The 56,913-nt window shown below is 74.9% G+C and carries 49 protein-coding genes and 1 tRNA gene (1 of these 50 only partly in view); 19 read left to right on the forward strand and 31 right to left on the reverse strand.

Annotated elements, in window-relative coordinates:
* Positions 1-120: 120 nt before the first annotated feature.
* From G446_RS15790 to G446_RS0103950, 5 genes are all read left to right on the forward strand, one after another.
* Positions 121-423, forward strand: a complete 303-nt coding sequence (locus G446_RS15790; protein ID WP_034469026.1) for a hypothetical protein — start codon at positions 121-123, stop codon at positions 421-423.
* Positions 387-1,343, forward strand: a complete 957-nt coding sequence (locus G446_RS15795) for an AAA family ATPase (protein WP_034469028.1) — start codon at positions 387-389, stop codon at positions 1,341-1,343. Before G446_RS15790 ends, G446_RS15795 begins: the two co-directional genes overlap by 37 nt.
* A 6-nt stretch (positions 1,344-1,349) precedes the next feature.
* Entirely contained in the window at positions 1,350-1,742 is a 393-nt protein-coding gene (locus tag G446_RS18605) for a hypothetical protein (RefSeq protein ID WP_026409165.1), read from the forward strand.
* A gap of 605 nt (positions 1,743-2,347) precedes the next feature.
* A complete protein-coding gene (locus tag G446_RS19120; protein ID WP_026409166.1) occupies positions 2,348-3,982 on the forward strand; it encodes an aspartate kinase in 1,635 nt (544 codons plus the stop codon).
* A complete protein-coding gene (locus tag G446_RS0103950) occupies positions 3,979-5,076 on the forward strand; it encodes an aspartate-semialdehyde dehydrogenase (RefSeq protein ID WP_026409167.1) in 1,098 nt (365 codons plus the stop codon). Before G446_RS19120 ends, G446_RS0103950 begins: the two co-directional genes overlap by 4 nt.
* Positions 5,077-5,289: 213 nt before the next feature.
* Here G446_RS0103950 and G446_RS0103955 read toward each other — a convergent pair whose 3' ends face one another.
* Positions 5,290-6,003, reverse strand: coding sequence for a CPBP family intramembrane glutamic endopeptidase (locus tag G446_RS0103955; RefSeq protein WP_026409168.1), 714 nt, complete (start codon positions 6,001-6,003; stop codon positions 5,290-5,292).
* 250 nt (positions 6,004-6,253) lie between these two features.
* Here G446_RS0103955 and G446_RS0103960 point away from each other — a divergent pair, with 250 nt between their 5' ends.
* On the forward strand, positions 6,254-6,640 hold the full coding sequence (locus G446_RS0103960; protein ID WP_026409169.1) for a thioredoxin family protein: 387 nt from the start codon (positions 6,254-6,256) through the stop codon (positions 6,638-6,640).
* A gap of 97 nt (positions 6,641-6,737) precedes the next feature.
* On the opposite strand, the gene G446_RS0103965 is transcribed toward G446_RS0103960, so the two are convergent.
* From G446_RS0103965 to G446_RS15810, 5 genes are all read right to left on the reverse strand, one after another.
* A complete protein-coding gene (locus G446_RS0103965; RefSeq protein ID WP_026409170.1) occupies positions 6,738-7,427 on the reverse strand; it encodes a response regulator transcription factor in 690 nt (229 codons plus the stop codon).
* Entirely contained in the window at positions 7,424-8,785 is a 1,362-nt protein-coding gene (locus G446_RS15805; RefSeq protein ID WP_034469030.1) for a sensor histidine kinase, read from the reverse strand. Before G446_RS15805 ends, G446_RS0103965 begins: the two co-directional genes overlap by 4 nt.
* A gap of 113 nt (positions 8,786-8,898) precedes the next feature.
* On the reverse strand, positions 8,899-9,729 hold the full coding sequence (locus G446_RS0103975; protein ID WP_026409171.1) for an ABC-2 transporter permease family protein: 831 nt from the start codon (positions 9,727-9,729) through the stop codon (positions 8,899-8,901).
* Entirely contained in the window at positions 9,726-10,472 is a 747-nt protein-coding gene (locus tag G446_RS0103980) for an ABC transporter permease (protein WP_051285628.1), read from the reverse strand. Before G446_RS0103980 ends, G446_RS0103975 begins: the two co-directional genes overlap by 4 nt.
* 11 nt (positions 10,473-10,483) lie before the next feature.
* On the reverse strand, positions 10,484-11,608 hold the full coding sequence (locus tag G446_RS15810; RefSeq protein ID WP_084778966.1) for an ABC transporter ATP-binding protein: 1,125 nt from the start codon (positions 11,606-11,608) through the stop codon (positions 10,484-10,486).
* A gap of 161 nt (positions 11,609-11,769) precedes the next feature.
* Here G446_RS15810 and G446_RS0103990 point away from each other — a divergent pair, with 161 nt between their 5' ends.
* Positions 11,770-12,261, forward strand: coding sequence for a Dps family protein (locus G446_RS0103990; protein WP_026409173.1), 492 nt, complete (start codon positions 11,770-11,772; stop codon positions 12,259-12,261).
* A 242-nt stretch (positions 12,262-12,503) separates the two neighbouring features.
* Here the strand turns inward: G446_RS0103990 and G446_RS20550 are convergent, their stop codons facing one another.
* Positions 12,504-13,367, reverse strand: coding sequence for a type IV toxin-antitoxin system AbiEi family antitoxin (locus G446_RS20550; RefSeq protein WP_051285629.1), 864 nt, complete (start codon positions 13,365-13,367; stop codon positions 12,504-12,506).
* 606 nt (positions 13,368-13,973) lie between these two features.
* Here G446_RS20550 and G446_RS0104000 point away from each other — a divergent pair.
* Positions 13,974-14,864 carry a macro domain-containing protein gene (locus G446_RS0104000; RefSeq protein ID WP_026409174.1) on the forward strand — a complete coding sequence of 297 codons (891 nt, stop codon included), beginning with the start codon at positions 13,974-13,976 and terminating at the stop codon, positions 14,862-14,864.
* 117 nt (positions 14,865-14,981) lie between these two features.
* Here G446_RS0104000 and G446_RS0104005 read toward each other — a convergent pair whose 3' ends face one another.
* A complete protein-coding gene (locus G446_RS0104005; protein ID WP_051285630.1) occupies positions 14,982-15,782 on the reverse strand; it encodes an NUDIX hydrolase in 801 nt (266 codons plus the stop codon).
* 159 nt (positions 15,783-15,941) lie between these two features.
* On the opposite strand from G446_RS0104005, the gene G446_RS15820 reads away from it, so the two are divergent.
* Positions 15,942-17,153, forward strand: a complete 1,212-nt coding sequence (locus tag G446_RS15820) for an SPFH domain-containing protein (protein WP_156916510.1) — start codon at positions 15,942-15,944, stop codon at positions 17,151-17,153.
* Positions 17,150-18,175, forward strand: coding sequence for an NAD(+)/NADH kinase (locus G446_RS15825; protein ID WP_245574578.1), 1,026 nt, complete (start codon positions 17,150-17,152; stop codon positions 18,173-18,175). The genes G446_RS15820 and G446_RS15825 overlap by 4 nt, the downstream gene beginning before the upstream one ends.
* Here G446_RS15825 and G446_RS20860 read toward each other — a convergent pair.
* From G446_RS20860 to G446_RS15855, 11 genes are all read right to left on the reverse strand, one after another.
* Positions 18,156-18,581, reverse strand: coding sequence for a PspC domain-containing protein (locus G446_RS20860; protein ID WP_034469035.1), 426 nt, complete (start codon positions 18,579-18,581; stop codon positions 18,156-18,158). The genes G446_RS15825 and G446_RS20860 overlap by 20 nt on opposite strands.
* Positions 18,582-18,789: 208 nt before the next feature.
* The gene (locus G446_RS0104025; protein WP_026409176.1) at positions 18,790-20,244 is read right to left on the reverse strand and encodes a glycoside hydrolase family 1 protein; all 1,455 of its coding nucleotides are present in this window, start codon (positions 20,242-20,244) and stop codon (positions 18,790-18,792) included.
* Complete coding sequence (locus G446_RS19130) at positions 20,237-22,162, reverse strand: PTS lactose/cellobiose transporter subunit IIA (protein ID WP_084778967.1); 1,926 nt, start codon at positions 22,160-22,162, stop codon at positions 20,237-20,239. The genes G446_RS0104025 and G446_RS19130 overlap by 8 nt, the downstream gene beginning before the upstream one ends.
* Positions 22,162-22,485 carry a PTS sugar transporter subunit IIB gene (locus tag G446_RS0104035; protein WP_034469037.1) on the reverse strand — a complete coding sequence of 108 codons (324 nt, stop codon included), beginning with the start codon at positions 22,483-22,485 and terminating at the stop codon, positions 22,162-22,164. The genes G446_RS19130 and G446_RS0104035 overlap by 1 nt, the downstream gene beginning before the upstream one ends.
* A 137-nt stretch (positions 22,486-22,622) precedes the next feature.
* A complete protein-coding gene (locus G446_RS0104040; protein WP_026409178.1) occupies positions 22,623-24,509 on the reverse strand; it encodes a BglG family transcription antiterminator in 1,887 nt (628 codons plus the stop codon).
* A 55-nt stretch (positions 24,510-24,564) separates the two neighbouring features.
* Positions 24,565-26,082, reverse strand: a complete 1,518-nt coding sequence (gene hemL, locus G446_RS0104045) for a glutamate-1-semialdehyde 2,1-aminomutase (RefSeq protein ID WP_084778968.1) — start codon at positions 26,080-26,082, stop codon at positions 24,565-24,567.
* A 1,612-nt stretch (positions 26,083-27,694) separates the two neighbouring features.
* The gene (gene hemB, locus G446_RS0104050) at positions 27,695-28,846 is read right to left on the reverse strand and encodes a porphobilinogen synthase (RefSeq protein WP_084778969.1); all 1,152 of its coding nucleotides are present in this window, start codon (positions 28,844-28,846) and stop codon (positions 27,695-27,697) included.
* Positions 28,843-29,817, reverse strand: coding sequence for a uroporphyrinogen-III synthase (locus tag G446_RS20555; RefSeq protein ID WP_156916511.1), 975 nt, complete (start codon positions 29,815-29,817; stop codon positions 28,843-28,845). The genes hemB and G446_RS20555 overlap by 4 nt, the downstream gene beginning before the upstream one ends.
* Positions 29,814-31,274 (reverse strand): hydroxymethylbilane synthase, encoded by a 1,461-nt coding sequence (locus G446_RS15845; protein ID WP_245574579.1) that lies wholly within the window; start codon positions 31,272-31,274, stop codon positions 29,814-29,816. Before G446_RS15845 ends, G446_RS20555 begins: the two co-directional genes overlap by 4 nt.
* Positions 31,271-33,220 (reverse strand): protoporphyrinogen/coproporphyrinogen oxidase, encoded by a 1,950-nt coding sequence (locus G446_RS15850; protein ID WP_084778984.1) that lies wholly within the window; start codon positions 33,218-33,220, stop codon positions 31,271-31,273. Before G446_RS15850 ends, G446_RS15845 begins: the two co-directional genes overlap by 4 nt.
* Positions 33,217-34,584, reverse strand: a complete 1,368-nt coding sequence (locus G446_RS15855; protein WP_051285631.1) for a uroporphyrinogen decarboxylase — start codon at positions 34,582-34,584, stop codon at positions 33,217-33,219. Before G446_RS15855 ends, G446_RS15850 begins: the two co-directional genes overlap by 4 nt.
* A 251-nt stretch (positions 34,585-34,835) precedes the next feature.
* On the opposite strand from G446_RS15855, the gene G446_RS15860 reads away from it, so the two are divergent.
* From G446_RS15860 to hemQ, 3 genes are all read left to right on the forward strand, one after another.
* Positions 34,836-36,503: a glutamyl-tRNA reductase gene (locus tag G446_RS15860; RefSeq protein ID WP_483756930.1), complete on the forward strand. Its 1,668-nt coding sequence runs from the start codon at positions 34,836-34,838 to the stop codon at positions 36,501-36,503.
* Positions 36,496-38,016 carry a ferrochelatase gene (locus tag G446_RS15865; protein ID WP_084778971.1) on the forward strand — a complete coding sequence of 507 codons (1,521 nt, stop codon included), beginning with the start codon at positions 36,496-36,498 and terminating at the stop codon, positions 38,014-38,016. The genes G446_RS15860 and G446_RS15865 overlap by 8 nt, the downstream gene beginning before the upstream one ends.
* A 115-nt stretch (positions 38,017-38,131) precedes the next feature.
* On the forward strand, positions 38,132-38,953 hold the full coding sequence (hemQ, locus tag G446_RS0104085; RefSeq protein WP_026409181.1) for a hydrogen peroxide-dependent heme synthase: 822 nt from the start codon (positions 38,132-38,134) through the stop codon (positions 38,951-38,953).
* A 148-nt stretch (positions 38,954-39,101) separates the two neighbouring features.
* Here the strand turns inward: hemQ and G446_RS0104090 are convergent, their stop codons facing one another.
* From G446_RS0104090 to G446_RS0104100, 3 genes are all read right to left on the reverse strand, one after another.
* Entirely contained in the window at positions 39,102-39,599 is a 498-nt protein-coding gene (locus G446_RS0104090; protein WP_026409182.1) for an NUDIX domain-containing protein, read from the reverse strand.
* A gap of 211 nt (positions 39,600-39,810) precedes the next feature.
* On the reverse strand, positions 39,811-40,584 hold the full coding sequence (locus G446_RS0104095; RefSeq protein ID WP_281170206.1) for a type 1 glutamine amidotransferase: 774 nt from the start codon (positions 40,582-40,584) through the stop codon (positions 39,811-39,813).
* Positions 40,581-42,227: a MurT ligase domain-containing protein gene (locus tag G446_RS0104100; RefSeq protein ID WP_026409184.1), complete on the reverse strand. Its 1,647-nt coding sequence runs from the start codon at positions 42,225-42,227 to the stop codon at positions 40,581-40,583. Before G446_RS0104100 ends, G446_RS0104095 begins: the two co-directional genes overlap by 4 nt.
* Before the next feature lie 533 nt (positions 42,228-42,760).
* On the opposite strand from G446_RS0104100, the gene G446_RS15870 reads away from it, so the two are divergent.
* From G446_RS15870 to G446_RS0104115, 3 genes are read left to right on the forward strand one after another with little or no spacing between them, the layout of a single operon-like run.
* Complete coding sequence (locus G446_RS15870) at positions 42,761-43,198, forward strand: AbrB/MazE/SpoVT family DNA-binding domain-containing protein (protein ID WP_051285634.1); 438 nt, start codon at positions 42,761-42,763, stop codon at positions 43,196-43,198.
* Positions 43,195-44,115 (forward strand): ABC transporter ATP-binding protein, encoded by a 921-nt coding sequence (locus G446_RS0104110; protein WP_026409185.1) that lies wholly within the window; start codon positions 43,195-43,197, stop codon positions 44,113-44,115. Before G446_RS15870 ends, G446_RS0104110 begins: the two co-directional genes overlap by 4 nt.
* A gap of 5 nt (positions 44,116-44,120) precedes the next feature.
* On the forward strand, positions 44,121-44,885 hold the full coding sequence (locus G446_RS0104115; RefSeq protein WP_245574580.1) for an ABC transporter permease: 765 nt from the start codon (positions 44,121-44,123) through the stop codon (positions 44,883-44,885).
* A 388-nt stretch (positions 44,886-45,273) separates the two neighbouring features.
* Here the strand turns inward: G446_RS0104115 and G446_RS0104120 are convergent, their stop codons facing one another.
* From G446_RS0104120 to G446_RS0104135, 4 genes are all read right to left on the reverse strand, one after another.
* Entirely contained in the window at positions 45,274-45,498 is a 225-nt protein-coding gene (locus tag G446_RS0104120) for a type II toxin-antitoxin system Phd/YefM family antitoxin (RefSeq protein WP_026409187.1), read from the reverse strand.
* 155 nt (positions 45,499-45,653) lie between these two features.
* Positions 45,654-46,319 carry an MBL fold metallo-hydrolase gene (locus G446_RS0104125; protein ID WP_026409188.1) on the reverse strand — a complete coding sequence of 222 codons (666 nt, stop codon included), beginning with the start codon at positions 46,317-46,319 and terminating at the stop codon, positions 45,654-45,656.
* Positions 46,320-46,431: 112 nt separating this feature from the next.
* The gene (locus G446_RS0104130) at positions 46,432-47,736 is read right to left on the reverse strand and encodes an ATP-grasp domain-containing protein (RefSeq protein WP_026409189.1); all 1,305 of its coding nucleotides are present in this window, start codon (positions 47,734-47,736) and stop codon (positions 46,432-46,434) included.
* A gap of 53 nt (positions 47,737-47,789) precedes the next feature.
* Positions 47,790-48,869 (reverse strand): inositol-3-phosphate synthase, encoded by a 1,080-nt coding sequence (locus G446_RS0104135; RefSeq protein ID WP_026409190.1) that lies wholly within the window; start codon positions 48,867-48,869, stop codon positions 47,790-47,792.
* A 753-nt stretch (positions 48,870-49,622) separates the two neighbouring features.
* Between G446_RS0104135 and G446_RS19140 the strand changes: the two genes are divergently transcribed.
* On the forward strand, positions 49,623-49,907 hold the full coding sequence (locus G446_RS19140; RefSeq protein WP_084778986.1) for a type II toxin-antitoxin system Phd/YefM family antitoxin: 285 nt from the start codon (positions 49,623-49,625) through the stop codon (positions 49,905-49,907).
* 378 nt (positions 49,908-50,285) lie between these two features.
* Here G446_RS19140 and G446_RS15875 read toward each other — a convergent pair whose 3' ends face one another.
* The 3 genes from G446_RS15875 to G446_RS0104150 all read right to left on the reverse strand — a co-directional run bounded on the left by G446_RS15875 (position 50,286) and on the right by G446_RS0104150 (position 54,571).
* Complete coding sequence (locus G446_RS15875; RefSeq protein ID WP_084778973.1) at positions 50,286-51,611, reverse strand: MFS transporter; 1,326 nt, start codon at positions 51,609-51,611, stop codon at positions 50,286-50,288.
* A 289-nt stretch (positions 51,612-51,900) separates the two neighbouring features.
* Positions 51,901-52,719 (reverse strand): TetR/AcrR family transcriptional regulator, encoded by an 819-nt coding sequence (locus G446_RS15880; RefSeq protein ID WP_156916512.1) that lies wholly within the window; start codon positions 52,717-52,719, stop codon positions 51,901-51,903.
* Positions 52,720-52,999: 280 nt separating this feature from the next.
* Entirely contained in the window at positions 53,000-54,571 is a 1,572-nt protein-coding gene (locus G446_RS0104150) for a bifunctional phosphatase PAP2/diacylglycerol kinase family protein (RefSeq protein ID WP_026409191.1), read from the reverse strand.
* Positions 54,572-54,738: 167 nt separating this feature from the next.
* On the opposite strand from G446_RS0104150, the gene G446_RS0104155 reads away from it, so the two are divergent.
* Together G446_RS0104155 and G446_RS0104160 are read left to right on the forward strand one after the other, a co-directional pair.
* The gene (locus tag G446_RS0104155) at positions 54,739-55,260 is read left to right on the forward strand and encodes an EXLDI protein (protein WP_026409192.1); all 522 of its coding nucleotides are present in this window, start codon (positions 54,739-54,741) and stop codon (positions 55,258-55,260) included.
* A gap of 173 nt (positions 55,261-55,433) precedes the next feature.
* A complete protein-coding gene (locus tag G446_RS0104160) occupies positions 55,434-55,880 on the forward strand; it encodes a GNAT family N-acetyltransferase (protein ID WP_026409193.1) in 447 nt (148 codons plus the stop codon).
* A 256-nt stretch (positions 55,881-56,136) separates the two neighbouring features.
* On the opposite strand, the gene G446_RS0104165 is transcribed toward G446_RS0104160, so the two are convergent.
* Positions 56,137-56,213 (reverse strand) — tRNA-Pro (locus tag G446_RS0104165).
* A gap of 312 nt (positions 56,214-56,525) precedes the next feature.
* Positions 56,526-56,913, reverse strand: partial view of a metallophosphoesterase gene (locus G446_RS0104170; RefSeq protein ID WP_026409194.1) — the 3' portion only. 653 nt of this gene lie beyond the right edge of the window; only the last 388 of its 1,041 coding nucleotides appear in the window; its start codon lies beyond the right edge, outside the window — the gene reads right to left on this strand; the stop codon is at positions 56,526-56,528.

Genomic DNA, 56,913 nt, shown 5'->3' on the forward strand with positions numbered 1-56,913 from the left:
GGGTGCGTCTCTTAGTGTGGTGGCAATTCCCGCGGGGCTTCCGCCCGGGGTCGTCGGCACGGGCGGCGGGCATCGTGGGAGCCCTGTTCCTCAGCCAGATTCACAAGGAGTGCACCCACGATGCCCGCCACGAACCAGTCTGCCGTGTCCACGCTGATCCGGGAAGTCCTTGCCGACCCGGATCTGGCTCACGATGACGTCTTCCGCCGCCTGCTCCAGGCCGGGCTGCAGGATCTGGTCGACGCCGAGGCCGGCCACGACGTGCGCGGGGCCGACCCCGGCTGGGAGTGTAGACTCCCCGACATGGCGACTCATCCACTGAGAAGGCTCGAGGTGAGACGATTCGGTCCGCTGTCCGAGGCGGATCTAGCGGCATCAATGTGGTTGTGGGCGACAACGACGCGGGGAAATCGCAGTTGTTGAGACTCCTGTACGCCTGCACGGCGGTGGCCTCATCGAAGTCAGCGCGATCCCGGGACGTCTCCACCCGGGCCTCTCAGCGCACGGCCATTGCGAGCAAACTGGTGGGCGTTTTCAAGCCCGACTTCCTCGGGCGCCTGGTGACCCGGGCGCGGCGGCGATCCCGCGCGGAGGTCCTCCTCGCGTTCGAGGGCATCGACGAGCCGGTCGCATTCGATTTCGCCTCTAACGCCCGGTCCGAGGTCCAGGTGAAGGCGTTCCCGAGGGCCGGGATCGACGAGACCCCGGTCTTCCTGCCCTCGCACGAGCTGCTCGCCGTCGTCCCGGGACTTGCCGCCCTCTACGACGGCTACGACGTCTCCTTCGACGAGACCTGGAGGGATACGGCGGAGCTCCTCGCCCGACCGGCGATCAAAGGGGATCCGGGAGCCGGGACGGAGAATATCATGGCGCCCATTCGGAAGTTGCTCGGGGGATCCATCGAGGACAGTGGGGACGGCCGTTTCGTGCTCAAACGTGACGATGGCGTGAATTATGAGGGGCCGCTGGTCTCCGAGGGGCTGCGGAAGCTCGGGATGATCTCGGTGCTCGTCGCCAACGGGACGCTCCGCGGGCAGGGGTACCTGTTATGGGACGAACCGGAGGCCAATCTCAATCCGGCGTCCATCAGGGCGCTCGCGCTCGCGCTCGCGGGGCTCGCCTCCCGTGGCACGCAGGTCTTCCTGGCGACGCACAGCCTGTTCCTGCTGCGCGAACTGCAGATGCTCGATGAAGCCGGTGACGCGGATATCAGGTTCATCGGCATGGGCCGCAGTGATTCGGGCGAGGTCTCAGTGCAGGACGTGGATGACATCAACGACCTGGACGTGATCACGGCGCTCGAGGCCGAGATCGAGCAGAGCGCCCGCTATCTGCGCGGGTGACGGGATATGCCCGAGCTGGACGTGGATGGCGCCGTCTTCCGCTTCCCCGATGACTGGGAGGCGTCCAAGTTCGATGAATGGTCCTACTTCCGGTCCGTCATGAGCCGGATCGTCGATCCGCTGGGCCGGGCGTCTCACGGGTTCGACGTCGTCGCGCTGCACGACGGCGACCTGTGGCTCATCGAGGCGAAGGATTACTCCCATCCGGGAAGGTTATTCAGGGGCGGTTTTGAAGACGTGGAGCGTGAAGGTCGCGGTGGCGGTCCGGTCGTCGGGACGGCTCCCCGCCCTGCCCCGCTCCGCCCCTGCTGGTCGTCTTGCATGGTGGGACGGCGTCTCGCATGTCGTGACGCGGCCGGCTCGCGAGCACGTCACTCAACCCGCGAGCACGTCACTTGACCCGCGAGCACGTCTGCCAGAGTGACGTGCTCGCGGGTCAAGTGACGATCTCGCGGACCGCGGCGCCCGACGCCGCTGCGCCTCGGGCGTCGAGATGCGCGTTTCACCCTCGAGAACGACGGCTGGACCACCGTGGTCCAACCGCACATGAATGGTCCAAGGAGAACGCCGCCACGAACCCGCCGAATAACCTTCCGGATGCGGCGCCGCCGTCGTCCCCTGGACCGTGCGCCGGGCGGATGGGGCGCGGGGCGCGCACCGGCCCGTTCAATAGCGGCCCGCGGCGGAGCGCGCACCGGCACCGGCCTCGTCGTCTCGAAGCCGGGGGCTCGGCGCAGCCCCGCCTGCGACGTCGGCGGTGACGAAGGCCCGCCCCGACGCGTCCAGGTTGTCGGCGCGGCCCCGCCTGCGACGTCGGCGGTGAACGGGCGGGGCCTTCTCGGGCTGGGCTCGGACCGGGGCCCTTCGCGCGCCCGCCCGCCGGACATGTCCTATGCTGGCGAAGTAGCCACGCCGTCGTGGGCCGCTTCCCGCCCCGACGCGTCGGCGGCCCATGCCGGTCCACGGCCCGCGGTGACAGCGCGGAAGGACCCAAGAGGAGCACCATGGCACTGGTCGTGCAGAAGTACGGCGGTTCGTCCGTCGCCGACATCGAGGCGATGCGGCGCGTCGCCAGGCGCGTCGCCGCCACGCGCAGGGCGGGCAACACCGTCGTCGTCGTCGTCTCCGCCATGGGCGACACCACCGACGACCTGCTCGACATGGCCGACGCCCTGACCCACGACCCGCCCGCCCGCGAGATGGACATCCTCCTGTCCGCCGGCGAGCGCATCTCCATGGCCCTGCTGGCCATGGCCGTGGGCGAGCTGGGCGTGCCCGCCCGCGCCTACACCGGCGCCCAGGCCGGGGTCCTGACCGACTCCAGGTACGGGCGCGCCTCCATCGTCGGCGTCATCCCCGAGCGCATCGCCCGCACCATCCAGATGGGGGCCGTCGCCGTCGTCGCCGGCTTCCAGGGCATCAACGAGGTCGAGGACGTCACCACGCTGGGCCGCGGCGGCTCCGACACCACCGCCGTGGCGCTGGCCGCCGCCCTCAACGCCGACGTGTGCGAGATCTACACGGACGTCGACGGCCTGTTCACCGCCGACCCGCGCATCGTCCCCACCGCCCGGCGCATCGAGTCCCTCACCAGCGAGGAGACCCTGGAGATGGCCGCCAACGGCGCCAAGATCCTCCACCTGCGCGCGGTGGAGTACGCCCGCCGCTTCGGGGTGCCGCTGCACGTGCGCTCCTCCTTCTCCGACAAGACCGGCACCTGGATCTACGACGGCCGCCGCGCCGGCGCCTTCGTCCCGCCGGTCATCGTCGGGCCCGCCGCCTCCCCGGCCAGCGCCCCCTCCGCCGACGCCGTCGGGGGAGCCGACGCCGGGGGGGCCGACGCCGTCGATACCGCCGGTGCCGGCGTCGCCGGGAGCGCCCCGGCCCGGATCCCCGCCCCCGCCGTCGGGGGCGCCCCGGCCCGGATCCCCTCCGCCGACGACGCGCCCGCCCCGCCCGCCACCGCCCGGGAGCCCCGGCTCGACGGCGTCACCGGCCGCGTCGTCGTCCCCGACGGCGCGCCCGCCCCCGACGCCGCGCACGTCGGCGCCACCCACTCTCACGCCATCAGGGCCCGGGCCACCGCCCGCCGCCGCCCGTCCGCCAAGGAGGACCACGTGGAAGCCCCCGTCATCTCCGGCATCGCGCACGACCGCAGCCAGGACAAGATCACGCTCGTGGGCGTGCCCGACGTGCCCGGCGCGGCCGCCCGCATCTTCGCGATCGTCGCCGGCACCGACACCAATATCGACATGATCGTCCAGGACGTCTCCGCCGAGGGCACGGGACTGACGAACATCTCCTTCACCTGCCCCGACGGCTCCTCCTCCGCCGCGCTCAAGGCCCTGGAGGCCGCCCGGCAGGACCTGGGCTTCCGCTCCCTCCACTTCAACCCCGACATCGGCAAGCTCTCCCTGGTGGGCGCCGGCATGCGTTCCCACCCGGGGGTGTCCGCCAAGCTCTTCAACGCCCTGAGCCAGGCCGGGATCAATATCCACATGATCTCCACCTCCGAGATCCGCATCTCGGTGGTGGTCGACGACGCCGTGCTCGACGAGGCCGTGCGCGCCGTCCACTCCGCCTTCGGCCTCGACGCCCAGACCGCCGAGGCGGTCGTCTACGGAGGGACCGGACGATGAGCGACACCCGGACCAGCAGCAGGCCCGTCAACGAGTACGTCGGCCCCGCCGACGGCGTGAGCGTGGCCGTGGTGGGCGCCACCGGCCAGGTGGGCCGCGTCATGCGCGCCCTGCTCGAGGAGCGCGGCTTCCCCGCCCGCGCCGTGCGGTTCTTCTCCTCGGCCCGCTCCGCCGGGACGATGCTGGAGTTCCGCGGCGCCCGGGTCGAGGTCGAGGACCTCGCCGCCGCCGATCTGGACGGCATCGACATCGCCGTCTTCTCCGCCGGCGGGGCGACCTCGCGCCAGTACGCCCCCCGCTTCGCGGCCGCCGGCGCCGTCGTCGTCGACAACTCCTCGGCCTGGAGGCGGGATCCCGACGTTCCCCTCGTGGTCTCCGAGGTCAACGCCCACGCCCTGCGCGAGCGCCCCAAGGGCATCATCGCCAACCCGAACTGCACCACCATGGCGGTCATGCCGGCCCTCAAGGCGCTGCACGAGGAGGCCGGGCTCGTCCGGTTCATCGCCTCGACCTACCAGGCGGTCTCCGGCTCCGGCCGCGCCGGGGTGACCGAGCTCGCCGGGCAGGTGCGGGCCGCCGTCGCCCAGGAGCTGGAGGCCCTGGCCCTGGACGGGCGGGCCGTGGACTTCCCGGATCCTGGCGTGTACGTCGACACCATCGCCTTCAACGCCGTGGCCTGGGCCGGGAACGATGCCGGCGACGGCTCGGGGGAGACCGACGAGGAGCAGAAGCTGCGCAACGAGTCGCGCAAGATCCTTCAGATCCCGGACCTGCTCGTCTCGGGCACCTGCGTGCGCATCCCCGTCTTCTCCGGCCACGGCGTGAGCGTGTCGGCGGAGTTCGCCCGCCCGATCAGCCCCGAGCGCGCCCGCGAGCTGCTGCGGGTGGCCCCCGGCGTCACCTACGACGACGTGCCCAGCCCGCTCAAGGCCGCCGGGCGCGACGGCACCTTCGTGGGGCGCGTGCGCGCCGACCGGGCCTGGGCGCCCGGCCACGGCATCGCTTTCTTCGCCGTGGGCGACAACCTGCGCAAGGGCGCGGCCCTCAACGCCATCGAGCTCGCCGAGCTGCTGGCCGCCGAGATCGCCGGGTAACCGCCGAGATCGCCGCACGACCCGCGAGAACGTCCGCCAGGGGCGCGTTCTCGCGGGTTGCCCGGCGTGCTCGCGGGTCGTGCGACGATCTCGCGGGGCGGCGCCGGTCCCTGAGCCTCCCGCCGCCTCAGGAGAGCAGGACTTCCAGGACGTTCGATCCGGTGGGCGCTTCCCGAACATCGAGCGCAGGAGATGCTCGTGAACGAGTACATCTCAGGCGGCCGAGCCCGCCAGCACGATCGCCAGGCCCAGGCCGTTGACCAGGACGTGGACCAGGATCGGCCCGATGAGACTGCGCCCGCGGACGTAGAGCACGGACTGGATGAGGCCGAACGCCGCGTAGGGGACGATGTTCCACAGCTGGGCGGTGTCATGGTTCACCAGCACCGCCACCGCCACGTGCTGGAAGCCGAAGGCGAGCGCCGCGACCGCGTGCGCCAGAGGCGAATTGACCTTCAGCAGGGAGCGCAGCAGCACGAAGCGGTAGAGCACCTCCTCCGCCGCGGGACCGGCGACCACGACCATCAGACCCATGAGGACCGGCGCCCGGAGAACCAGGGCCCTGACCATCTCCTGGTTGGTGTTCGCGCTGGGCAGACCCAGGATCTGCACGATCGCCGGCCACACGAAGGCGTTGAGGGCGAAGGCCAGGACGAAGGCGAGCAGGACGTCGAGCGCGGCCCGCCACCCCCGCGCCCTAAACGACTTCCAGGAGGTCCGGATGATGGACACGAGGATGACCGCGGCGATCGCGTACAGGGCCCGCCCCGGCCACGGGGAGTCCACGAGCCCCAGTCCCGCCAGGGCGTTGCCGAGCATGTAGAGGGCCACGGCCGGCAGGCCGAGCAGCAGGTGCCACCAGCGCAGGGGCTCCAGGGCCTGGGGCGAGGAGGAGCGGGGCTTCTTCGTCGAACCGGCTGATCGCATCGGGCCACTGTAGCGTCCGACGGGCGCGAACCCGCGGCGCCGCGACTCGGCGGGCCGCCGGTGGGCGGCGCGCCCCGGAACGCCCCGGAGTGCACTGGACCCGGGCCGCCGCCGGGCTCCACCGGGCTCCACCGGGCCGCCGCCGGGCGCTCCCGGCGCAGGACGGGGCGGCGCCGTCGGAAGCCGTCGGAATACACCGGGCCCGGACCCCGTTGCGCCTGCCGGTACACGAGTCCCGGAAGGAACCCCCATGGCCACCATCAACATCACCGGCGAGCAGTTCAACTCCACCGTCCGCGGCGAGGGCATCACCCTCGTCGACTTCTGGGCCTCCTGGTGCGGCCCGTGCACGCGATTCGGGCCCGTCTACGAGAAGGCCTCCGAGGCCAACCCGGACATCACCTTCGCCAAGGTCGACACCGAGGCCGAGCAGGGCCTGGCCTCCGCGCTCGGCGTCACCTCCATCCCGACCCTCATGGTCTTCCGCGACAACGTCCTGGTCTACCGCGACGCCGGCGCCCTGCCCGCCAAGGCCCTCGACTCCCTCATCGCCCAGGTCCGCGAGCTCGACATGGACGAGGTCAAGGCCAAGGTCGCCGAGCAGCAGGCGCAGGCCGGCGGCGCGCAGGAGGCCTGAGCCGAGACGCGGGCGCGGGCCGCAGTCGCACGGCCGCGGCGGTCGGGCGCGGACCGGCGGCGGTGCGCGGGCCCTCCCGGCGCGGCGGCGCTCCGCCTCACACCAGGGCGTCGGGCGCGTCGCGCAGGATGATGACGAGCTGGACGCGGTCGCGCAGCCCCAGCTTGCCCAGGATCCGGGTGACCGACTTCTTGACCGAATCGGGCTGGATGAACAGGCGCCCGGCGATCTCCGCGTTCGTCAGCCCCTGCGCGACCAGTCCGGCCACCTCCCGCTCCCTGGGGCTGAGGGCCCCCAGGCGCTGCCGCGCATCGCGCTGCTCGGGCGTGACCGCCCGGCGGGTCATGTGCTGGTTGAGCATCTGCCGGGTGATGCGCGGGGTGAGAATGGCGTCGCCCGCCGCCACCGCCCGGATCGCCTGGTGCAGCTCGGCGCTGCGAGTGTCCTTGAGGAGGAACCCCGAGGCGCCGGCCCCCAGGGCGCCGAAGGCGTAGTCGTCCTGGTCGTAGGTGGTCAGCACGAGCGTCCTGATCGCCGGGTGGCGGCGGGTGAGGACGGCGGTGGCGTCGATGCCGTTGAGGACGGGCATGCGGATGTCCATGAGCACGACGTCGGGCAGGCGCTCGCCCCGCGCGGCCATGCCGGCGAGCTGGTCCAGGGCGTCGCGGCCGTGAGCCGCCTGGGCGATCACGCGCAGGTCCTCGGCCTTGTGGATCATGAGGGTCAGGCCCATGCGGGTCGGCCTCTGGTCGTCGACGACCATGACGGTGATGATCGGATCGGTCATGGCCGCCCCCCGCGGGCTATGGTCGCGTGCAGGCGCCAGCCGGCGTCCGTCGGACCGGCCACGAGCGCGCCGCCGCGGGCGGCCGCGAACGCGGCGAGCCCGGCCAGGCCGTGACCGCGGGCGTGAACGCGGGCCGGGGCGCTCGCGGGCACCCCCGCCCGGCCGGTTCTGCCCGGGCTATCGTCCGGGCCGGTTCCGTCCGAGCCGTCGTCCGGATCGGCCCGCGGGCGGGGCGCGCCGTCCCGCATCCCGCTCGCGACGGGCCGGGCGGCGCCGTCGTCGACGACGGTGACCGCGGTGCGGCCGGGGGAGTGATCGAGCGCCACCGTGACCCGGGTGGCGCCGTCGGCGTGGCGCATGACATTGGTCAGGGCCTCGCGCACGAGCGTGAAGACGGCGTCGGCGATGCCGGGGTCCTGCGGGCGCGGCCCGGTCTCGGTCAGGGCGACGGCGAGCCCGGTGCGCCGGGTGGTGTCCAGGACGGCGGTCAGGTCGTCCCAGCCGTGGGCGCGGCCGGGCTCCGCGGGCGGGTTCCCGTCGGCGGCGCCGACGGCGTTGACGGCGGCGGGGCCGGCGTCGTCGTCCGGATCGTCCGGCCCGGGGCAGGGCTGGAGGGCGTTGACGGCGCTGCGGGTGTCGGCCAGGCCGTCGCGGGCGAGGGCGTTGACGGTGGCGATGGCCTCGTCGAGTTCGGGGTCGTCGGCGGCGCCCGCCAGGCCCTCGGTCAGGGCGATGATGGCGGTCAGGGAGTGCCCCACGGAGTCGTGGAGCTCGCCGGCCACGCGCGCCTGGCGGCGGGCGGCGTCGCGCTGCGCCATGAGCCGGTGCTCGGCGGCCTGGGCGGCGAGCAGGGCGTCGCCGTGCTCCAGGGCCTCCCGGCGGGACCGGGAGATCGCCGCCGCGGTGACGACGACGGCGAGCAGGAGGATCTCCGGCGTGATCCAGCCGATGAGGGGCCGCACGGGGCCGATCACGACCAGGGGGAGGGTCCAGCAGCCGAAGACCGCGAGCAGGCCGATAATGCGCTGGGCCGTCCCCGCAACGGCGAACAGGGAGTAGAGGGCCACCAGCGGGGGGATCGAGAAGGTCGCGTCCTGCGGCCCCCACAGGCTCACGCCCGCGCAGATCAGGCCGGTGAGGATGACGACCGCGAGCGGCCGGCGGCGCCTGCCGAGCAGGGCCGCGGCGACGAGCAGGGCGAGCCCCAGCAGCGGTCGGATGTCGGCCCGGGGGTGGATGATCAGGACCCGGCCCGCGATGAGCAGCTCGAACAGGCCCATGACGGTCGCCACGGCCCACAGCGTCGCGGCGGACGCGCGCCACCGGGCGGCGAGCCGGTCCAGGGGGGTGCGCGGCACCCGCGGGGCCGCGGGCTGCGGGCCGCGCGGGGGCGGCGTCGGTGCGCTCGCGGATTCGCGCGGGGCCGCGGGCTGCGGCCCCGCGAGTCGCGGGCCGCGTGGGGGCGCCGCGCTCATGAGACCCGGCTGGCGGCGCGCCGCAGCGCTATCGTCCACGCCAGGGCCCAGGCGGCGGCGATGGCGGAGGTGAGCGCGATGGACCCCATGGAGTCGATGCTACCGGGGTCGCGGGGGGCGCAGGCCGCGGTCATGAGCGACAGCGGGTAGAGGACCGAGACCGCGGGGACGATCAGCGTCGCGGCGCAGCCGGCGACGGTTGCCACCAGCACGGTGGTCATGACCGAGGCGAACGAGGTCATGACGACGCCGAGCCAGGCGACGAACACCTCGATGGCCAGGACCGACAGGGCGATGGGGACGAGCCTGGCCGCGTAGGGGCCGAGCTCAGCCGGGTCGAAGCCGAGCAGCAGCCCGGTGGCGATGAACTCCCCCAGGAGCACCAGCGCGGTGAGCAGCGCGGTCTGCGCCATGTGGAGGAGCTTGCCCGCGACCATGGCGCCCTGCAGGCGGTTGGCGTTCATGCGCTGCCAGTTGCGCCCCTGGTGCTCGCCGGCGGCGGTCTGCGCGGTGAGCGCCCCCACGAGCATGGGTATGAACAGCATGGTCGGCAGGAGCGTCGCCTGACTCCACACGGCGAGCCACGTCGCCCCCTGGGCTTCGAATTCGGCGCGGAACGAGGTGTACTGGGACCAACCGCCCGCCATCCCGAGGGCGCACAGCGCCGCCAGCGCCGCCCAGTACCAGCGGTTGGAGGCCTTGCGGTTCTCCCACGCCCAGGCCGCTCGCACCGACGGCCCGGCGGGCCGGGGGCGCGGGGGCCGCTCAGTGCGCGCCGGCGGGCGCGCCGGGGCGGCGGGCAGGGAAAGGCGTGTCGAGGTGCTCATCGGTGGTTCTCCTTGTGGACGACGGCGAGTCTGGCCACCGCGACCCAGACGGCGGCGGCGATGACGGCGAACAGGGCGCCCGCCCACGGGTGGGCGACCACGACGGGGACGTGCGCTCGGAAGGAGGCCAGGCTGGAGATGGGATTGCCGGCGACGACCACGCCCCAGGGGAACAGCCAGCCCAGGGTCTCCAGGTGCGCGGCGGGCAGCCCCGAGCACAGCACCCCCGCCAGCGCGCCCGCGGCCAGCCCGACCGCCTGCTTGTCGACGCAGATCGCCAGGGCCAGCTGGACCGCCGTCGCCGCGACGGAGGCGGCGAGCATCACCACGAGGGCCGGCCAGAGCGAGTCCTGGTAGGCCGCCGTCGTGCGCAGCCCCATGCCGGGGCCGGCCAGGGCGATGAACGCCAGGAACGACGCCTGCCCGAGCGCGACGACGAAAGATCCCAGGGCCAGCTTCGCGTCGAAGCGGGCGGCCCCGCGCTGCCCCAGGGCGGTGAGCAGCTGGCCCATCCGCTCTTCGGTGTCCACCGTCGCCAGGCGGGAGGCCAGCACCGCCGCGACGAAGGGCATCACCAGGGCGCACAGGCTCATGCTCTCGTTGAGGCTCAGCCCCAGCAGGCGCTGCTCGGCCGCGCTTCCGGCGCGCTTGCCGGTGGCGGCCATGACCCAGGCCAGTTCCAGACCGGCGGCGCCCGCGGCCATGAGCCAGAAGCGGCGCCGCTTGATCTTGCGAAGCTCCATGCCGAGGGCGCTCATCGCTGCGCCCCCCGCCCGGTCGTGAGGGGGGCGGCGTCCGCGGCCGGGCCGGGCCGGTGCTGGTGGCCGAGCGGGTCGGTCAGCTCCAGGAAGGCCTGCTCCAGGGTCTTGCGGACCGTCTGCACCCGGAAGACCGTGCCGCCCGCGCGCACAATGCGGGTCACCAGATCGCCTACCGCCTCGTCGGGCAGCATGGGGATGCGCACCGTCCGGCCGCGGACCCGGTGGGCGATCCGCTGCTCGTCGAACAGGGCGGTCGCTCCCGCCGGGTCGGAGACGGTGAAGTCGATGACGCCCTCGTCCTGGAGGCCGGACAGCGGACCCTGGTAGCGCAGGCTCCCGGCGCAGATGATGCCCACGACGTCGGCCATCTGCTCGATCTCGCTGAGGATGTGGGAGGAGACGATGACGGTCACGCCCTCCTGGCGGGCCAGGGCCACGATGAGCTCGCGGATCTCGGCGACGCCGGCCGGGTCCAGGCCGTTGGTGGGCTCGTCCAGGAGCATGAGCGGCGGGTCGGCCAGCAGCGCCATGGCCAGTCCCAGGCGCTGCTTCATGCCCAGGGAGTAGTCCTTGACCAGTTTCTCGTCCTGGCCGGTCAGCGCGACCGTGGCCAGGGCGTGCTGCACGCGGATGCGGGGCAGGCCGAGGTAGTCGGCGATCATGTCGAGGTTCTCCGGGCCGGTGAGCCTGGGGTAGTAGGAGGGGCCCTCGATGAGGGAGCCGATGGCGCCGGCCGGCAGCGGCGAGCGGGGGCTCACCGGGTGGCCCAGCACGCTCATGGTGCCGGAGGTGGGGCGGGTCAGGCCCAGCAGGAGCTTCATGGTGGTGGACTTGCCCGCGCCGTTGGGGCCCAGGAATCCGTAGATGCCGCCGCGCGGGACCCGCAGGTTCAGGTGGTCGACGGCGTGGAAGTCGCCGTAGGTCTTCGTCAGGCCGTCGGTGGTGACGACCAGGTCGTCGGTGCGGTGGCTCCGGGGGCGTCCGGGGGCCTGCGCCGGGGCGGGGCGGGCGGCCGGGGAAGCGGTCGAGGCGGCCGGGACGGTCGGGGCGGAGGCGGGCGCGGGTCGTCCCGGCGCAGGCCACTGCGGGAATACTGCAGTGTTCGTTGAGGTGCTCATGGATCCATGACAGCCCGCCCTCCCGGTCCCGCGCACCGGGAGGGCGCGATCTGTCCCCCGTGGGGGACGGCCGGCGCGGGCCCGGCCGCGCCGTCGTCGATCTGTTTCCTCAGGGCGATAGGCCGTGGCCATCGGCGGGAGGGAATCGTATGGTGATGGCCATGAGCACCAAGACCGTCAAGAACGCCCCTGTGACCCCTGCTTTCACCGCCTCCACCGAGCTGGCCGCCGACCTCCAGCGCGCCCTGGTCGACATCACTGCTCTCAGCCTGGTGGGCAAGCAGGTCCACTGGAACGTCGTCGGACCCAACTTCCGCGACCTGCACCTCAACCTCGACGAGGTCGTCGACATCGCCCGCGAGGGCTCCGACGAGCTCGCCGAGCGCATGCGCGCCATCAACGCCTACCCGGACGGGCGCCCGGCCACCGTCGCCGAGCAGACCTCCGTGCCCGAGGCCCCCGAGGCCGGCGTCATCACCGCCGACGCCGTCGACTACATCGTCTCCGCCATCAACGCCGTGACCACCACGCTGCGCGAGATCCACGGCGCCGTCGACGAGGCCGACCCCTCCTCCTCCGGCATCCTGGAGGACTACACCCAGCGCCTGGAGCAGCAGAGCTGGTTCCTGTCCGCCCAGAACTACAGCGCCTGAGCGCCGGAGCCGCGGTGCCGAGCGCCCGGGGCCGGGCCTGAACGCCCGGCGCCGGCGCTGGCGCCGCGGCCCGCGGGAACAAGCCCACTGAGGCGTCTGCTACGCCCCTTTCCCTCTGCTACGCTCCTTCACCCTCCGGTGTACGAGAAAAAGGGGCGTAGCAGAGGGTGAAGGAGCGTAGTCAAGGTAAAAGGGCGTAGCAGAGCCCGTTCCCGTCGTCGCGGCCGCCAGACCCCCCGCCATTACAGCCACAGGTCCCGGCGGCGTCTGGCCGCGCGCACCGCCTCGGGCGGGAAGAGCCCCGTCACCCGGCGCACCAGGCGCTCAGGCGCGAAGAGTTCGCGCCACTCGAAGCGGTGCACGTCCCAGCCGCCGCGGCGCAGCGCCATCTCCCGGCGCTTCTCCGCCCGCAGGTCCTCGGGTGTGGCCAGCTTCCCGTAGCCGTCGAACTCCAGATTGATCATGAACGTCCCGTATCCCAGATCCAGGTAGTACTCGCGGCCGTCCTCGTCGACCCACCGCAGCTGGGTCACCGGCTCGGGCAGCCCGGCCGCGGCCACCGCCCACCGCAGCGCGCTCTCGCCCGGCGACTCGGCGAAGGGGTCCGCGAGCGCCACCGCCAGCCGGGCCCGGCGCTTGCCGCTGCGGCGCCCCTGCCCCTCGAGCATCCGCATGAGCCTCGCGCGCGCCTCGTCCAGACCCGTCTCACCGCGGCAGCGGCGGTTGAAGCGGTCGGGCCGGCACACCAGGCGCAGGGCGGCGTCGACGACGGGAAGGGACTCGCGCACCGGCAGATCGAAGGCGCAGTCCAGGGCGGTGCGCAGCGGCGTCGTCACCCGCAGCCCGTTCACGACCATGATCTCCTCCGGCCGCGGCGCCACCAGAGAGCGTCTCAGTGAGACCTGCCGAGCGGCGGTGCCGGGTGGGCCGCAGGCCACACTCGGGAGGGAGCGGGTGGTGCGGGACCTGGTGGTCTCGACCGCGATGCGGATACCGGGCTCGGCCTCGATCGGGGTCAGCCCCAGGACGACGGCGGCCGTCTCGTGGGTGAGGGCCAGCGCGGAGGGGTGGGCGCGGAGCACCGCCTCGCAGCGGGCGAGGGTCACAAGTTCCTTGACTCGCCAGATCGGCGTGCCCCGGGGCGGAAGGGCCATGAAGGCGCCGCGGGCGATGCGGACGAGATCGCGCCGGCCGGCGAGGTCTCGTCGAGGCCGATCGGCGGCGAACAGGACAAGAGGAGGTTCGGGTGGCTCGGGATAATACTGCATGCCTTCAGGCTCGCCCCGGGCCGACGACGCCGCCACCATCCGGTCCGGGCCCTGTGGACGGGGGTATCACGGAGGCCGCCTGGGGAGCCCGGCGCGCCGCTCGACCGCTCGACCGGGACCACGGTGCAGGCGCCCGTCGCCCGGGGGACCGCGTCTTCGACCCGCGCGGCGAGGTCGTGCAGCAAGGCGGGCGCCCGGCGCCGGGGGAGCCCGGCGCGCCGCCTGAACGCGCCTGAGCACTCTGCTACGCCCCTTTCCCTCTGCTACGCTCCTTCACCCTCCGGTGTACGAGAAAAAGGGGCGTAGCAGAGGGTGAAGGAGCGTAGTCAAGGTAAAAGGGCGTAGCAGACGCGCGATCGCGGGCCCGGGGCCGGCGATCACGACCGCGCGTGGGACCGGCAACCGCCGACCGTGGGGCCACGGCGGCGGCGATAGCCTGGGGGCGTGCCGCACAGCCCCAGCCCCCTCGTCGACGTCGCCCGCCTGACGCGCCTGACGCAGTACTTCGCGACCGAGGCCGTCCGGGCTGGCGACGTCGCCTCCTTCCCGCCGCCCGCCGCGCTGGCCGGGCTGCCCGCCATTGAGAAGCGCCGCCTCCTCGACGGCCTGCTCACCATCCGCCCGCCCCGGCCGATCCGCGACGACGACGCCCGCGAGGACCTCGACGCCCTGCTCGCCGCCGAGTCGGCCGAGCGCGTGCGCGCCGCCGGCGCCCCCGACGCGCTCGAGCTGGCGACCCTGGCGCGCACCCGCGGCGCGGGCGGAGCGCTGGGGGAGCGGGTCGCCCTGTGGCGGGGCGACCTCACCGCGCTGCGCGCCGGCGCCATCGTCAACGCCGCCAATTCGGCCATGCTCGGCTGCCGCGTGCCCGGGCACGCCTGCATCGACAATGTCATCCACGCCGTCGCCGGCCCGGGACTGCGCGCCGAGTGCGCCGCCTACATGGACTCCCGGGGCGGGCGCCCGGAGGAGACGGGGCGGGCGCTGCTCACCGGCGGATACCACCTTCCGGCCGCGCACGTCATCCACACCGTCGGGCCCGTCGTCGAGGGCGAGGTGGGCGAGGAGCACCGCCGCCTGCTCGCCTCCTCCTACCGCAGCGTGCTCGACGCCGCCGAGGCCGCCGGGCTCGACTCGGTGGGCCTGTGCTCGGTGTCCACCGGCGTCTTCGGCTACCCCAAGGAGGAGGCGGCCCCCCTCGTGCTGGACACGATCGGGGCCTGGCTCGCCGCGCACCCGGCCGGCCGCATGCGGATCGTCGTGTGCGCCTTCGCCGAGGCGGACGTCATCGCCTACGAGAAGGCCCTCGCCGCACGGCTCCGACCGGGGCGCTGACCGTCAGGCACCGGCCGGGGCGCTGACCGCGTGGCCGGTCCCGACGGGCTGCCGGCCGGTCGATCAGCGCCCCGCCCGGCCCGCTCCGGCGGTGCCCGACGGGGCGTCGTCGCGGATTCACGAGGGGGCGGTGCGATCGGCGCCGGTGGCCCGTCGGGCGCCCGACGACGGTGCATCGCCGCCGGGGCGCAGGAGCGGCGGCTGGAGCACGGCGGCGGTCGGCCCGCTGCCGGGCGGGCGCCGGAAGAGCGCCGCGGGCCGGCCCACCCCCTCGGAGCGGACGCGGCCGGTGGCCTGGAGGAAGCCCTCGGAGCGGGTGGCCTTGCGGTGGAAGTTGCGCGGATCCAGTCTTGTGCCCCACACCGCCTCGTAGACGCGGCGCAGCTCGGCGATGGTGAACTCCTCGGGGCAGAAGGCGGTGGCCAGCGGCGAGTACTCGATCTTGGCCCGCGCCCGCTCGACGCCGTCGGCCAGGATCCGGTCGTGATCGAAGGCCAGGTGCGCGCCCCCCTCCAGGAAGGGGCCGACGGGCGCCCAGCGGACCGCGGCCGCGTCCCCGCCCGCGCGCGGCAGGTCGAGGACCGGGGAGAACAGGAGGTGGGCGACCGACAGCACGGGTCCGCGCGGGTCGCGCCCCACCGGCCCGTAGGTGCGCAGCTGCTCCAGGTGCCCGCGCGGGGCGACGCCGGTCTCCTCGGTCAGCTCGCGCACGGCGGCCTCGGCGACGTCCTCGCCGCCGAGGAGGAAGCCGCCGGGGAGGGCGGGCCTGCCGGCGTAGGGCTCGAGGAGGCGGTCCACCAGGAGGACCCGCAGGGCGCCGTCGGCGACGGTGAGGGCGACGACGTCGACGGCGATGGGCAGGCGGGCCGCGGTGGGCGGCGGCGCTGTCGCGGGAGGGCCGGGTCGGATGCGGGGCACGGCCCCACCCTAGATTAAATGTCACCTTGACGAGAAGTGTCGGGTCCATATATCGTCGATTTGACGAAAATGAGGCGCCGCGGTCCCCGCGCCCGCCGGCCGCCTCCGCCGTCCGACACCTGCGCACCGCCGTTCACCGCACCGCCGAAGGAGTCCGCCATGGGACGCATCCGCCGCCTGTTCCTCCTCGCCCGCTACCAGGGCACCCCCACCGAGCACGTCGTGCACCTGCGCCGCGGGAGGACGGTCCACTGCGGCGTCGGCCTCGCCTTCTGGTTCCGGCCCGCCCTCGCCGCGATCTCCGAGGTGCCCGCCATCGACCACGAGCGCCCCGTTCTCTTCCACGTCGCCACCCGCGACCAGCAGGATGTCACCGTTCAGGCCGTGCTCACCTACCGCTTCGCCGACCCCGAGACCGCCGCCCGCCGCCTCGACCTCGCTGTCCACCCCGTGACCGACGACGCCGGGCGCGTCCAGGGCGTGCGGCAGGTCGCCGACCTCGTCGGCGAGGTCGCCCAGTCCCTCGTCGTCGACGTCCTGCGCGCCCTCGATCTGCCCGAGGCCCTGTCCACCGGTCTGCCCCTGGTGCGCGACGCCCTCGTGGACGGGATGCGGGGCCAGGAGCGGCTGGCCGGCGTGGGCGTCGAGGTCTGTGACGTCCGCGTCCTGTCCCTGCGCCCCGAGGCGGACATTGAGAAGGCCCTCCAGACCCCGCTGCGCGAGCAGCTCCAGACCGAGGCCGACCGCGCCCTCTACGAGCGGCGCGCCCTCGCCGTCGAGCGCGAGCAGCAGATCTCCGTCAACGAGCTCGCCTCCAAGCTCGAGGTGGCCCGACGGCGCGAGGCGCTCGTCGCCCAGGAGGGGGCCAACCGGCGCCGGGAGGCCGAGGAGCGCGCCGCCGCCGCCCTGGTCGACTCCACCGGCCTGGCCGACAGGACCCGGCTGGAGGCCGCCGCCCGCGCCGAGGAGGTCCGCCAGATGGGCGCGGCGCAGGCGGAGGCCGAGCGGGCCCGCACGGAGGCCTACGCCGGTCTCGGCGAGGGGGTCCTGCGGGCCCTGGCGCTGCGCGAGGCCGCCGGCCACCTGCCGAGCATCGGCCAACTCACCCTCACCCCCGATCTGCTCACCGGCCTGCTGGGCGATCTGCTCGGGAGCCGGAGCGGGGCGGGCGTGATCGGGAGCGGGGGCGGCGCGGCCAGCACGGCGGACAGCGGCGCAGCGGGAGAGGTCGGCGCGAGCGGTGCGGGCGGAGCCGGCGGCGCGGCGGCTGGGGCCGGCGGGGTCGGTGCGGGCGGAGCCGGCGGCGCGGCGGCTGGGGCCGGCAGGGCTGCGGCGAGCGATGGCGGCGCGCGGACGGCGGGATCGCGGTGAGCGCGCCGGCGCCCGCGGGCCGCCGCCGCGCCGTCGTCGTCACCCGGCGCACCGAGCTCGAGGAGCTCCTCGAGCGCCACGCCACCCGCGGCCAGGCCGAATTCTTCCTGCGCACCCGCGGGCGCGACCTCGCCCGGGTCCAGGCGGCGCACGACGCGCTGGCCGACGCCCGCCGCCAGGTCCTGGCCGCCGTCCCGCGGGAGTGGGCCCTGGCCGAGGTCGAGCGCGCGGACCTGTCGCGCTTCCTGTTCGCCCGGGAGGACCTCGTGCTCGTCGTCGGCCAGGACGGGCTGGTGGCCAACGCGGCCAAGTACCTGACCGGCCAGCTCGTCGTCGGCGTCGACCCCGGTGGCGGGACCGGGGCGCTCGCGCGCACCCGCCCGGAGCGGGCCGCCGCCCTCGTGCGGGACCTCGCCCGCGGGCGGGAGCCGCGCGCCGAGGAGATCTCCATGGTGCGGGCCGAGGCCGACGACGGCCAGGAGCTCACCGCCCTCAACGAGGTCTTCCTGGGCGACGTCGGCCACCAGTCGGCGCGCTACCTGCTGAGCGCGCCGGGCGGCCGGGAGCACCAGTGCTCCTCCGGGGTCATCGTCGCCACGGGCGCCGGGTCCACCGGCTGGGCGGCCTCGCTCGCCCACGACCGGGGCGGGCGCGTCCTCCCGGCGCCGGGGGAGTCGCGCCTGGCCTGGTTCGTGCGGGAGGCCTGGCCCTCGCCCGCCACGGGCGCGAGCCTGACAGACGGGCTCCTGGCCGACGGCGAGCGGCTGGTGCTCACCGTGGCGAGCGAGCGCCTCGTGGTCTTCGGCGACGGAATCGAGACCGACCGCTGCGAGCTGACGTGGGGCCAGGACGTCGCCGTCGGCCTGTCCCCGCGGCGCCTGCGGCTGGTCGGGCCGGACGACGCGGCGGGCGGTGTTCGGCGGGAGCGCGGGCGAGGACGGCCCGGGGCCGCGGCCGGGCCGGACGGCGGGGGCGGATGGCGGGGCGGGCGGCGCCGGGGAGTCAGTCGGCGTCGGGCATGACGATCCAGGCGGCGGCGTAGACGAGCCACATCGGACCCGGCAGGAGGGCCAGGAGCAGGGTGGCCAGGCGCACGAGCGTGGGGCTCACGCCCCAGTGCTCGGCCAGGCCGCCGCACACGCCGGCGATGAGCCGACGGCGGGAGCGGCAGGGGAGCGTGGTGCGCCAGGACTCGGTGCGGGCGGAGTAGGAGCCCGGGGGGTAGGAGCCGGCGGAGTACGGGTCGGAGGTGTAGGGGTCGTCGGAGTAGGAGTCGTAGGAGTACGCGGACCCGGCGGAGTAGGGGTCTGCGGAGTAGACGGGGTCGTCGGAGTAGTGGCCTGCGGAGTAGGCGGACCCGGCGGAGTAGGAGTCGGCTGAGTACGTGGAATCGGCCGAGTAGGGGTCGGAGGGGTGCTGCTGCGTCATGACTCCAGTGTGCCCGCCGGAGCCCGCCCCCGGTATCGGGGACGACCCTGATCCGACCCCGACGCCGGCCCCGCCCCTTATCGGCTCCGACGCCGCCTCCGGCCCCGACGCGGGGTCGGGGCGCGGAGCCGGAGCGCAGCGGAGGCGGGGTCGGGTCCTTCCGGGTTATGGCTCGCCCTGGCGCGCAGCCGGGTCGCGGCGGGCCGGGTCAGCCCAGGTCGGCGCCGTTGGACGCCGTCACCCGCCGGTACCAGGCGTAGGAGTCCTTGAGGACGCGCCTGCCGCTCCCGTTCCCCTCGTCGTCGAGATCGACGTAGATGAAGCCGTAGCGCTTGGCCATCTCGGAGGAGGAGCAGGAGACGATGTCAATGGGCCCCCAGGCGAAGTACCCGCGCAGGTCGACCCCGTCCTCGATCGCCTCGAGCATGGCGGCCACGTGCGCCCGGAGGTAGTCGATGCGGTACGCGTCGTGGACGGTCCCGTCCTCCTCCAGGACGTCGCGCGAGCCCAAGCCGTTCTCGGTGATCATGATCGGCCTCTGGTAGCGGTCCCAGTAGGCGTTGAGGGCGACTCGCAGGCCGATCGGGTTGATGGCCCAGCCCCATTCCGAGGCCGTCAGGTGGGGGTTGGCGAATCCGTCGACGTCCCCCGACTCCCACGCCCGCGCGTCGATAATTCGGGTGTAGTAGTAGGAGAAGCTCAGGAAGTCGGCGATCCCCTCGCGCAGCGCCTCCTCGTCCCCCCGGCCGAACTCGATGGTGACGCCCCGATCGCGGAAGTGCCGCTTGGCGTAGCCGGGGTAGGCGCCGCGCAGGGCGACGTCGGAGAAGAAGTACTGCATCTGGTTCTGCTGGAGGGCCGCCAGGACGTCCTCGGGCCTGCAGCTCGCCGGGTCGGCGTTGCCGTGGCAGAGCATGACGCCGAACTCGAAGTCCGGGTCGATCCGGCGGCCGAGAGAGGTCACGCGGGCCGCGGCGACCATCTCGTTGTGGACGGCCTGGAACTTGGCCTCCTCCAGGTTCTCGACCTTGTCCGCGGCGACCCCCAGGTGGTTGAAGGACTCGTGGGTGATGAGGTTGATCTGGTTGACCACGATCCAGTACCGCACCCTGCCGGCCAGACGGCGCATGACCGCCTCGCAGAAGCGCACGAAGAAGCCGATGGTCTCCCGGCTGCACCAGCCGGTGTAGGAGGTGGTGAGGTTGAGGGGCATCTCGTAGTGGGACAGCGTGAGGACCGGTTCCATGCCGTTGGCCCGGATCTCGTCGACGAGGCGCTCGTAGAAGGCCAGGCCCTCCTCATTGGGCTCGGCGTCGTCGCCGTTGGGGAAGACGCGGGCCCAGTTGACCGAGGTGCGGAAGGCGTTCATCCCGGTCCCGGCCAGGAGCCGCAGGTCCTCGGGGTAGGTGTGGTAGAAGTCGATGCCCTCGCGCTTGGGGTAGCGGCCCTCGGCGTCCTCCATGTGGAAGCGCACCCGGTCCGTCGTCATCTCCTTGTTCGAGCGCCTCTCCGGCGGCAGGTCGCCCCGGTAGAGATTGATGTCGGCCAGGCACCAGCCCTTGCCCCCCTCCCGCCAGGCGCCCTCGGCCTGGTTGGCGGCGATGGCCCCGCCCCACAGGAAGTCGGGTGGGAAGGCGGTGGGGACGTGCAGCGGGTCAGTCATGGTTCTTGGCCTCCAGTGCTCGGATGCGGTCGTCGAGGGTGCGGAAGACGGGCAGGAGTCTGCGCGTGAGTCGCAGCTCGCTGTAGGTGGTCATGAGGGTGTCCTGGGCGTGGGAGAACAGGGCGGCGTAGGGCAGGGTCCGGCCGCCGGCCTCGAGCTGGATGATGCCGGTGTGCTCCGCGTGGGCCTGGCGGATGTGCTCGTCGGCGGCGTCCAGGTGCGCGCGGGCCCGGGCGAGATCGCCGGCCTCCATGGCCTCCAGCGCGCGGTAGGTCTCCTTGCGCGCGTCACCGGAGTGGATGAGGATCTGCGTCGAGGCCTCGACGAGGGTGTCGTTCATGCCGGGTCCTTCCGATGCCTGTGATGCGGGTTCGGCGGAGGTCACGACGAGTTTCCTGGTGCCGCGGCGCACGCCGCCGCCGCTCTTCGCCGGGGAGGCGCCGGGCTCGTCCGCGCTGGCTCCGTCGGCCGAGCGGCTCCCGCCGGCCCCGACGTCGTCGCCATCGGAGCGGTTCTCGCCGGCTTCGTCCGCGCCGGTGTTCTGCGGACGGCCGACGACGACGGTCAGCCTCCTGCTGCCCCGGCGGACCGTGGTCGGCGCGGCGGAGGCGGATGCGCCCGCCCGGCCCCCGGTCCGGCTCGCGACGCGGGCTTCGCTCCGCCCGTCCGGCCCGCCCGTCCGGCCCGCCTCCGACCCGGCCGAGTCGCGGGCCTCCTTGAGAAGGGACTGGTGCTCGTACACCTTGAAGAACGGGTACCAGATCACCGCCGAGACGGCGAAGACGAGGAGCATGAGCACTATGGCGGACAGGGAGCGGGTCGTGATCCACGTTGCGAGCGGGTAGGGGGTGTACCACAGCTCGAACTGGTTCATGGGGATGGGGGCGAAGCGGATCGTCTTGGTCAGCAGCCACACGAGGATCGGCGGAATGAGGCCCTGCAGCCACATCGGCACCATGAGCACCGGGTTCCAGGCGATGGCCCCGAAGACGACCGGCTCGTTGATATTGACGATGGCGGGGGGCAGGCAGGCCCTTCCCAGCGCCTTGAGCCGAGTGGACTTGGAGGCGGCCATCATGAGCACCAGGGCCATGGTGTTGCCGATGCCGCCGAACCAGAGGTAGGTGGAGAACAGCGTGGTCGAGGTGACGAGATTCTCCGCCGTCCCGGCCATATTCGCCTGAATGGCCGCCAGGAGGACTGGCGTGGTCACCGGGGTGAGGACCCACGACGAGATCCCCATGGAGTACAGGAAGCAGTAGGTCAGGCACATGAGCGGGAATCCCCAGGGCGACTCGATGATCCCGGCGAGCGGCCTGAACACCGCCAGGACGGCGTTGTAGACGTCGAGCCCCAGAAGGTCGACCACGACCCACCCGAGGGTGACCACGAGGCCCACCGGGATCATGGCGTCGAACCAGGCCCGGACGAACTCCGGGATGACGGACTCCTCCTTGAAGAGGCTGAACCCGCCGAACAGGGACATGATGAGTCCGGAGACCACTCCGGCGAGGATCGCCACGAACATCCCGCCCGCGCCCAGGGCCGCGTGCCCGAACCCGGGCTCGCCGTCCTTGACGACCTGGGGCGTGATGATGATGAGGAGGAGAATGGTTCCCGACCCGCCGGCTATGAGCCGCTGCTTGCGGAAATTGCGCTTCTCCATGAGGTTGAACGGGATGAGGAAGCTGACGAGCAGCGAGAGCATTCCCATCGTCCACCCGTAGGGCGTCCAGAAGCTGGGGAGCGACGGGAAGTAGTCGTTGAGGATCGCGAGCATCGCGAAGACGGAGCCCACGAGGATGAAGGGGAGCACCTGCATGATCGAGTCCTTGATGGACACGACCCACACATTGTTGTTCACCTTCGCCATGCGCGGCGAGAAGCTCGTCTCCAGCCAGTGGATGAACGGCTGCATCACTCCTCCTCGTTGATGACGTCGACCAGGTGCTGAACGGCAGCCTCGCCGTCGAGCGAGGAGTAGTACTCGGGCTTCATGAGGATCACCGTGACGGCGTCGTCGCCGACGAAGGAGTCGATGTCGTCGAAGACGTAGGACAGGTGCGGGCCGACCATGATGACGTCGGTCTCGTCGATGAAGTTGGCGATCTCGCTCTCGGAGCGCGCGGTGACCTTGATGTTGTAGCCGTGCGCGGCGACCGCCTTGCGCATGTTCGCCGCCATGAACCCGCTGCTGGCTCCGGTGCCGCAGACCAGGAGAACACGGATGTCGTCGGCCATTTCTTCCTCCGTCGGATAAGGGGCGTTGACGTCTCCAGGATGCGGCGGATGCGCCCCGCCCGCCATCAGAGTGCTTTCCGCGGGCCGGAAGGATCCGTGGGCGCCCGGACCGGGGACCGGCGTCGGCGCCGGGGCCCTCAGATCATGGTCTGGCGCCGCAGGGCCGCCATGAACCCGGCGTAGTGCATCCCGGCGCTCACCAGCGCGTCCACTCCGACCGGGTCCGACAGCACGCGGACGAGCTCGTCGAGCACGTCGCGGAAGACGGCGCGCTCCCGGGGGCCGACGGCGAGCGTGATGACCAGGTCGACGGCGGACGCCCCCCACGGGACGGGATGGGCCAGGACGAGGACGCACAGGGCGGTGCGCTCGGCGTCCATGTACAAGGAGTGCGGGATGGCGAAGCGCCCGCCGAAGGCGGTGGGGGAGCGGCGCTCCCGGTCCCGCACGTCGTCGAGGAAGGCGGGGCCCACCGCCCCGGCCGCGCGCAGGAGGCCGAAGGCCCGCTCCAGGACCCCGTCCCGTGTCAGCTCCTCCTCGACGTGTTCGAAGAGGCGCTCGTCGGTGAACGCGACCAGGGCGGACCAGACCCGGTGGCGCTGGGCCCGGCGCCTCTCGTCGAGCACGGTCCGGCGCACCAGGTCCAGGTCGTGGCCCGAGCACAGGGGGCTGATGCGCACCACGGGCACGGAGGGGTCGACGTCGAGATCGACGGCGCTGACGACGAGGTCGCTGGGACGGCGCGAGACCTCGGCGTCGATCTCGGTGACGAGCCGCTCGACCACAGCCTGCCCGTGCAGGCCCTGCGTCAGGCGGCGCACGGCGTCGTCGGCGATGGTGCCGAAGCGCGGCAGGACGAGGGTGATGGTCACGAGCTGCTCGGCGTCCATGAGCCTTTGGAACCGGGCCCCCAGGTGGAGCGCGAGGAAATCGACCTCGGGCCGGGGGATCTGAATGCCGAGCGACCCCTCCAGGCTCTGGGAGAAGTACAGGGCCAGCTCGTGGGCGAGGGGGTGGTTCATCTGGAATTCGGGGCCGAAGGGGCGGGCGACGTCATGACCGGAGCGGATCCTGGCCACCATGTGCTGAACGTGGACCGCCAGGCCGAGCATGGACTCCTCGCCGTCGTAGAGGCGGACGAGGAAGTGGTCGTCGAGTTGCAGGGCCCCCTCGCGCACGGCGCCGGCGACGCGGGGGTCGAGGGCGGCGGCGTCGAGCGCCTGATGGGTGCTCACCAGGAGGAAGGCGCTCACGAAGCCCGTCTCGGGCGCGGGCAGGCGGCGTCCGGACCACTCCTCCACGCCGCGCACGACGGCCTCGGCCGCCCGGAGGATGCGCGCCGGCGCGGCGGCGGGCTCCCCGTAGCTCGTGGGCAGGCCCTCGAGTGCGATGTACAGGTGCGTGCACAGGTCGAGGAGCACGTACTCGTTGAGGCTGATCGAGAGGGACTTCAGGACTCCGCGGACGACGCGCATGAGCTCGTGACGTCGGCGGCGGCGGGCGACGTGCGCCGCCAACTCCCCGTCCCGGTCGCCGGGGGCGAGCAGCACCTGCCGCATGAGCCTGCGCCGCTGCCGCTCGGGCCCCTCGACGGAGACGTTGTCGCGGGACCGGCTCAGCACCAGGTCGTAATCCCTCAGCAGCATCCGCACCCGGCCCAGATCGGCCTCGATCGTCGAGGGGCTCACGCAGAAGTCCTCGGCGAGGGCGAAGACGTCGTGCGGGCCGGATACGAGCAGGCGGCGGGTCAGCTCGTGGAGGCGCTCGTGCGGCGTAGCGCCCCGGTCGCGGCCGCGGGAGGCGAGCTCGCGCCGCTCCCGGAGGACGCGGCGGTCGAGCCGGTAACCCGCCGGGGTGGAGACGATGAGCTCGCGCTCCCCGGCCCCGTTGAGCTGGCGCACGTAGGAGCGGATGCTGCGGTCGGTCACGTGGAGCGCCGCGGCCAGCGCCCGCGCGGGCACCGGCCCCTCGGCGGTCTCGAGCTGGCGGATGAGGCGCTCGAGCCTGTCGCCCCTGGTTCCCATGCCCTGCGTCCTCCTTACTTACTTCCGCGCCCGCGCGGGATCGGCGCGCGTCCCGTCAGTCGTCGGGGCCGGTCCCGCGAGGGGGCCGGGCCGCCGCGGCCGCGCGGGCCGCCGACGGCGCCGCCGCCGCGATACGCTCCAGCTCGGCCCCGCCGTGGGCGGCCGAGACGAACCAGGCCTCGAAGACGCTGGGCGGCAGGGCCACGCCCGCCTCCAGGAAGGCGCGGAAGAAGGGGCCGAAGCGCCAGGCCTCCTGGGCGCGCGCCCCCTCGTAGTCGCGCACGCCGCGCTCGGCCGCCCCCGCCCCGAACACGACCGAGAACAGCGAGCCCGAGCGCTGCACCCGGTGCGCCACACCCTCGGCGTCCAGTGCCGCGCCCACGATCTCCCCGATCTCGCGGGCGCGGGCGGCGACGGTCGCGTAGACGGCGTCGTCGGCCAGCCCCAGCGTGGCGAGCCCGGCGGCCGTGGCCAGCGGATTGCCGCTCAGCGTCCCCGCCTGGTAGACGGGCCCGACCGGCGCCAGCAGCTCCATGACGTCGGCCCGCCCGCCCAGGGCCGCCAGCGGCATGCCGCCGCCCACCACCTTGCCGAAGGTCAGCAGGTCCGGCACCCAGGCCGCCCGCTCGCGCCAGTCCGCCCCCGGCCACGACGGTGATGCGGCCGCCGCGGCCCCGCCGTCGTCCAGCGCCGTCGACCAGCCGTCCAGGGCCTCCAGCCCCCAGAACCCGGCCGGGCCCACGCGGAAGCCGGTGAGGACCTCGTCGGCGATCATGAGGGCGCCGTGCGCCGCGCTCACCTCGCGGATCGTCGCGTTGAAGCCCGGCACGGGCGGCACGACGCCCATGTTCGCCGGCGCCGGTTCGGCGATGACCGCGGCGATGTCCCGCCCGCGGGCCTCGAAGCACCCGATCAGGGCGTCGGCGTCGTTGTAGGGCAGGACGATCGTCTGGGCGGCGACGGCGGCGGGCACTCCCGCCGACCCCGGCAGGCCGCCGGTGGCCACCCCGGACCCGGCCGCCGCCAGCAGGCCGTCGCTGTGACCGTGGTAGCACCCGGCGAACTTCACCACCAGGTCGCGGCCCGTCGCCCCGCGAGCCAGGCGGATCGCCGTCATGGTCGCCTCCGTGCCGGTGGACACGAAGCGCACCCGCTCGGCGGCGGGCACGCGGGCGCGCACCGCCTCGGCCAGCTCGGTCTCGGCGGCGGTGGGCGCCCCGAAGGACAGGCCGCGGCCCGCCGCCCGGCGCACGGCCTCGACGACGTCGGGGTGGGCGTGGCCGAGCAGGGCCGGCCCCCACGAGCCCACCAGGTCGACGTACTCGCGGCCCTCGACGTCCCTGACGCGGGCGCCGCGGGCGCCGGCGATGAAGACGGGGGCGCCGCCCACCGAGCCGAAGGCGCGCACGGGCGAGTCCACGCCGCCGGGGATGACGGCGCGGGCGGCGTCGAACAGGCCGGCGTTGGTGACGGGCGCGGCGGATGCGGGGGCGGCGGGGGAGGGGGCGGCGGGGTCGGTCCCGGGCGCGGCGGGGGAGGGGGCGGTCGGGCGCGCGGGGACGGGGCTCGTCATGGTTCCTCCGGTGAACGGTCGGGCGGGGCTGCCGGGGCGCTGGCCGACCGCCGTCGAGAAGGTGGGCGGGCGGCGCCCGGTGCGACTCTACGTCGCGATCGGTGCGATCGGCGCCGGGCCGGCGCCGGCGTCGGCGCCACCGCCCTGCGTGTCTTCGCCTGCGCGTCCCCGCCCCCCCGGGGGGAGTCTCTGGGACTCGCCATGGGCGGAGACGCCGCCCTTGCGCGTCCCCGCCCCCGGGGGAGTCGTTCTGGTGATGTCACCTGGGCTCGCATTGTGCGAGGTGGGCTCGCGCGGATCGAGCGCGGGCGGATTCCGTCGCGCTGGGCTCGCGCGGCGCGAGGCGGGGTGGACGGTGTCGCGCCGGGCTCGCATTGCGCAAGCCGGCCCCGGGTCCGCACCGGCTCCGGCCCCGGGATTCCGTTGAGCGGACCTGCAATTTACGCAAGCCGGTCCCGGTCTCGGCCGGCCTGGGCCCGGCCCGCGCCAGCCCGGGGTCGGTCCGGGAGTCGTCGTGGGCCCGGGCCCGGTCCCCGTCCCATCCCGCCCCGGCCGGGTTCGCGAGATCGCCGGGCGCCCCGCGAGATCATGCCCCTGGCAGACGTCCTCGCGGGCCGCCCGGCGATCTCGACGCCCGCCCTCGCGGGTCGAGTGATAATCCCGCGACCCGGGCGGAGCCCCCTCGACCGCCCCTGCGCCCACATGCGTCTCTCCGACGATCCCGCGACCCAGGCGGAGCCCCTGCCCCGGCGCGGCGGTGCGAACGAGGAGCGCGACGGGGACCGGTTCGCCGCCCCCGTCCGTGAGACCGACGCGGACGAGCGCACCGGCGCCGGCCCGAGGACCCGCACGGGCACGGCGACGAGTCGGACCGCGGCACCGCGTCCGGAACCACCGGCCCGAGGGCCGCGGGCGCGGCGACGAGGCGGGCGACAACTCCGCCTGGGGCAGCCTGGCCGAGGGCCGCGGGCACGGCGACGAGCCTCGCCCGGGCGAACCGCGATGCACAGGGGCGACGTCGGACCATCCACCGCCCCGTCCCGCTCTTCTGCTGCGCCCCTTTCGCTCTGCTACGCCCTTTCACCCTTCACTGTACGAGGAAAAGGGGCGTAGCAGAGCGAAAGGGGCGCAGCAGAGGGTGAAGGGGCGCAGCAGACGCCGTCCAGCGGAACCCGGGCCCGGCCGGCGGCCCTCGCCGGCGCGTCCGGGCCGGTGTCGATGATGGTCTTGAGGCGGTGGAGGCCTCCGGGGCCCGCTCCTATCCGGAGATGCGTCGGCGCGGCGGAAAAAGGTGGCCGGCGCGTATCTTTCGGGTGCGCGGCGGCTCCCACGCATCCGGGGAGTGGCGTTATTGCGCCATTTCGGGATGGGAGGGGCGCGGGATGGGGGGTGAAAGATATGCGCCGGCCACCTTTTTGGGTCGCCGGACCGTCCGCCTGCTGGTTCGCCCGCGCCTGTGGTGAGGCGGGTGATGCAGGTGGGGCGAACGGGGCAGGCGGGGTGGACGGAGTGAGCAGGATGGACGGGATGGGCAGGGGTGCCGGCGAGGTGAGCCTGGCCGCCCTCGAGTTCGCCCCCGGAGTCCGGGGCGGGCGGACGCGGCTCCCCGCGCTCACCGCCCGCCCAGGCCCTCGGCGAGTTCGCGCGCCCAGTAGGTGAGCACGCAGTCCGCCCCGGCGCGCACGATCCCCAGCACCGACTCGGCGATGACGCGCTCGCGGTCGATCCACCCGTTGGCGGCGGCGGCCTCGACCATCGCGTACTCGCCCGACACCTGGTAGGCGGCCACCGGCACCGGGCTGGCGGCGGCGACGTCGGCCAGCACGTCCAGGTACGGGCCGGCCGGCTTGACCATGACCATGTCCGCGCCCTGCTCGACGTCGAGCATCGCCTCGCGCAGCCCCTCGCGCCGGTTGGCCGGGTCCTGCTGGTAGGTGCGCCGGTCGCCGGTGAGGGTGGACCCCACGGCCTCGCGGAAGGGCCCGAAGTAGGCCGAGGCGTACTTCGCCGAGTAGGCCAGGATGGCGACGTCGTCGTGCCCGGTGGCGTCCAGGGCGGCGCGGATCGCGGCGACCTGCCCGTCCATCATGCCCGAGGGCGAGACCATGTGCGCCCCGGCCTCCGCCTGAGCCACGGCCATCGCCTGGTAGAGGGCGAGGGTGGGGTCGTTGTCGACCTCGCCGGCGCGCGGGCCGGGCCCGGGGCGCAGGAGGCCGCAGTGGCCGTGGGAGGTGAACTCGTCCAGGCAGGTGTCGGCGCACACGACGAGCGCGTCGCCGACCTCGGCCCGCACGGCCGCGACCGCCCGGTTGAGGATGCCGTCCTCGGCCCAGGCCCCCGAGCCGGTCTCGTCGCGGGTCGCGGGCACGCCGAACAGGTCGATGGCCCCCACGCCGGCTGCGGCGCAGGCGGCGGCCTCGCGGCGCACGGAGTCCAGCGTGTGCTGCCACTGGCCCGGCATGGCGCCGATGGGTCGGGGCTCGGCGATGTCCTCGCGGACGAAGACGGGGCGGATGAGCGCGGCGGGGGAGATCCGCGTCTGGGCGACCAGGCCGCGCATGGCGGGGGTGGTGCGCAGGCGGCGGGGGCGGATCGAGGGGGCCGACGGCGCCGGCACGCCCCGCTCGGCCAGGAAGCCGGCGGCGGGGGAGGCGCTGCCGGGCGCGGCGGGTGGTGTGGGTGCGGCGGGAGCGGCGGACGCGGTGCCGCCGCCGGGCGCGGCGGGGGAGGCGGTGTGCTCTGGGCGTTCTGGGTGCTCGGTCATGGTTCCTCGATGCGGTCGACGGGCGGGTGCGGGGGCGTCGCGCCCGTGCGCGAGCCCGGTTGAAGCGGGCGCAGACGGCGGCCGATCTCGGCGACGACGTCGGCTGGCCGCGGCGAGGGGGAGGCGGTGACGGCGTCGTCGGGGGCCAGGCCCGCGGCCAGCGCGGCCGCCCGGCTCGGCCCGCCCAGGGTGACGACGGCGGTGCCCGGCGGCGCGGGCCCCAGCAGCTCGACCACGGCGCGCGCCGTGGACCCGGCCGTGACGACGACGGCGTCCACCCCGCCGGCCCGCCACCGTCCGACCAATCCGGGCGGCAGGTCGGCGGCCCCGACCGTGCGGGTCGTGTAGGCGTCCACCCGCTCCACCCGCGCGCCCAGGCCCCGCAGGCCCTCGGCCAGCAGCGGGGCCGCCAGGGCCGACTGCGGCAGCAGCACCCGGGCGCCGGGGGCCACCCCCCGCCCGGCCAGCGCGTCCAGCAGCGAGCGCGCGCTCCCGCCCGCCACGAGCTCGGGGTCGCGTCCCAGTGCCGCCGCGAGCGCGCCCGCCGTCGCCGACCCCACCGCGGCCACCGCCGTCGAGGTCGGCGTTGCGCCGACGTCGAGCATTTCCACGGTGCGCGCGGAGGTGACGACCAGCCAGTCGTAGTCCCCGGCGGCCAGGCGGGCGGAGGCGCTCGCGAGCTCGGCCGCGTCGCCCGGGACGGCGCGGGTCAGGGCCGCGCGCACCGCCGCGGCCCCGGCGGTGCGCAGCGCCCGGGCGAGCGGGTCGGGCTCGCGCAGCCGCGGCACCAGGACGACCCGGCCCGACAGGGGCCGCCGGGCGGGTCCCTCATCCCTCGGGTGCGCGGACCGGTCGGAGCCGGAACCGGAACTGGAGCCAGAGTTGGAGTCGGAACCGGGGCCGGAGTTGGAGCCGGGGCCGGCCGTCTCCGCCTCGCGCCGGGACTCGGGCGCGGGATCCGCGGTGCTCATCGGCGTCCCCCGATGCTCCCACCCGCCCTGCCGGCGCGCAGGTCGGCGATCCCGGCGGCGCCCGCCTCCAGCAGCGAGCGCGCCGCCCGCGCCCCCAGCGCCTCCGCCTCCCGGGCGGGCCCGGTCTCCCGGACGACCAGCCGCCGCGCCCCGTCGGGGGACGCGACGAGCGCATCGAGGCGCAGCCGGGCCGCGCTCCCGTCCCCGCCGCCGTCGCCGCCACTGCCCCCGCCGTCGTCAGGGCGGGCGAGCGCCCCCACCGGGGCGGCGCAGCCGGCCCCCAGGTGCGCCATGAGCGAGCGCTCGGCGGTCACGGCGGTGCGGGTGGACGGGTCGTCCAGCGCCGCCAGCGCGACGGCGAGCCCGGGCAGCCGGGTCGCGACGTCCTCGCGGGTCTCGACGGCCAGCGCCCCCTGCGCCGGCGCGGGCACCATGACGGGCTCCGGATCCGCCCCGGCGCTCCGGGCGGGCCCTGGGTGGGCCGAGTGATCCGCGCACTGGGTGCGGTCCGGGCGGTCCGGGCGGTCCGCGGGCTCGCCTGGTCGGGCGCTCCGGGCGGGCCCGGCGGGCGCCGCGGCCAGGATCCGGCTCGCGTAGGCCTCCAGCCCGAGCCGGCGCAGCCCGGCCAGGGCGAGGACGACGGCGTCGAGGTCGGGCTCGCGCACCGCCCCCATGGGGCCGTCCGGGCTCACCACCGAGCCGACGACGCGCGCCAGGCGCGTGGGCACGTTGCCGCGGATCTCGACGATCTCCAGGTCGGGGCGGATGGACAGCAGCTGGGCGGCCCGGCGCGGCGAGCCCGTTCCCACCCGCGCCCCGGGCCGCAGTCCGGTCAACCCGCCCAGCCCGGTCGGGTCGTTCGAGCCGCCCAGTCCGGTCAGCCCGACTAGCCCGGCCGGACCGCCCAGCCCGGTCAGCTCGGGCGCCTCCGCCGGGCCGTCCAGCCCGGTCAACCCGGCCGGGACGGGCGCCTCCGCCGGCCCGGCCGGGTCGGCGGCCCCGGTCGAATGGTCGGCCCCGGCCCGCCCGGCGCCCGGCCCCCGATCGGCACGACCGCCGCTCCCGGCCCGGCCCGGCGGGCGCAGGCACAGGGCGTCGCGCGGATCCTCCCGCGCCGGCACCGCCGCGACGACCAGCCCGGGCGCGTCCGCCGTCGGCAGGTCCTTGAAGGAGTGGACCGCCAGGTCGCACTCGCCGTCGAGCAGCGCCGTGCGCAGCGCCGCCGCGAAGACCCCCGCACCGCCCAGGCGCGCCAGGGCGGTGGGGTCGACGTCGCCGCGGGTGCGCACCGTCACCAGCTCGATCCGCAGCCCCGTCCCGGTCCGCGCGGCCGCGGCCCGAAGATCGCGGGCCACCATCCGCGACTGGGCGAGGGCCAGCGCCGAGGCGCGCGTGCCGAGCCGGACGGTGGGGATCCCGGCGCCGGCGCCCGCGCCGGTACTCGTATTCGTGCTCATGCGCGCTCCCTCCCGTGCCCGGTCCCCGCGTTCTTCGCGTCCCCCGCGCCCTCGGCGCTCCCGGCGCCCGCCAGGCGTCCGGCCCGGGAGCGGGCGTGCTCGACGACGGCGGCGATGCCGGTCCCGGCGACCCAGGCGCCGGTGAGCGCCAGGCCCGGGAGGGACTCGACCCGCTCGACCAGGGCCGCGGCGCGCTCGCGGCGGTCGGCGTCGACCGGCGGCAGGGTCCCGTCCCAGCGCACGAGCATGTGGTCGATGACGTCGTCGGGGGCGATGCGCGCCCCGGTCAGCGCTTCGACGTCGGCCAGGGCGTCGTCGAGCGTCACCTCCGGGCGCGGCTCGCCGGGCCGGCCGTAGGACAGACGCAGGGCGTGGACGTCCTCGCCGTGGAGCGCGCGCAGCTCCCGCCCGATCCACGGCCACTTGACGCTGAGGTGGGACAGGGCCTTGGCGCGCACCGGCGCGGCCCTCCCCGCGGCGGGCGGGGCGACCAGCAGGCCCGAGCCCACCGGTGCGCCCGCCAGGCCCGGCGCGCGGGCCACGAGGATGAAGCGGGCGATCGGCGAGCCGACCGGCGCGTTCGGGTCCGCCTCCACGCCGGCGCCCGCCAGCAGGCGCGCGGCCGCCGGCGCCGAGCAGGCCAGGACGAGGCGGTCGGTGCGCACGCGCTCGGCGGGACCGACGGCGACCGGCTCGTCCGAGGGGGTGGGTCCGCGGCCGGTCGGGGTCAGGGTCAGCTCCCAGCGGGCGGCGGGCGCTCCGAAGTCGGCGGCGGGCGTCCCGGTCGGGCCCGCACCGCCGCCGCCCGGACCGCCCGGCCCGCCCGATCCGCCCGGACCGTCCGGACCGTCCGGCCCGCCCGATCCGCCCGGACCGTCCGGACCGTCCGGCCCGCCCGCTGGGTCCACCGGACGCAGGCTCTGTGCACCGGTGCGGGTGCGCACGCTCCCGCCGTCGGCCTCGACGGCGTTCCGCAGCGCGTCGGTGAGCCGGACCAGCCCGCCCCGGGTGGTCACGTCCACGCTCCGCCCGCCCGAGCGGGCCCGACGGCGGCGGAGCAGCTCGCCGACGGCGGCCTGCAGACTCCCCAGCCGCGCCGTCGCCTCCCGCAGTCCCGGCGCCACCGTGTCCGCCGCGAGCGCGCGGGGGTCGGCGGCGTGGATCCCGGCGACGATGGGCCGCACGAGCCGGTCGAGGACCGCCGGTCCCATGCGGGCGGTGACGAAGGAGGCGAGGTCCGCCGCCTCGTCGGGGCCCGTGCCCGTCCGGCCGGGCAGGTCGGCGTCGGCGGCCGCCCGCCGCGCGCCCGCCTGGCCGAGGACCTCCGCGACGTCGGGGGCGGTCGGGTCGGCGGGGATGCCGAGGAAGGAGTCGCGGGGGAAGCGGTGCAGGCGCCAGGGGCCGCCGGAGCCGCCGGGGGCGCCGGGGACGCCGGGGACGCCGGCAATGCGGTCGGAGGCGTGGCCGCCGAGGGCGTCCGCCGGGCTCCCGCCCCCACCGCCCGGCCCTTCGCCGTCCGGCAGCGGCGGCAGGAGGAGGCGCGCCCCGCCGCCGCTCGGCCCCACGATCTCCAGCCCGAGGGCCTCGGCCGCCTCGGATACGGCCCGCCCGCGCAGGACGAAGCCCTCGGCGCCCAGGTCCATGCGGACCCCGGCGATGCGGGCGCCGGCGACGAGGCCCCCGGTGTAGCCGCGGGCCTCGACCAGCAGCGGCCGCAGCCCGGCGCGGGTCAGCTCCCAGGCCGCCGCGAGCCCCGCGATGCCGCCGCCGACGACGACCGCATCCCAGACGGCGGGCGGCGGCGCCGCCCCCGTCGCCGGTACCGCCGCCGGTTCCGCCGCAGGCCTCGTCGCCGGTACCGCTGCTGGCGCTGGCGCCGTCGTCCCCGCCCCGCCCGCGGGCCCCCGGGCGCGCCGGGCGGCCCCGGTTCCGTCCGGGGCGCTCATGCGTCCGGCTCCCAGGGCTCGGCGGCCGTCCGCGCCCACGACGTCGAGCCGTGCACCCTGGCCACGACGCCGGTCAGAACCGCCGGGTCGGCGCCCGGCGGGACCCCGTGGCCGAGGTTGACCACGTGCGCGGGGGCCGCGCGCCCGGCGGCCAGGCAGGTCTCGACGGCGCGCTCCAGCGGCGCGGCGCCCGCACCCAGCAGGGCCGGGTCGATATTGCCCTGCACCGGGCACGGCCCGCCCGCGGAGTCGGCCAGGGCCTCGATCGCTTCGGCCAGGTCGGTGCGCTCGTCCACGCCCACGGCCCGGGCCCCGGCGTCGTGCATGGGGACCAGGATCCGGGCGGTGCCGGTGCCGAAGTGGATGAGGGGGGCGGGCCGCCCCGTCGTCGGGCTGACCGCCCGCCGCGCCCGCTCGATCGCCAGCGCCGAGTAGGGGGCGACGCGCGCCCGGTAGTCGGCCGGGGACAGGGACCCGGCCCAGGAGTCGAACAGCTGGACGGCGCTGGCCCCGGCCTCGACCTGGGTGGCGATGAAGTCGCCGGTCAGGTGCGCGCACCAGGTCATGAGCCGGTCCCAGGCGGCGGGGTCGGCGTGCATGAGGGTGCGGGCGGCGAGGTGGTCGCGGCTGGGACGGCCCTCGACGAGGTAGGCGGCCAGCGTGAAGGGCGCCCCGCCGAAGCCGATGAGCGGCGTCCACCCGGCCCGCCCCGCCGAGTGCGCCAGTCCGGCCAGCTCCCGTCCGCTCAGCTCCCGGCCCAGGGGGCTGCGGGCCGACGGCGCCGCGCCGGCCCCCTCGGCGCTCCCGCCCGCGCCCGGGCCGGGGACCCCGCTCGGGCCGGCCGTCCCGCTCGCGCTGACTGTTCCGCTCGCGCCAGCCGCCCCGCCCGGGTCGGGGGCGGTCGGGGAGCCGAGCTCGGTGACGGCCAGGGCCACGGCCCGACCGATCGCCCCCGCCCCCGCCGCGCCGTCGGGCCCCTCGCCGTAGCGGCGGGCGGTCAGTTCGGCGACCTGCGCGGCGTCGCGCACGGGCGGGGTGATGACGGGGCCGACCCCGGGCTCGATGCGGACCCCGACTCCGGCCAGGCGCAGCGGCACCATGATGTCGGAGAAGAGGATGGCGGCGTCGACGCCGTGGCGGCGCACCGGCTGGAGGGTGATCTCGGCGGCCTGCTCGGGGCGCAGGCAGATATCGAGCATGGGGGCGCCCTCGCGGCGGCGCAGCGCCCGGTACTCGGGCAGGGAGCGCCCGGCCTGGCGCATGAACCACACGGGCGTGCGGTCGGGGCGCTCGCCGTCCAGGGCGCGCAGCAGCGCCGGGGCGGGCCGGGCCAGCCGGGGGGAATTGTGCGCACCCGTCCTCACGGAATAATCCCCGCCCCTGCGGAAAATGACGTCGCGTGACGTTCCCGCGCGGATTCGCGGGGTTCGGTTCGGGCCTGGTCCACGGTCGGCTGCATTCCTGTTCTGAGTTGAAACGGCGCGGATGCCGGGGCGCGGCGATAAAACGTCCGGATATGGATTATGACGCGGCGTCTCAACGCGGTCGCCTCGGCGCACCGCCCATTGTGCCCCGCACGGGCCCCGATGATTCAATACGGGCTGCCGTGATTCACCTGCTCTCCGTAGACCACCGCGCCCACGGGCTCGACGCCGTCGCCCGCCTGGGCGCCGTCACCGCGCGCATGGGCCCCGACCTGCTCCGCGCGGTGCCCGGCGTGCGCGGCGCCGTCGTCCTGGCCACCTGCAACCGCCTGGCCCTCGTGCTCGACGCCGACGCCGGGGCCGGGGCCGGGGCCGGTGGTGCGGCGTCCGGCCCCGGCCCCGGCGTCGAGCGCGGTGGCGCCGGGCCCGCCGACTCCGGGTCGGCTCCCGGGGCCGCCGACTCGGGTTCGCCCGCGCTCGCCCGCGCCGTGGCCGCCTTCCTCGACGCCCGCGCCCCCGGGTCCGCCGCCCCCGGCCCCCTCGTCCCCTCCGCCTGGAGCGGCCCGGACGCCGTCGCCGAGCTCTTCGCCACCGCCGCCGGGCTGGAGTCCATGGTCGTGGGCGAGCGGGAGATCGCCGGCCAGCTGCGCCGCGCCGCGACGGTCGCCCGCGCCGAGGGGACGCTGACCGCCGAGCTCGACCGCGCCCTGTCCCACGCCTCGGCCGCCTCCCGCCGGGTCGCCGGCTCCACGAGGCTCGCCGGCGCCGGCCGCAGCGTCGTCGCCGTCGGCCTCGACCTGGCCGCCGACCTCCTGCCGCCGCTGGGCTCCTGCCGGATCCTGCTCGTGGGGACCGGCGCCTACGCCGGCGCCACCGTCACCGCCCTGCACGAGCGCGGCGCGCGCGACATCGGGGTCTACTCGCGCACCGACCGCGCCCGGGCTTTCGCCGCCGGCCGCGGCCTGCGGGCCGTGTCCGACGCCGAGCTGCCCGGCGCCCTGGCCCTGGCCGACCTCGTCATCACCTGCCGCGGCCTGGGCGCGCCCGTCCTGACCCGCGAGCTCGTCGCCACATCCCTCCGGCTGCGCCGCCGCGCCGAACCGGCCCCGCCCGACCGCCCCGCCGAGCCCGCCCCGCGCGTCGAGGGACGCGGGGGGCGCACCGGGCCCGCAGGGCGGCCCCTGGTCGTGCTCGACCTGGCGCTGCGGCGCGACGTCGAGGAGTCGGTCGGGCGCCTGCCCGGCGTCGCGCTCATCGACCTGGCCGCCGTCCAGCGCGCCGTCCCCGAGGCCGAGGCCGCGCAGGTGCGCGCCGCCCGCGACATCGTCGCCCGGGAGGCCGAGGCCTTCGACCGCGCCGGGCTCGCCCGCCGCATGGACCCCCTCATCTGCTCCCTGCGCGAGCGCGTCGAGGCCCTCGTCGAGGACGAGCTGGCCCGGCTGCGCCCCCGCGACGGCATGGTCGACGTCGAGGACGCCGCCCGCGCCCTGCGCCACCTGGCCGCCCGCATCCTCCACCACCCCACCGTCGCCGCCCACCGGGCGGGCCGGGAGGGGCGGGAGGGCGAGTACCTCGCCGCGCTCGAACTCGTCCTGGGCTCCGACGTCGGCGGCGCCCTGATCGCCGACGCGGGCGTTGACGTTGACTCAGGTGCGGCCACTGACTCCGGTGCCGACTCCGGCTCCGATACGGCTGCCAGTGCCGGCACGACCGCCGGTCCCGGCGCGGCCGCCGACTCCGGTGCCGGCCCCGGCTCCGGCGCGGACCCCGGCTCCAACGCGGGCCCCGCTGCCGATTCCGACGTCGGCTCCGACGCGGACCCCGCCCGCCCCGCCCACCCGAAGGAGCGCAATGACTGAGCCCGCCCCCGCCGTCGGCCGGCCCGATGCTGCGGCCGACCCCCTCGCGCCCTACGACGCCGTCCTCGTCCTGTCCTACGGGGGGCCCGCCGGCCCCGCCGACGTCCTGCCCTTCATGCGCAACGCCACCGCCGGACGGGGCGTGCCCGACTCCCGGCTGCTGGAGGTCTCCGGCCACTACGCCGGGTTCGACGGCGTGTCGCCCATCAACGCCCGCAACGCCGAGATGCTCGAGGCCCTGCGCGCCGAGCTCGCCCGCCGCGGCTCGAACGCGCCGGTGGTCATCGGCAACCGCAACTGGCACCCCTTCGTCACCGAGGCCATGCGCGAGCTGGCCGACGGCGGGGCCCGGCGCCTGCTGTCGCTGACCACCGCCGCCTACGCCTCCTACTCCGGGTGCCGCCAGTACCGCGAGGACACGGCCGCCGCCCTGGTGCGCCTGGCCGCCGGGACCGACGGCGCCACCGGCGAGGGCTTCGAGGCCGACGCCGCCGCCCGCGTGGGCGGGGCCGGCGGGGAGCCGGTCCAGCTCGTCGTGGACAAGACCCGGCCCTTCTACAACACCCCCGGCATGCTGGAGGCCAACGCCGACGCCATCGCCGACGCCTGCGCCGAGCTGACGCGCGCTGGGGTTCCGCTCGGGGGGATCCGCCTGGTCCTGGTCACCCACTCCATCCCCGTCGGCATGGAGCGGGGCTCCGCGCCGCACGCCGGGGACGGCGCGCAGCTGGAACTCCGTGTCAGCCATTCGGGGGTATCCGCGCCGCACGCCGGGGACGGCGCCCTCGGGGACGCCGGAGATGCGGTCGGAACCGCCGCGGGCGGGCCCGGGAGGACTGGGGCCGGGCCCGGGAGCGCCGCGAACGCGCCCGCGGACGGGCGGGACATCCCCGCCCCGGGCGCGGCGCCCCCCGAACCCGGCATGGCGCCCCCCGAACCCGGCATGGCGCCCCCCGAACCCGGCATGGCCGCCGACCTGTCGACCGAGATCTCCTACGTGGACCAGCACCGGCGGTTCATAGAGGTGCTCCTGCCCGCCGTCGCCCGGCGCCTGGGGACGGCGGCCGCGCCCGCGCACGACCTGGTCTTCTGCTCGCGCTCGGGCCCGCCGCAGGCGCGGTGGCTGGAGCCGGACGTCAACGACCACCTGGAGGCCCTGGCCGCCGGACGCCTCACGGACGGGACCGCGGTGGCCGTGCCCGACGGCGTCGTCGTGGCCCCCATCGGCTTCGTGGCCGACCACATGGAGGTCGTCTTCGACCTGGACACCGAGGCCCGCGCCACCGCCGAGCGGCTCGCCATGCCCTGCGTCCGGGCGGCCACCGCGGGCACGCACCCCGCCTTCATCGCCTCCCTGGCCGACATCCTGCTCGAGCGGGCCGCCGTCGCCCGGGGCGAGGAGGTGGCCCCGGCCTCGACGACGGGCACCGGCCCCTTCCACACCGTGTGCCCCGAGTCCTGCTGCCGGCCCGCCGCTTCGGGGCACTCCGCCCGTCCCCGCCGGCCCCGGTAGGCGCGATGGGCCCGCGGGCGCCTCGCGGGCCCGCGGACCCGCCCCGCCGACCCCGGTAGGCGCTACCGTTGCCGTTGAGTCGCCCCGCCACGGGACGCCGATGAAGGAGACCGCCATGACTGACACCGATCCCGCCACCGACCCAATCGCCGATCCCGGCGCCGCCGACGCCGCCGACGCCGCCGGCATCCACCGCTTCCACGACGAGGAGCGCCGCCCCCACCACGACCCGCGCGACGCCACCGACATCGACCTCGACGCCGTCAACAACCAGTTCCACTACGCCCTCTTCGCCGTCTTCCGCCTCACCGCCCCCCTGCCGCCGCTGGAGGACACCCGGCGCCGGCTCGTGGGCGAGTCCCTCTTCTTCATCGGCGCCTCGGAGGTCACCACCCGCGGCTGGTACGACGTCGCCGGCTTCCGCTCCGACGCCGACCTGCTCGTGTGGTGGCTCAGCGACGACCCCGAGAGGCTCCAGGACGCCAACCACCGCCTGCGCGCCTCCGCGATCGGCCGCTACCTCGCCCCCGTATGGTCCTGCATGGGCCTGCACACCCCGGCGGAGTTCAACCGCAAGCACGTCCCGGCCTGCTTCGGCGGCGTCGCCCCGCGCGACTGGGTCATGGTCTACCCCTTCGTCCGCTCCTACGACTGGTACCTGCTGCCCGCCGAGGAGCGCTCGCGGATCATGGCGGCGCACGGCCGCAACGGCTTCTCCAAGTACCCCGACGTCAAGGGCTCCACGCTGGCGGCCTTCGGCATGAGCGACTACGAGTGGGTCCTGGGCTTCGAGGCCGACTCCCTGGACCGCCTGGAGGGCGTCATCCACCACCAGCGCTACACCGAGGCGCGGTTGCACGTGCGCCAGGACGTCCCCTTCTACACGGGCGTGCGGGTGAGCCCCAAGGAGTGGGCCGAGCGCCAGCCGCGCTCCTGAGCCCGGCCCCGCGGCGCCGCGCCGCCGTTCCGCCGCGCCGCCGATTTCCGCGAACGCGCAGGTTTCCAGTCGAACGCGCAGATGGGAGATGCGCGTTCGACTGGAAACCTGCGCGTTCGCGGAAGAGGGGCGGGGCGGGGCGCCGGGTCTACCGGAGCCGGAACCGGGCGGGCGTCGTCGGATCCGCCAGCCACGCCCGGGCGGCGGAGATGCGGGCCGAGGCGTGGGGCGTCAGGGGCGCGGGCAGCGCGTCGGGCTCGAACCAGGCCACAGCCGTCAGCTCTCCGTCGCCGACGCCGGCGGCCGCCGCCCGCTCGGCGCCGACGCGCGCGACGAAGCCGATGTCCAGGAAGACGCACCGGTCGCCGTTGGGGTAGACGATGGGCTCCTCGGTCTCGACGCCGATGACGGCGAGGATCTCGGGGCGCACGCCGGCTTCCTCCTCGCACTCGCGCGCGGCCGCGGCGGCCGGCTGCTCGCCGGGTTCGGGGATGCCGTCGATGATGGACCAGCGGCCGGTGTCGGAGCGGCGCCCCAGCAGGATGCGACCGGCGTCGTCGACCACGACGACGCTCACCCCCGGCAGCCACAGCTGGTCGTGGCCGATCTTCTCGCGCAGGCGCAGGACGAACTCCGGTGTGGGCATGGGGCCGAGTCTACGTCCCGCGTCCGCCCGTCCCGCTCGGCGCGGGGAGCGGGGCCGGCTGGGTCGCGCGGGCCATCCGCGTCCGCCCCGCTCGGCGCGGCGGGATCCGGGGCTCGCGCCCACGCGGCGGCGGGCGGAGGCCGTGTTCAGCGCGGGCGGGGCTGCGTCCGATGATCGGAGGAGCCAACCGTCCGCGGCGCGGAGTCAGCGTTCAGCGCGGGCGGGACAGGGCGACCCTGCGGGCGCGCTCGGCCCACTCCTCCACCGGGTCCGTCAGCGGCTCCGGCTCCCAGGTTCCGCCGCCGTGCTCGACGGCGCGCGCCAGCAGCCAGTCGGCCACGCGCGGGTTCTTGGGCAGCAGGGAGCCGTGCAGGTAGGTGCCGATGACGTGGTGGACCCGGGCGCCCTCGGTGCGGTCCCTGCCGTTGTTGCCGTCGCCACTGGTCACCGTGCCGAAGGGCCGGGCCCCCGGGCCGAGCGTGGTCAGCCCCGAGTGGTTCTCGTAGCCGATCACGGTCCCGAAGTCCTCGCTCTTGAGCGCGATGTTCCCGATGAGCCGGCCCGGCCCGGCCACCGTCTGGGCGTCGATGAGGCCGATGCCCGGGATCTGGTCGCCGGTGCCCGTGAGGAAGCGGTGCCCGAAGAGCTGGTAGAGGCCGCAGATGGCCAGCATGGGCACGCCGTCGGCCGCCCAGGCCACCAGCTCCGGCCCGCGCATCACGAGGTCGTCCTTGATGCGCTCCTGCCCGGAGTCCTGCCCGCCGCCGCCCACGACGAGGTCCACCGCCCCCGGCAGCTCCTCGCCCGGGTCGTAGGAGGCCAGCTCGACGTCGTAGCCGACCCACTGGGCGCGGCGGATGAGCACCAGGGTGTTGCCCCAGTCCCCGTAGATGTTCATGTCCCGCGGGTAGAGCTGGAGCAGGCGGATCCTGCCGCGGGCCGCGCCCGGCGTCGTGTGCTCGTAGACCTTCACCTCGGTGCTCACTTCATGACCTCCTCGACCTCGGTCAACTCGCCCAGCCGCGCCCGCAGCGCCAGCATCGCCGTGTAGGTGGTGAAGACCCGCATGGGTCGGGCGGCGCCGGACCCGGCTCCGGCGCTCGTGCCCGGCGCAGCCGTTCCGGCACCCGGCGCATCGGGCCCGGCGTCCGCGTCCGCGCCCGGCGCCCGGCGCAGCAGGGTCAGGGCCCGGCCCAGGTCCGGCTCGACGGTCCCCACCGGCACCTCGTCGTAGCGCAGCCGCAGGGCCATGTCCCAGGCGCGCACGCCGGTGACCACCGCGACGCCCTCGCCGCGCAGGCAGGTGAAGTCCACGTCCCACAACCAGGACATGTCGCGGCCGTCGGCGTACTCGTCGTTGATGGCGATCATGACGGTCTCCGGCCCGCGCGCGCGCACCGCCTGCTCGGCGGTGAGCAGCCCCATACGGAATCCCGCCGGGTTCTTGACCAGGGACAGCTCGACGTCGCGCCCGTCCAGGGTCAGGACCTCCCCGCGCCCGAAGGCCGCCCGGACGTGCGCGAGCGCGGCGAGCAGCTTCTCCACGTCCGCCCGCTCGCCCAGGACCTCCAGGGCCAGGGCCAGGGCGGCGCAGGCGTTGAGCTGGTTGTGCACGCCGGGAATGGCGAAGGACACCTCGTGGTCGGTCCCGTCCACGCGCACGACGGCGCCGCGGTCCTGGAGCGACTCCAGCACCACCCGGGGGGCGGGGCGCGCCGCCCCGGCCGGAGCGCCGTCACCGGGCGCGCCCGCACCGGCGGCCGCTCCCTCGACGGCGGCCGTTCCCGCGCCGTCGCCGGCCGGGTCGCTGCCAGCGGGCGCGTCACTGTCCGGCGCGCCGCCGGGCGCCGGTGCGCCATCGGCCGGGGAGCCGCCGGACGCCTCGGCGGGCGCGTCGACCGCCGCATCCGCGCCGCCGCCCGCGCCCGCGCCGCCGGCCGTGTCCGCATCGTCGGCCGCGTCCCCGCCGGGCGTCGCGGGCTGCGCCACGGCGGCGCCGGTGCGCAGGTCGTCGTCGGAGACGAACAGGGAGCGCAGGCCCGGTCCGGCCCCGAAGGCGGCGGTGCGCGCCCGCACTCCCTCGAAGAAGGCGGGGCCGGACAGGCGCGGGTCGTCGGCGTTGACGACGACGACGTCGGTGGTGGCCGCGGCGACCTTGTGCAGCAGGGAGGCGGTGTAGTCGATCTCGCCGAAGCGGTCGAGCTGGTCGCGCATGACGTTGAGCAGGAGGGCCGCGCGCGGGCGGACCCGCCGGACGAAGCGCACGGCGTGGGCCTCGTCGAGCTCGAGGACGGCGACGTCGGCGTCCAGGCGCCCGACGGCGTCGACCTCGGTGAGCAGGGAGGCCAGGACCCCGCGCACGAAGTTCGAGCCGGTCCTATTGGTCAGGACCTTCAGGCCCTGGGCGGTGAGCAGCTCGACGACCATCTTCGTCGTCGTCGTCTTGCCGTTGGTGCCGGAGACGACGACGACGCCCAGGGGCAGCTGGTCGAGGGTGCGGCGCAGGAAGCCGGGGTCCGTCTTCTCCATGACCAGGCCCGGCAGGGCGGTGCCGCCCGAGCCGCCCCCGCGCAGGCGGGCGGCCAGGCGGGCCGCGCGGCCCAGGGCGATGGTCAGACCTGAGCGCAGCGAGGCGGCGGACGATGACATGCGGACTCCTGCGTGGTGAGGACTGGGTGGCGACAGTCTAGAGGGGCGGCGCCCCGCGGCGCGACGCCGGCGTGGTGAGGTTCGTCGGCCCGCGCGGGCGGCTCGGGCCGGTCGTGGGGGTGTTGCACATTGGAGAGCGGCGCTCCCGCGGGTTGATTCGGGGTTTTCCGCATGATTCCGCGGTTCTTCCTAGAATGTTGATTTTTAGTGGACGGGCTCCCATGTGCAGAGGGGCCCGCTCTGCACATGGGAGGATTTCAACGGCGTTGAACACCGAGGTGTTTCCGCACGATTCCGCCGATCCGCTGGCGACGGGTCCCGATCGAATGTGCAACACCGCCCGGGCTGACCTCGATGCGCCCCGGCGCGGTGCGCCCGATCGTCCCGATGCGGTCCGACCGGATCGGCCCCGGCGCGGTCCGTCTCCCCTTGCGCGCGGCGGCGGGAGGGTGCATCATTCTCTTGTGCATGTTTTACATGCTATACATGTCAACTCGATGGAGGAGTGAGCCGTGACCCCGCGCAACCCCGCCCATATCGGCCCCGACGGCAGGGGCTTCTTCGGGACCGTCACCGTCGGCCGGCGCGGACAGGTGGCCCTGCCGGCGCAGGCCCGCAGGCAGCTCGGGCTCGAGCCCGGCGACCAGCTCGTCGTCCTGACCGATCCGGCCCAGGGACTGGCCCTCATCCCCCTGCGCCTCCTGCTGGAGCGGGCCCCGAACGACCCGCTCGCCATGCTCGTGCGCTCCACCCTGGGCGGGGGCGCCCCGACGGGGCCCCCGCCGGGAGGGCCGGCGGCGCCGCCCGCCCCGCCGGGCGAGCCGGGCGCCACCCCGGCGGGAGTGCCGCCCTCCGCGCCGGGCGCCCCGCCGGCCGCCGGGCCGGCCACCGCATACGCCCCACCCGCACCACCCACGACCTCAGCACCCACCCACCAGGAGCAGTCATGAACCCCGCCATCGCCGTCGAGAACCTGACCAGGACCTACGGGAGCCTCACCGCCGTCGACTCCGTCTCCTTCGAGGTCCGCCCCGGGGAGATCCTCGGACTCATCGGCCCCAACGGAGCCGGCAAGACCACCCTCCTGGAGTGCCTGGAGGGGCTGCGCACCCCCAGCGGCGGCACCCTGCGGGTCCTGGGCGCCGACCCCGCCCGCCCCACGCCCGCCTGGCGCGCCCGCATCGGCGTCCAGCTCCAGAGCGCCGCCCTGCCGCCCAAGATCAAGGTCGGCGAGGCCGTGGACCTGTTCGCCTCCTTCTACGACTCGCCCCTCGACGGCGGGGCCCTGCTCGCCGAGCTGGGGATCGCCGCCAAGAAGAACTCCTACGTCGACAAGCTCTCCGGCGGCCAGCGCCAGCGCGTGTTCATCGCCCTGGCCCTGATCAACCGGCCCGAGCTCGTCTTCCTCGACGAGCTCACCACCGCGCTCGACCCCCAGGCCCGCCTGGCCATGTGGGACGTGGTCCGCTCCATCCGCGAGGGCGGCGCCACGGTCCTCATGACCACCCACGACATGGACGAGGCCCAGGCCCTGTGCGACCGCGTCGGCATCATCGACCACGGCCGCCTCATCGCCCTGGACACCGTGCCGAACCTGGTCGCCTCCCTGGGCGGCGGGGCCGAGGTCGAGCTGCGGACCTCCCGGCCCGTGACCGCCGAGGCGTTCGACGGCGTCGACGGCGTCTCGAACCTGAGGATCCGCGACTGCCAGGTGCGCCTCCACGCGCCCGACACCCGCTTCCCCCAGAGGATCATCGAGGCGCTGGAGGCCACCGGCGTCGCCGTGAGCGACGTGCGCGTGTCCGCCCCCGACCTGGAGGACGTGTTCCTCTCCCTGACCGGCCGCTCCATGCGAGAGGAGCACTGAGATCCATGAAGGGATCATCCATGAAGGCCTTCCGCCGGCTGTGCCGGGTCACCGCCCTGCGGACCCTGCGCGACCCCGTCACCGTCGTCTTCTCCCTCGCCTTCGCCCCGGTGTTCATCATCGTCATGGGCCTCATCTTCGGCAACGACCCCACCCCGCAGTTCGGCGGCAGGGGCTTCCTGGAGGCCAACTTCACCGCCTTCCCCGGCATCGTCATCGCCATCACCTCAGCCATCATGGTGCCGGTGGACATGGCCGCCCAGCGCAGCGCCGGGGTGCTGCGGCGCTTCCGGGCCACCCCGCTCCAGCCCGGCGCCTACCTGGCGGCCGACGTCGTCTCCCGCCTGACCCTCACCTTCGCCTCGATCGCGGCGATGTACGCCGTCGTCGTCCTCGGCTTCAACGTGCGGCCCGCCTCCGCCGGCGCCCTGGTCGGAGCGCTGGCGGCCACCCTGCTGGGCCTGGCGGCATTCCTGGCGCTGGGCTACCTGCTGGCCTCCCGCTTCCGGGCCACGGGCGCGGCCCAGGGGATCGGCAACATCGTGCTGTACCCGCTCATCTTCACCTCCGGGGCCGCCGTGCCCATGGCCGTCCTGCCCGAGGGGGTGCGCTCGGTGGCCCGCTTCTCGCCGCTGACCCAGCTGACCCACCTCTGCCAGGGCCTGTGGGCCGGGGACGGATGGGGCGCGCACTGGGGATCGGCCGCGGTCCTGCTGGGCTTCGGGATCGTCTGCGCCGCGCTCGCGGCCCGGCTCTTCCGCTGGGAGTGACGGCCCCGGCCCCGCCCGCTACCCCGATTCCGACCTCGCTCCGCAGGATCGCCGGGCTGATCGCCCTCCGACCTTCGAAGCCGCCGGGTGACCCGCGAGAACGTTCCTCCGCAGACGTTCTCGCGGGTCTCGCCCGGTTGATCGGAGCGCCCGCCGCGGTCACCGCCTGACCCTCAACGCCCCTCCCGGGGCCCGTGGCGGTGCGGGTTGTCCAAATCTGCCACAAAGGCCCCGATCGCGCCGGAGCGTCGGAGGAGAATCGTTGATATTCCGCGCTTTCGTTCGCGGCCGATCCCGGTCCGGGACGCCTTTGTGGCAGATTTGGACACGCCTCCGCCCCGGACCGCCCCAGGAGCCCCACCCGCCCCACCACGTGCCCGCCAGTCGCTCACGCCCCATCCCAGGCGTCCAGTTCCTCCTCGGGCAGCTCGTCGAAGAAGCTGTCCGGCAGTCGGTAACCGCCGAATCCGAGTTCGCGCTCACCGGAGTCGGCCGGAACCAGGTGCGCGATAGTCCGCGGTCCCCGGGCGATGGCGATCGTGGCGCCGCGCTCCACCTCCGCCGGCAGCGCGGACAGGTGCGTCTTGGCCTCCTGAACCTCCACCGTTCTCATGCGGTTGATGATCCTTCGTCCGGCCTCGGCTGGTCAGCCGCCCTGGTCGACCGCACGGCGGTCCGGGCCGGGCGGGCCGGACCGATGCGATGCTGGCGACTCCGGCCCCGTCGCCGGTCCGTCCGCCCGCGTCCGCGGCGGAGCGGGGGGCGTCGTCATTCGGGGATGTCGATGCCCTCGCCGTCGGCGAGCAGGGCGGATCGGGCCGCGCCCTCGCCCCGCAGCGAGTCGACCACGCGGCGGGCCACGCCGAGCCCGTCCGCGTTGAGCAGGCCGTCGTGGACGCCGACGACGAGCTCGGGGCGCACGGCGCGCACGTAGCGGATCAGGTCGGCGGCGCGCAGCCACGGGGCGTCGGCGGGGGTGACCAGGGCCGTGAGGCGCCCCGGCGGGGCGGGGTGCTCGTCGCCGGTGACGAGCACCCGCTCGTCGATCAGGTAGGCGCGGTTCTCCGGGCCCGGGATGGTCGGGTGCACCTCGGCATGGCGGCCGCCGGACACCCGGACGGTCAGGGCGCCTATGCGCAGCGTCGCGCCCGCAACCGCCTCGTGCAGGTTGTCGCCACCCGCGAGGCCGCCGGGATCGCCGAGGTCGCCGAATGCGTCCCCCGGCATCCAAACGGGGACGGCGCGGCGCAGGGCCTCCTCGACGAGCTCCGGGTCGAGGTGGTCGAAGTGCCGGTGGGTGACGAGCACGGCGTCGACGCCGTCCAGGTCGGGGCGGGGCCCGAGCCGGCCCGGGTCGAGCAGGAGCCTCGTGCTCCCGGCGTCGACCGTCAGGCAGGCGTGGTGGATCTTCGTCACTCGGATCGGGGTCGGCACCCCGGCAGGCTACGCCGTCCGGTCCGGGGCGGCGCGGCGCGACGCCGCGTTGTCCTCCCGGCGAACCGTCCGGGCGCACCGCCGGGGATGCGGGCCGAGCGCGGCCCCGGGCTCAGGCCGGTCCGCCGTTCAGCCGGGCGATGGTGGCGGGCGTGATCGCGTAGGCGCCGACGGCGTCGCCCGCCAGGTCCGCGACGGCGCCGGGCCGGACGAGGACGGCGCCGACGGCGGCCAGGGCGGGCACCAGGCCGGGAGGGTCGCGCAGGACCGGGGTGAGGACCTCGCGGCTGCCCCGCAGGGGTCCCCGGCCGCACAGGGCGCGGCCCAGTGCCCCGACGACCGCCCGGCGGGTGCCCCGCGTCTCGGCGGCCCCCAGCGCGAGCGCCATGGTCGAGCGCGTGCGCACCCCCGCCCGGGCGATGAGCGGCGCGCGGGGCAGCGGCCCGCCCGTGGCCAGGGCGATGGTGAGGGACGGCAGGTCGACGCCCGCCGCGGCGGCGTTGCCGGGCTCGGTGGTGCGGGGGTTGCACTCGATGAACAGTCTGCGCCCGTCGCCGTCGGCGAAGTAGTCGCAGGTCAGGCCGCCGTGCCACTCCAGCTCCCGGCCCAGGCGGACGACGGCGTCGACCGCGCCCGGGTCCGCCACCGACAGCCGGGCCGCCGCGGACCCGCCCGCGCCCGGGCCGATGCGCTGGGAGCAGGCCGCCGCGATGAGCCGGCCGCGGTCGAACAGGGCGGCGACCTGCCGGTAGGCCCCGGCGGCCGGCGCCTGCACCATGACCTTGACGGGAGTCCTCTCGGCAGTCCTCCCGGTTGCCCCGGCCCGTGCTCCCCCGGGATCGTCTCTTCCGGAATCGTCGGAGGCCCCGGCGGGCCCGGCGGTTCCGGCGCCCCCGAGGGCCCGCCAGGCCGAGACCGCCTCGGCGCGGGTGGCGGCGCGGCGGACGCCGCGGCCCGCCGTCGAGTAGGCGGCCTTGACCCACACCGGGTACCCGACCCGGTCCAGATCCGCCTCGCAGCCCACCTCGTGCCAGGCGGGCTGGGGGATGCCGAGCTCGTCGCACAAGGCCGCGAAGGAGATCTTGGACTGCACCCGCTCGAACGCCCCGGCCCCGGCGACGGCGAGCCGCCCGCGGGCGTGCGGCAGGTACCGTTCGCCCGCGGCCAGCAGCCACGCCTGCTCGTGGGTGGCCAGCAGCGCGGTGCAGCGCCCCGCGGCGAGCAGGGCGTCGAGCGCGCGCAGGTAGCCCACGGGGTCGTCCCCGGGGGCCGGGACCGGGCGCACCGCCCGGCACCACCTGCTGAAGGAGGCCAGCGGGTGGCGGGTCGGGGAGGCCACCTCGACGTCGATGCCGCGAGCGCCCAGCACGGCGACGAACTCGCGGGCCGTCAGGCTCGACCCCTCCGACAGCAGCACGCGCTCGCGCGGCGTGCGGGGATTCCGGCGCGCCCGCCCCCGGGGTCGGCCGCTCAGCGCTCGACCCTGCCCGCGATGAAGTCCTCGGTGGAGGCCATGGCGTACTCGTCGTGGCGCTGCTCGGGCGGGGACTTCATGAAGAAGGACGACGGCGACAGCAGCGGGCCGCCGATGCCGCGATCCAGGCCGATCTTGGCGGCGCGGATGGCGTCGATGACCACGCCGGCGGAGTTCGGGGAGTCCCACACCTCCAGCTTGTACTCCAGGGAGACCGGGGCGCCGCCGAAGTTGTGGCCCTCCAGGCGCACGAAGGCGAATTTGCGGTCGTCCAGCCAGCCGACGTAGTCGGACGGGCCGACGTGGATGTCCCGGGCCTCGAACTCCTTGCCGACGTTGGAGGTGACGGCCTGGGTCTTGGAGATCTTCTTGGAGATCAGCCGCTCGCGCTCCAGCATGTTCTTGAAGTCCATATTGCCGCCCACGTTCAGCTGATAGGTGCGGTCGATGGTCACGCCGCGCTCCTCGAAGAGGCGGGCCAGCACCCGGTGGGTGATGGTGGCGCCGATCTGCGACTTGACGTCGTCGCCGATGATGGGCAGGCCCGCGTCGGCGAACTTCCGGGCCCATTGCGGGTCGGAGGCGATGAAGACCGGCAGGCAGTTGACGAAGGCGCAGCCGGCGTCGATGGCGCACTGGGCGTAGAACCTGTCGGCCTCCTCCGAGCCGACCGGCAGGTAGGAGACGACGACGTCGACCTTGGCGTCCTTGAGCGCCTCGACCACGTCGACCGGGGGCCGGGCGGACTCCTCCACCGTCTCGCGGTAGTACTTGCCGAGGCCGTCGAGGGTGACGCCGCGCTGGACCGCGACCCCGGTCGGGGCGACGTCGGCGATCCGGATGGTGTTGTTCTCGGAGGCGTTGATGGCGTCGGCGAGGTCGAGGCCGACCTTGGCGGCGTCGACGTCGAAGGCGGCGACGAACTCGATGTCCGAGACGTGGTAGTCGCCGAACTGGACGTGCATGAGGCCGCCCACCGTGTCGGTCGGCTCGGCGTCGGCGTAGTGGGTGACGCCCTGCACCAGCGACGACGCGCAGTTGCCCACGCCGACGATGGCGACGCGAATTTTACTCATCTGTTCTCCTAGCCGGTCAACGGCGCCCGCTCAGGGCGCGATGCTCCCGACTCTAGTCGTTGGGCGGCGGGTACATCGTCCCAATCCGGACCCGATTCGCCGCCCGGTCACGGGCGGGGTCGACATGCGCTGACGGGATCCGCGCGCCTCCGATCGCGGGCGGGCCGGCCGCAGCGGGTTCGGGCTGGGCGGCGGGAGGCGGAGCGGCCGGCGGGCGTCCAGGGCGGCGGGGTCGCCCCAGCCGGGCGACGGCGCGCGTCGTGATCGCATAGGCGACGGCGACCTCGCGATCCGGACGGGCTCTCATAGTGTCACCCGGAGAAACTGAGCCTTTCTCGCCGGGAACGGCGGTTCCTGGGCCCGGATTGGAGCGGTGATGGGGATGGGCGGGCGCGGGGTGGTGCGGGTGGGGCTCCTGGGGCGGTCCGGGTCGGGCAGTTGTCCAAATCTGTTGCAAAGGCGCCCCGGACCGGGATCGGCCGCGAGAGGAAGCTCGGAATATCAACGATTCTCCTCCGGCGCTCCGGCGCGATCCGGGCCTTTGCAACAGATTTGGACAAACGACGCCGCCACGGGCCCCGGGAGGGGCGCCCCGGGCCGGACGGCGACCGCGACGGGCGCCCCGATCGGCCGGGCGGGCCCGCGGGAGCGTCCGTCGTGGTCGTCACAGACCACGGTGCCGATCCCGCCCCGGAGCATTTCCAGTGACCCGGCGAGAAGGGGCCACTATGTGCTACGATTCGCTACGAGGTGATGGCCGTGTCCACCATTGCGCATCGCGAACTGCGCGACAATACCGCTTCAATTCTTCGTCGTGTGCAGGCGGGAGAGATCTTCGAGATCGCCAATAACGGGGAGCCGGTGGCTCTGCTCTCCCCCGCGGGCGGCGAGCGGCTCGCCCTTCTTCGGCGGCGCGGGGCCGTCACTGCGAGGGCCCGCATAGACTTCGCCCGGTTGAGGCGCGCAACCGGCATCGCGTCCCGGGATGTGCTGGATGATCTGCGCGGAGCTCCACCGCGCCGCCGGGCGCCATCGTGAACTCCATGAGGAGGCTGTCGCAACCTTGCTGACGGTGGTCGCCCCGTCCTGATCGCCCTGATCGCTGGCTGCGCGCCCCGCGGACTCCGCACGTCCCGCGGGCCGCATCGGACCCGGGTGCTCCGCCCTCCGGGGCCCGCCCGGGACGGGAAATGGCGCTCCGGGAGGATCGTTCCGTCCCGAACCCGCTCGCGCCGCCGCCAGAATCGCGGAATCATGCGGAAACCTTCAAGCACATCCGATGTGCCGACTCGAACGATCCTCCCGGAGCGCCAGAATCCAGACTCGGAGCCGGTGAGCGGCCCGCGTCCGCCTCGCTATCGGGATCGCCCGCGTAGCCGCCTGGGGGATCCCCCGGAGCGGCCCGCGCCCGCCTCACTATCGGGCGCCGTCGCCGCCCTCGCCCGGGACGGCTCCCCCGGGGAGGCCTCCCCGGGGGACGACTCCCTCCGGGACGGCCTGCGGGTCGCCTCCCCCGGGGACGGCCCGCGGGGCGCGGCGGAAGCCGCGGTGGACGAGGACGAAGACGAACACGGCGGCGAGGATGGCGCCGCCGACGGCGATCGGCAGGATCGGCGAGCGCCCGTACATGGCGGTGCCCGCCGTGGGCGAGACGACGTAGGTCAGACCGTTGGTCGCGCCGATCAGACCGGCGAGCCCGCCCTGCTCCTCGCGGCTCATGAGCAGCGTGGGCCCCGCCGTGTAGCCGGGCATGGCGATGCCGACGCCCGCGCCGATCACCGTCACCGCCACGAACAGGAGCGCGGCCCCGCCGTCGATCGCGAGCAGGGCGAAGCCGACGGCGCCCAGGGCGGTGCCCACGCGCAGCAGGGTGGCGGGGGCCCACTTCGAGCGCGGCACGATGACGCTCTGGGCCAGCACCATGCCGATGCCCGCGGCGAGCAGCGCCCCGCCGGTGACCAGGCCGGTGGCGTTCGCCTCCAGGGCCAGGCGGTCCTGCACGAGGAAGCCGGTGACCACCTGGATGAGGCCCAGCGCGGTGAACATGCCGAACCCGGCGACGAGGAAGGGCCAGACCCGCGGGTCGGCGGGGCGCACGCGCGCCGGCTCGGCGACCAGTTCGGTGCGCTCCTCCCGGCGCAGGACGAGCACGACCACCAGCAGCCCCCCGAGCAGGATGACCGGGACCATGTCCACCGACACCATGATGGAGATCCCCGCCAGCAGGCCGCCGACGAGGGCCCCGGCGATCGAGGCGATGCCCTGGGACGCGCCGACCCCGGCCATGCCGCGCACGCGCTCCTCCTCGCTCGAGGTGACGTCGGCGACGTAGGCCTGGGTGGTCGGCAGGATCGCCGCGAGCGCCGTGCCGAAGAGCAGGCCGCGGGTGAGGACGAACAGGACGAACAGGGGCGTCCTGCCCAGGACCCCCCTCACGCCCAGGGTGGCGACGACGGCGAAGAGCACCATGGCCGCCATGCAGATCGCCAGGGCGGCGATGAGCACCGGCTTGCGCCCCCACGACTGGGAGCGGCGCCCCCAGACCTGACTGGTGAGGACGACCATGACCGCCGCGACGCTGATGGTGAAGCCGATCTGCCACTCGTCGAGCCCGACCTCCCGCGACAGCGGCGCGATGACGGGGTTGAGGGTCGTCTGCCCCAGGTAGGCCAGGAAGACCGTCGCCAGGATAATCCCGACCTGCGAGGACGATCCCCCGCGTGCGCTCTGCGAGGCGCTCATGCCCGTTCTCCTTCCGGTTCGCTCCCCGCGGGCGCTGCGGCCCGACGGCGGATCCTTCGACTCGCTCCCTCCGGAGCGGTTCCCCGCCGGGGTGAGCCGGCTCCGGTCGTCGGGTTCGGCGACCGGAGCCGGGCCGTTCCCCGGACGCGGGTCGTGATTCCGGAGGAACTAAGGCAACCCTATATAAACATTGTTCTAATGGCAAGCGGAGGAGTTCTGCGGGGCCCGTCGCGCCGGGCCGTCAGCCGGGCCGTCAGCCGGGCCGTCAGCCGGGCCGTCAGCCGGGCCGTCAGCCGGGCCGGTCGGGGTCGGCGCCGTCGGCGCCGGCGGAGTCGGCGGGACCGGCGGAGTCGGCGGGACCGGCGGAGTCGGCGGGACCGTCGACCTGCGGATCGCCGTCGTGCGCCCCGGCCTCCAGGTCGGCCTCGAGGCCGTCCATGAGCCGCTCGAGGACGTAGCGGTAGTAGCGGTCCTGGGCCGCCGCGATCTCCTGCGGCGCGCCGGTGAATCGGGTCAGCAGGTCGCGGGTCAACAGGGAGATTCCGGCGCTGCCAGCGGTGATCGGGCCGAGGTCGCGGATGAGGTCCGCGTGATCGCGGGGGCCGTCGTCCTCGTGCAGGCGCCGGTCGTCGATGGCGGCGATCGTCATCATCGCGGTGTTGACCAGCGAGGTGTACGCCAGGGCCGCGTCCCGGCCGAATCCCGCCCGGCGCAGCGAGGCGATCCCGGCGTCGATGACCGGCGTTAGGCGGGGGAGGACGGGGCCGTGCAGCAGCAGCCACCTGGCCGTGCCCGGGTAGTCGGTCAGGACGGGGCGCAGCGGGTAGAGCGCCGCGCGGGCCCACTGCCGCCACGGCATGACGTCGGTCGGCAGGTCCACGAGGGCGAGGACCCGCTCGACGACGCGGCGGCTCAGGGCCTCGCGCCCGCCCACGTGGTGGTAGATGACCGAGGGGGCGACGCCGAGCCTTCCGCCCAGATCGCGCAGCGTCCACGTCGCCAGGCCGTCGCCGCGCGAGAGCTCGACGGCGGCGTCGATCACCTTGTCCGCGTTGAGCCCGGCGTGGTAGCCGTCCCGCCTGCCGGTCCTGCTCCTGCCGCCCGCCATCTCCGTCCCCTCGTCGCCGCGCCGGTGCCGCCGGCGGCCGGCCGCCGTCCTCGTCTCCCCGGGGCCGTTCCCGCCGTCGCCCCGGCGCTGGCCAGGCTACTACCGACGGCGCCGGGGCGCGCTGCGGCGGCCGGGCGGGGCCGAAAAGGCGGCTCCCGCATATCTTCAGACCCCGTTGCGTGATCATCGGCCACGGGGAACGGCGTCATAGCGCCGATCCTGAGGCGCGCCTCGACGCCCGGCGCCCTTAAAAGTATGCGGGAGCCACCTTTTTGCCCCCTCACGCCGCCGGCACCACCACCCGCAGCGCCCGGGGCTCGACCTCGACCCGCAGCGAGCGCGTCGTGCCGGCGATGTCGCCGTCGAGCTCGAAGGGCACGGGCTCGTCGGTGGTGATGGCCACCCGCCGGGCCCTGCTGATGGTGAAGCCCTCCATCTGCCTGCCGCTGAGGATCTGCGCGCCGAGCCTGGCCCAGTCGGTCACCCGCTCGGGGCTGGCGAGCATGAGGTCGACGACGCCGTCGTCGGGGGAGGCGTCGGGGAACAGGTTCATCCCCGCGGTGATGGTGCCGACGTTGCCGAGCAGGGCCATGACCGCCGAGCGCGTCTCGGGCTCGCCGTCGTCCAGCGCCACCGTGACCGCGAAGGGGTCGGGCACCGCGTTGTGGACGGCGGCGACCGCGTAGGCGCCCGAGCGGATGACCCGCTTGAGGTCGTCGTTCGTGTCCCCCATGATCCGCGCGTCCAGACCCAGGCCCGCCATGACCACGAAGCGCTCCCGGCCGCCGTCCCAGGTGCAGCGCACGACGTCGATGGCCCGGGTGGGCCCGTGCAGGGCCAGGCGCAGCGCCTCGTCGGCGTCCAGCGGGATCGACAGGTTGCGGGCGAGCAGGTTGCCGGTGCCCGCGGGCAGCAGGGCGACGGGCGTGCCGGTGTCCGCGAGCTCGGCGCACACCGCCCGGACCGTCCCGTCGCCGCCGGCGACCATGACCAGGTCCACCCCGGCCCGCAGGGCGCGGCGGGCGGCCCTGTGACCGGGGTCGTCGGGGGAGGTCTCCAGCCACAGGCCGGGGCGCCAGCCGGCCCGCTGCACCTCCGCCCGGACGCGGCGGCGCAGCAGGGACAGGTCGTCGAACTTGACGGGGTTGAAGATGATGGCGGCGCGCTTGTTCACGACCCTGCGCGGTCGCGTCAGGCGCGCCCAGCCGGATCGGAGGGGATGGTCGATCCCACCGAGGGCGAGCGCGAGGTTGGTGACGGCGCCGCCCAGAAGGAGGGCGCCGACGACGTCGCTGACGTCGATCAGGCCCATGTCCCACTGGGTGACGGCGATGAGCAGGACCGCGCCCGCGCCGATGGCCGTCCAGCCCACAATGGACGTGGGGCCCCTGCGGCGGGCGCGGACGAGGGTGACCAGCACCCAGGTGCCCAGGACCACGGCGGTGACGTGGCTGGCCGGGTAGGCGCCGCCGAAGTGGGAGATCGAGTCGGCGAAGGCGGTGGGCGGGCGCGGCACGTTCAGGACGAGGGACAGGACCAGCTGGCCGGCCGCGCCCAGGGCCCCGACGCTGAAGGCGAGCGCGAGGCGCCGCATGCGCTGCCTGAGGGAGAAGACGACGGAGCCGACGACGATGATGAGGACGAGCACGGGGTGGGTCAGCAGGCTGAGGGACTCGGCGAGCTGGCCGCGGGCGGAGCGCGGCGCCAGGGCGGGGGGCCGCAGGCGGGCGTCCAGGTCGTGCAGCGAGCCGCGCAGGACGAGCCAGGTCCAGACGGCGAAGGCCAGGGCGAAGACGATCGTCAGGCCCAGTTCGGGGCTGGGGGTGCGGGAGCGATGAGCTGGTGCGGTCATCGAGCCTCCTGAATGCCGCTGTCGTGCCGTCGGGGTGCCGGGCGCCCAGCGCGCATCCTCACACGGCGGCGGGGCCCGGCGCGAAACGCGGCGGCGCCGTCGTCGGCTCCCGACCCGATGGGCCGGGAGCCCGCGGATCGCCGAGGAGTATGTATATACTCATGCGCATGCCCACTAAGAACGTCTACGTCTCCGAGTCCGACCTGCCCCTGTTCGACCGCGCCGCCGAGCTCGCGGGCGGCATGTCGGCGGCCGTGGTCCTGGGACTGAGGCTCTACGTGGCGCAGCAGGACCAACAGCGGAAGGACACCGAAATGAGGACGATCGAGCTCAAGGTCGACGACGGCGCCGTGGTGGGCGTCAAGCGCTTCTCGGGGCGTCAGATCCTGCGGTGGAGCCGGCAGGAGGGCCTGCGCTCGCGCACCGCCCGCGTCTACGAGACCGCCAGGGGCCAGTACGCCGTGCACCTGCGCGAGGATCCGAACTGGACCGCCCTGTCCGGCCCGGACGACGACAACCCGGTCTGGGAGGACCCGGCGCTCCGGCGCGGGGAGTGGTGGAAGCGGGGTCCGCGCGAGCTGAGGGTCTTCGCCACCATCGAGGAGATGGCCGGCGAACTGCCCGACGACCTGGTCGCGGCGATCAGGAGCGCGGGGGACCGCCCCGCCGTCGAGGATCTCGACATCTGAGGCCGTCGTCCGCGGCGCTCGGACCGGTGCGGCGGGATCGGCGATGCCGGCGGAGGGGCCTGGCCCCGTCTGCGAAGATTCTGCTCCGAATGATTTAAGTGGAGGGATTGATGGACCAGTATTCGCCCCGTACGGCCTCCGACCAGGGCGGCTCCGAACTCGTCTACTCGCGCATGGACGCCTCCACCGCCCGGGAGATCGCGGACGAGTGGAAGTATCCGCCGCCCTATGATTTCTATGACATGACGGCGGATCCGGAGGATTACCAAGAATTCGTGACCCCGGCGCTGTGGCCCGACTTCCTCCTCCAGGTGAGGCGGGGCGGCCGGCTCTTCGGCTTCCTCTCCGGCGACCTCTCCGAAGAGGGCCGCGCGGTGGAGATCGGGCTGGGGATGCGCCCGGACTTCACCGGCCGGGGTCTGGGCCTCATGTTCATGCGGCGCAACCTGGACTGGATCCGGGAGGCGCACCCCGGCGCGGAGATTCGCCTGTCGGTCGCCTCGTTCAATCAGCGGGGGATCAAGGTCTATCGAAGGAGTGGATTCCGCGTGGTGCGCGGTTTCGTGCAGGTGACGAACGGCGGCGAGTACGACTTCGTTGAGATGAGGCGCAGTGCCTGACGGGCAGCCGGGCGCCGCGTTCATCATTCCCTCTTCACTCTGCTACGCCCCTTCACCCTTCACTGTACGAGAAAAGGGAGCGTAGCGGAGGGTGAAGGAGCGCAGCAGACGACCCGGCGCGGCTCCGCGGGCCCCGGGGCCTTCGGGTCTGGCTGGTGCCATAGCGGACGTCGCGCTTCCGCGCAGCAGGACCCGCCCGGCCGGGTCGCGCGGTTCCAACGAGAAGTGGCCGCCATCTGTGACGGCGGCCACTGAATGGTCGGGGTGGCGGGATTTGAACCCACGACCTCTTCGTCCCGAACGAAGCGCGCTACCAAACTGCGCCACACCCCGTGTGCAGCGCAGACAGCATAGCCGTGCCGGGCGGAGAGGCGGAAATCTTCCCGAAGAGGCATCGGTCACGTGGACTCCGCGACCCTCGACCGCGCGGGGGTCCGTGCACCGGCCCCGACCGCGACTCCCGGTGCGACCCGCGACCCTCGACCGCGCGGGGCCGGGGCGCGGCGCACGGGCGCGGTGCACGACCCGCCGGAAGTCGCCGGACGCCGGACGCCGGGCGCCGGACGCCGGACGTCGGACACCGGGCCGGGCGCCGGTGCGCCGGCCCCGCGCGGTCGAGGGTCGCCGACCGCCGGTCCCGCGAAGTCAGGCGCTCGGCACGAGGGTGAGCAGCGTGGCCTCGGGGCGGCAGGCGATGCGCACGGGCGTGTAGGGGCTGGTGCCCAGCCCCGCCGAGACGTGCAGGTACATGGGGCCGGCCGCCCGCGGCGCGCCCGGGCGCCCCGGCCACTGCGAGAGCCCGGAGGCGCGCGAGCGGTCCAGGTCGCAGTTGGTCACCAGCGCCCCGAAGCCCGGCACGCACAGCTGGCCGCCGTGGGTGTGCCCGGCCAGGGCCAGGGCCACGCCCTCGGCCGACATCCTCTCCAGGATCCGCCGGTAGGGGGCGTGGGTCACGCCGATCCGCAGCGGTTGACCCGCCCGGTCGCGCACCGCCGGCTCCCGCGGGCCCTCCGGAGTCGACGGCTCCGACGAC

Source organism: Actinomyces dentalis DSM 19115 (assembly GCF_000429225.1).
Classification (GTDB): domain Bacteria; phylum Actinomycetota; class Actinomycetes; order Actinomycetales; family Actinomycetaceae; genus Actinomyces; species Actinomyces dentalis.

Coding starts and splice junctions, on each gene's coding strand:
- G446_RS19120 (WP_026409166.1), top strand. CDS start 2,348: ATGGCACTGGTCGTGCAGAAGTACGGCGGTTCGTCCGTCGCCGACATC.
- G446_RS19140 (WP_084778986.1), top strand. CDS start 49,623: ATGGCCGTGTCCACCATTGCGCATCGCGAACTGCGCGACAATACCGCT.
- G446_RS0104150 (WP_026409191.1), bottom strand. CDS start 54,571: ATGACCGCACCAGCTCATCGCTCCCGCACCCCCAGCCCCGAACTGGGC.
- G446_RS15790 (WP_034469026.1), top strand. CDS start 121: ATGCCCGCCACGAACCAGTCTGCCGTGTCCACGCTGATCCGGGAAGTC.
- G446_RS0103980 (WP_051285628.1), bottom strand. CDS start 10,472: ATGGAGCTTCGCAAGATCAAGCGGCGCCGCTTCTGGCTCATGGCCGCG.
- G446_RS0103965 (WP_026409170.1), bottom strand. CDS start 7,427: ATGACCGATCCGATCATCACCGTCATGGTCGTCGACGACCAGAGGCCG.
- G446_RS15880 (WP_156916512.1), bottom strand. CDS start 52,719: ATGGCGGGCGGCAGGAGCAGGACCGGCAGGCGGGACGGCTACCACGCC.
- G446_RS0104110 (WP_026409185.1), top strand. CDS start 43,195: ATGAACCCCGCCATCGCCGTCGAGAACCTGACCAGGACCTACGGGAGC.
- G446_RS0104090 (WP_026409182.1), bottom strand. CDS start 39,599: ATGCCCACACCGGAGTTCGTCCTGCGCCTGCGCGAGAAGATCGGCCAC.
- G446_RS0104035 (WP_034469037.1), bottom strand. CDS start 22,485: ATGGCCGACGACATCCGTGTTCTCCTGGTCTGCGGCACCGGAGCCAGC.
- G446_RS0104160 (WP_026409193.1), top strand. CDS start 55,434: ATGGACGCCTCCACCGCCCGGGAGATCGCGGACGAGTGGAAGTATCCG.
- G446_RS20860 (WP_034469035.1), bottom strand. CDS start 18,581: ATGACGCAGCAGCACCCCTCCGACCCCTACTCGGCCGATTCCACGTAC.
- hemB (WP_084778969.1), bottom strand. CDS start 28,846: ATGACCGAGCACCCAGAACGCCCAGAGCACACCGCCTCCCCCGCCGCG.
- G446_RS0104040 (WP_026409178.1), bottom strand. CDS start 24,509: ATGGGAACCAGGGGCGACAGGCTCGAGCGCCTCATCCGCCAGCTCGAG.
- G446_RS0103990 (WP_026409173.1), top strand. CDS start 11,770: ATGAGCACCAAGACCGTCAAGAACGCCCCTGTGACCCCTGCTTTCACC.
- G446_RS15875 (WP_084778973.1), bottom strand. CDS start 51,611: ATGAGCGCCTCGCAGAGCGCACGCGGGGGATCGTCCTCGCAGGTCGGG.
- hemQ (WP_026409181.1), top strand. CDS start 38,132: ATGACTGACACCGATCCCGCCACCGACCCAATCGCCGATCCCGGCGCC.
- G446_RS0104115 (WP_245574580.1), top strand. CDS start 44,121: ATGAAGGGATCATCCATGAAGGCCTTCCGCCGGCTGTGCCGGGTCACC.
- G446_RS0103950 (WP_026409167.1), top strand. CDS start 3,979: ATGAGCGACACCCGGACCAGCAGCAGGCCCGTCAACGAGTACGTCGGC.
- G446_RS0103975 (WP_026409171.1), bottom strand. CDS start 9,729: ATGAGCACCTCGACACGCCTTTCCCTGCCCGCCGCCCCGGCGCGCCCG.
- G446_RS19130 (WP_084778967.1), bottom strand. CDS start 22,162: ATGCAGCCGTTCATCCACTGGCTGGAGACGAGCTTCTCGCCGCGCATG.
- G446_RS18605 (WP_026409165.1), top strand. CDS start 1,350: ATGCCCGAGCTGGACGTGGATGGCGCCGTCTTCCGCTTCCCCGATGAC.
- G446_RS20555 (WP_156916511.1), bottom strand. CDS start 29,817: ATGAGCACCGCGGATCCCGCGCCCGAGTCCCGGCGCGAGGCGGAGACG.
- hemL (WP_084778968.1), bottom strand. CDS start 26,082: ATGACGAGCCCCGTCCCCGCGCGCCCGACCGCCCCCTCCCCCGCCGCG.
- G446_RS15865 (WP_084778971.1), top strand. CDS start 36,496: ATGACTGAGCCCGCCCCCGCCGTCGGCCGGCCCGATGCTGCGGCCGAC.
- G446_RS0103960 (WP_026409169.1), top strand. CDS start 6,254: ATGGCCACCATCAACATCACCGGCGAGCAGTTCAACTCCACCGTCCGC.
- G446_RS0104120 (WP_026409187.1), bottom strand. CDS start 45,498: ATGAGAACGGTGGAGGTTCAGGAGGCCAAGACGCACCTGTCCGCGCTG.
- G446_RS15810 (WP_084778966.1), bottom strand. CDS start 11,608: ATGAGCACCTCAACGAACACTGCAGTATTCCCGCAGTGGCCTGCGCCG.
- G446_RS15820 (WP_156916510.1), top strand. CDS start 15,942: ATGGGACGCATCCGCCGCCTGTTCCTCCTCGCCCGCTACCAGGGCACC.
- G446_RS15845 (WP_245574579.1), bottom strand. CDS start 31,274: ATGAGCACGAATACGAGTACCGGCGCGGGCGCCGGCGCCGGGATCCCC.
- G446_RS0104025 (WP_026409176.1), bottom strand. CDS start 20,244: ATGACTGACCCGCTGCACGTCCCCACCGCCTTCCCACCCGACTTCCTG.
- G446_RS0104135 (WP_026409190.1), bottom strand. CDS start 48,869: ATGAGTAAAATTCGCGTCGCCATCGTCGGCGTGGGCAACTGCGCGTCG.
- G446_RS0103955 (WP_026409168.1), bottom strand. CDS start 6,003: ATGCGATCAGCCGGTTCGACGAAGAAGCCCCGCTCCTCCTCGCCCCAG.
- G446_RS0104155 (WP_026409192.1), top strand. CDS start 54,739: ATGCCCACTAAGAACGTCTACGTCTCCGAGTCCGACCTGCCCCTGTTC.
- G446_RS15850 (WP_084778984.1), bottom strand. CDS start 33,220: ATGAGCGCCCCGGACGGAACCGGGGCCGCCCGGCGCGCCCGGGGGCCC.